The organism is Aeromonas sanarellii, assembly GCF_000820085.1.
GTDB classification, from domain to species: Bacteria; Pseudomonadota; Gammaproteobacteria; order Enterobacterales; family Aeromonadaceae; genus Aeromonas; species Aeromonas sanarellii.
In genome coordinates, this window is the sequence record NZ_CDBN01000036.1 from 1 (window position 1) to 56,770 (window position 56,770).

The 56,770-nt window shown below is 63.2% G+C and carries 53 protein-coding genes, 1 tRNA gene and 1 riboswitch (1 of these 55 cut by a window edge); of the genes, 35 read left to right on the forward strand and 19 right to left on the reverse strand.

Features of this window, described 5'->3' with window-relative positions:
• Positions 1-286: DUF3391 domain-containing protein (locus BN1132_RS07095; protein WP_042076335.1), on the reverse strand; the 286-nt coding region annotated here is incomplete at its 3' end.
• A gap of 172 nt (positions 287-458) precedes the next feature.
• Here BN1132_RS07095 and rsuA point away from each other — a divergent pair.
• On the forward strand, positions 459-1,151 hold the full coding sequence (gene rsuA, locus BN1132_RS07100) for a 16S rRNA pseudouridine(516) synthase RsuA (protein WP_042076336.1): 693 nt from the start codon (positions 459-461) through the stop codon (positions 1,149-1,151).
• Between the two features lie 45 nt (positions 1,152-1,196).
• Here the strand turns inward: rsuA and BN1132_RS07105 are convergent, their stop codons facing one another.
• Positions 1,197-2,096, reverse strand: a complete 900-nt coding sequence (locus tag BN1132_RS07105) for a DMT family transporter (protein ID WP_042076338.1) — start codon at positions 2,094-2,096, stop codon at positions 1,197-1,199.
• A gap of 266 nt (positions 2,097-2,362) precedes the next feature.
• Here BN1132_RS07105 and BN1132_RS07110 point away from each other — a divergent pair, with 266 nt between their 5' ends.
• On the forward strand, positions 2,363-4,000 hold the full coding sequence (locus tag BN1132_RS07110; RefSeq protein ID WP_042076340.1) for a peptide ABC transporter substrate-binding protein: 1,638 nt from the start codon (positions 2,363-2,365) through the stop codon (positions 3,998-4,000).
• A 10-nt stretch (positions 4,001-4,010) separates the two neighbouring features.
• Positions 4,011-4,553 (forward strand): phosphodiesterase, encoded by a 543-nt coding sequence (gene yfcE / locus BN1132_RS07115; RefSeq protein WP_042076343.1) that lies wholly within the window; start codon positions 4,011-4,013, stop codon positions 4,551-4,553.
• 60 nt (positions 4,554-4,613) lie between these two features.
• On the opposite strand, the gene BN1132_RS07120 is transcribed toward yfcE, so the two are convergent.
• The 3 genes from BN1132_RS07120 to flgA all read right to left on the reverse strand — a co-directional run bounded on the left by BN1132_RS07120 (position 4,614) and on the right by flgA (position 6,047).
• On the reverse strand, positions 4,614-5,030 hold the full coding sequence (locus BN1132_RS07120) for a flagella synthesis protein FlgN (RefSeq protein ID WP_042076345.1): 417 nt from the start codon (positions 5,028-5,030) through the stop codon (positions 4,614-4,616).
• Positions 5,027-5,347 carry a flagellar biosynthesis anti-sigma factor FlgM gene (gene flgM / locus BN1132_RS07125; protein ID WP_042076347.1) on the reverse strand — a complete coding sequence of 107 codons (321 nt, stop codon included), beginning with the start codon at positions 5,345-5,347 and terminating at the stop codon, positions 5,027-5,029. The genes BN1132_RS07120 and flgM overlap by 4 nt, the downstream gene beginning before the upstream one ends.
• Before the next feature lie 94 nt (positions 5,348-5,441).
• Complete coding sequence (gene flgA, locus BN1132_RS07130) at positions 5,442-6,047, reverse strand: flagellar basal body P-ring formation chaperone FlgA (protein ID WP_042076445.1); 606 nt, start codon at positions 6,045-6,047, stop codon at positions 5,442-5,444.
• Between the two features lie 234 nt (positions 6,048-6,281).
• Between flgA and BN1132_RS07135 the strand changes: the two genes are divergently transcribed.
• From BN1132_RS07135 to mgtE, 14 genes are all read left to right on the forward strand, one after another.
• Complete coding sequence (locus tag BN1132_RS07135) at positions 6,282-7,193, forward strand: chemotaxis protein CheV (RefSeq protein ID WP_042076348.1); 912 nt, start codon at positions 6,282-6,284, stop codon at positions 7,191-7,193.
• Between the two features lie 17 nt (positions 7,194-7,210).
• Positions 7,211-8,035 (forward strand): CheR family methyltransferase, encoded by an 825-nt coding sequence (locus BN1132_RS07140; protein ID WP_042076349.1) that lies wholly within the window; start codon positions 7,211-7,213, stop codon positions 8,033-8,035.
• A gap of 62 nt (positions 8,036-8,097) precedes the next feature.
• On the forward strand, positions 8,098-8,499 hold the full coding sequence (gene flgB / locus BN1132_RS07145) for a flagellar basal body rod protein FlgB (protein WP_042076352.1): 402 nt from the start codon (positions 8,098-8,100) through the stop codon (positions 8,497-8,499).
• The gene (flgC, locus tag BN1132_RS07150) at positions 8,496-8,915 is read left to right on the forward strand and encodes a flagellar basal body rod protein FlgC (RefSeq protein ID WP_005329775.1); all 420 of its coding nucleotides are present in this window, start codon (positions 8,496-8,498) and stop codon (positions 8,913-8,915) included. Before flgB ends, flgC begins: the two co-directional genes overlap by 4 nt.
• 84 nt (positions 8,916-8,999) lie before the next feature.
• A complete protein-coding gene (locus BN1132_RS07155) occupies positions 9,000-9,737 on the forward strand; it encodes a flagellar hook assembly protein FlgD (protein ID WP_042076353.1) in 738 nt (245 codons plus the stop codon).
• Between the two features lie 10 nt (positions 9,738-9,747).
• The gene (gene flgE / locus BN1132_RS07160; RefSeq protein ID WP_042076354.1) at positions 9,748-11,106 is read left to right on the forward strand and encodes a flagellar hook protein FlgE; all 1,359 of its coding nucleotides are present in this window, start codon (positions 9,748-9,750) and stop codon (positions 11,104-11,106) included.
• A gap of 145 nt (positions 11,107-11,251) precedes the next feature.
• Positions 11,252-11,998, forward strand: a complete 747-nt coding sequence (locus BN1132_RS07165; RefSeq protein WP_042076355.1) for a flagellar basal body rod protein FlgF — start codon at positions 11,252-11,254, stop codon at positions 11,996-11,998.
• A 14-nt stretch (positions 11,999-12,012) separates the two neighbouring features.
• Positions 12,013-12,801 (forward strand): flagellar basal-body rod protein FlgG, encoded by a 789-nt coding sequence (flgG, locus tag BN1132_RS07170; protein WP_010675290.1) that lies wholly within the window; start codon positions 12,013-12,015, stop codon positions 12,799-12,801.
• Between the two features lie 15 nt (positions 12,802-12,816).
• Positions 12,817-13,488, forward strand: a complete 672-nt coding sequence (flgH, locus tag BN1132_RS07175; protein WP_042076358.1) for a flagellar basal body L-ring protein FlgH — start codon at positions 12,817-12,819, stop codon at positions 13,486-13,488.
• Positions 13,489-13,548: 60 nt separating this feature from the next.
• Positions 13,549-14,646 (forward strand): flagellar basal body P-ring protein FlgI, encoded by a 1,098-nt coding sequence (locus BN1132_RS07180; protein ID WP_042076360.1) that lies wholly within the window; start codon positions 13,549-13,551, stop codon positions 14,644-14,646.
• A gap of 107 nt (positions 14,647-14,753) precedes the next feature.
• Positions 14,754-15,866 carry a flagellar assembly peptidoglycan hydrolase FlgJ gene (gene flgJ / locus BN1132_RS07185; protein WP_042076363.1) on the forward strand — a complete coding sequence of 371 codons (1,113 nt, stop codon included), beginning with the start codon at positions 14,754-14,756 and terminating at the stop codon, positions 15,864-15,866.
• A 3-nt stretch (positions 15,867-15,869) separates the two neighbouring features.
• Positions 15,870-17,858, forward strand: a complete 1,989-nt coding sequence (locus BN1132_RS07190; RefSeq protein WP_042076364.1) for a FlgK family flagellar hook-associated protein — start codon at positions 15,870-15,872, stop codon at positions 17,856-17,858.
• Between the two features lie 3 nt (positions 17,859-17,861).
• Entirely contained in the window at positions 17,862-19,070 is a 1,209-nt protein-coding gene (gene flgL, locus BN1132_RS07195; RefSeq protein ID WP_042076366.1) for a flagellar hook-associated protein FlgL, read from the forward strand.
• Between the two features lie 168 nt (positions 19,071-19,238).
• A riboswitch (M-box (ykoK) riboswitch) is annotated at positions 19,239-19,408 on the forward strand.
• A gap of 123 nt (positions 19,409-19,531) precedes the next feature.
• Complete coding sequence (gene mgtE, locus BN1132_RS07200; RefSeq protein ID WP_042076368.1) at positions 19,532-20,875, forward strand: magnesium transporter; 1,344 nt, start codon at positions 19,532-19,534, stop codon at positions 20,873-20,875.
• A 58-nt stretch (positions 20,876-20,933) separates the two neighbouring features.
• Here the strand turns inward: mgtE and ppx are convergent, their stop codons facing one another.
• From ppx to BN1132_RS07215, 3 genes are all read right to left on the reverse strand, one after another.
• Entirely contained in the window at positions 20,934-22,424 is a 1,491-nt protein-coding gene (gene ppx / locus BN1132_RS07205) for an exopolyphosphatase (RefSeq protein WP_042076370.1), read from the reverse strand.
• Entirely contained in the window at positions 22,414-24,483 is a 2,070-nt protein-coding gene (ppk1, locus tag BN1132_RS07210) for a polyphosphate kinase 1 (RefSeq protein ID WP_042076371.1), read from the reverse strand. Before ppk1 ends, ppx begins: the two co-directional genes overlap by 11 nt.
• A 76-nt stretch (positions 24,484-24,559) precedes the next feature.
• Entirely contained in the window at positions 24,560-25,072 is a 513-nt protein-coding gene (locus tag BN1132_RS07215; RefSeq protein ID WP_042076372.1) for a glycine cleavage system transcriptional repressor, read from the reverse strand.
• Between the two features lie 254 nt (positions 25,073-25,326).
• Between BN1132_RS07215 and BN1132_RS07220 the strand changes: the two genes are divergently transcribed.
• From BN1132_RS07220 to BN1132_RS07240, 5 genes are all read left to right on the forward strand, one after another.
• A complete protein-coding gene (locus BN1132_RS07220; RefSeq protein ID WP_042076374.1) occupies positions 25,327-26,196 on the forward strand; it encodes a DUF2726 domain-containing protein in 870 nt (289 codons plus the stop codon).
• Between the two features lie 239 nt (positions 26,197-26,435).
• A complete protein-coding gene (locus tag BN1132_RS07225) occupies positions 26,436-27,857 on the forward strand; it encodes a sigma-54 dependent transcriptional regulator (RefSeq protein WP_042076376.1) in 1,422 nt (473 codons plus the stop codon).
• 106 nt (positions 27,858-27,963) lie between these two features.
• Positions 27,964-28,998, forward strand: coding sequence for a sensor histidine kinase (locus BN1132_RS07230; RefSeq protein WP_039040243.1), 1,035 nt, complete (start codon positions 27,964-27,966; stop codon positions 28,996-28,998).
• Positions 28,995-30,329 carry a sigma-54-dependent transcriptional regulator gene (locus BN1132_RS07235; RefSeq protein ID WP_039040244.1) on the forward strand — a complete coding sequence of 445 codons (1,335 nt, stop codon included), beginning with the start codon at positions 28,995-28,997 and terminating at the stop codon, positions 30,327-30,329. Before BN1132_RS07230 ends, BN1132_RS07235 begins: the two co-directional genes overlap by 4 nt.
• A 112-nt stretch (positions 30,330-30,441) precedes the next feature.
• Entirely contained in the window at positions 30,442-31,203 is a 762-nt protein-coding gene (locus BN1132_RS07240; RefSeq protein ID WP_042076379.1) for a Nif3-like dinuclear metal center hexameric protein, read from the forward strand.
• A 114-nt stretch (positions 31,204-31,317) separates the two neighbouring features.
• Here BN1132_RS07240 and purN read toward each other — a convergent pair whose 3' ends face one another.
• Positions 31,318-31,956, reverse strand: a complete 639-nt coding sequence (purN, locus tag BN1132_RS07245; RefSeq protein ID WP_042076380.1) for a phosphoribosylglycinamide formyltransferase — start codon at positions 31,954-31,956, stop codon at positions 31,318-31,320.
• Positions 31,953-32,990, reverse strand: coding sequence for a phosphoribosylformylglycinamidine cyclo-ligase (gene purM / locus BN1132_RS07250; protein ID WP_039040247.1), 1,038 nt, complete (start codon positions 32,988-32,990; stop codon positions 31,953-31,955). The genes purN and purM overlap by 4 nt, the downstream gene beginning before the upstream one ends.
• Positions 32,991-33,166: 176 nt before the next feature.
• Here purM and upp point away from each other — a divergent pair, with 176 nt between their 5' ends.
• From upp to hda, 3 genes are all read left to right on the forward strand, one after another.
• On the forward strand, positions 33,167-33,793 hold the full coding sequence (gene upp, locus BN1132_RS07255; protein WP_039040248.1) for a uracil phosphoribosyltransferase: 627 nt from the start codon (positions 33,167-33,169) through the stop codon (positions 33,791-33,793).
• Between the two features lie 147 nt (positions 33,794-33,940).
• The gene (locus BN1132_RS07260; protein WP_042076383.1) at positions 33,941-34,969 is read left to right on the forward strand and encodes a DUF2066 domain-containing protein; all 1,029 of its coding nucleotides are present in this window, start codon (positions 33,941-33,943) and stop codon (positions 34,967-34,969) included.
• Between the two features lie 102 nt (positions 34,970-35,071).
• Positions 35,072-35,773 carry a DnaA inactivator Hda gene (gene hda / locus BN1132_RS07265; protein ID WP_039040250.1) on the forward strand — a complete coding sequence of 234 codons (702 nt, stop codon included), beginning with the start codon at positions 35,072-35,074 and terminating at the stop codon, positions 35,771-35,773.
• A gap of 212 nt (positions 35,774-35,985) precedes the next feature.
• Here hda and aceA read toward each other — a convergent pair whose 3' ends face one another.
• The 4 genes from aceA to BN1132_RS07280 form a co-directional block, all read right to left on the reverse strand.
• Complete coding sequence (aceA, locus tag BN1132_RS07270) at positions 35,986-37,299, reverse strand: isocitrate lyase (RefSeq protein WP_039040251.1); 1,314 nt, start codon at positions 37,297-37,299, stop codon at positions 35,986-35,988.
• A 68-nt stretch (positions 37,300-37,367) separates the two neighbouring features.
• Positions 37,368-38,975, reverse strand: a complete 1,608-nt coding sequence (aceB, locus tag BN1132_RS07275) for a malate synthase A (protein ID WP_042076386.1) — start codon at positions 38,973-38,975, stop codon at positions 37,368-37,370.
• A gap of 692 nt (positions 38,976-39,667) precedes the next feature.
• Entirely contained in the window at positions 39,668-39,802 is a 135-nt protein-coding gene (locus BN1132_RS20350) for a hypothetical protein (protein WP_280136283.1), read from the reverse strand.
• Positions 39,803-40,042: 240 nt separating this feature from the next.
• Positions 40,043-40,119: transfer RNA gene (locus BN1132_RS07280), tRNA-Pro, on the reverse strand.
• A gap of 271 nt (positions 40,120-40,390) precedes the next feature.
• Between BN1132_RS07280 and tadA the strand changes: the two genes are divergently transcribed.
• The 9 genes from tadA to BN1132_RS07325 all read left to right on the forward strand — a co-directional run bounded on the left by tadA (position 40,391) and on the right by BN1132_RS07325 (position 51,525).
• Entirely contained in the window at positions 40,391-40,930 is a 540-nt protein-coding gene (gene tadA, locus BN1132_RS07285) for a tRNA adenosine(34) deaminase TadA (protein ID WP_084202657.1), read from the forward strand.
• A 205-nt stretch (positions 40,931-41,135) separates the two neighbouring features.
• Positions 41,136-43,373 (forward strand): ABC transporter permease subunit, encoded by a 2,238-nt coding sequence (locus tag BN1132_RS07290; RefSeq protein ID WP_042076388.1) that lies wholly within the window; start codon positions 41,136-41,138, stop codon positions 43,371-43,373.
• Positions 43,374-43,390: 17 nt separating this feature from the next.
• Positions 43,391-45,040: a phosphate ABC transporter permease PstA gene (gene pstA / locus BN1132_RS07295; protein WP_042076391.1), complete on the forward strand. Its 1,650-nt coding sequence runs from the start codon at positions 43,391-43,393 to the stop codon at positions 45,038-45,040.
• 185 nt (positions 45,041-45,225) lie between these two features.
• Positions 45,226-46,044: a phosphate ABC transporter ATP-binding protein PstB gene (gene pstB / locus BN1132_RS07300; protein ID WP_042076392.1), complete on the forward strand. Its 819-nt coding sequence runs from the start codon at positions 45,226-45,228 to the stop codon at positions 46,042-46,044.
• A 110-nt stretch (positions 46,045-46,154) separates the two neighbouring features.
• A complete protein-coding gene (gene phoU, locus BN1132_RS07305) occupies positions 46,155-46,865 on the forward strand; it encodes a phosphate signaling complex protein PhoU (RefSeq protein WP_042076394.1) in 711 nt (236 codons plus the stop codon).
• Between the two features lie 193 nt (positions 46,866-47,058).
• Complete coding sequence (gene paeA / locus BN1132_RS07310) at positions 47,059-48,378, forward strand: polyamine export protein PaeA (RefSeq protein ID WP_042076397.1); 1,320 nt, start codon at positions 47,059-47,061, stop codon at positions 48,376-48,378.
• Positions 48,379-48,397: 19 nt separating this feature from the next.
• Positions 48,398-48,940: a hypothetical protein gene (locus tag BN1132_RS07315; RefSeq protein ID WP_042076400.1), complete on the forward strand. Its 543-nt coding sequence runs from the start codon at positions 48,398-48,400 to the stop codon at positions 48,938-48,940.
• Between the two features lie 272 nt (positions 48,941-49,212).
• Positions 49,213-50,115, forward strand: a complete 903-nt coding sequence (locus BN1132_RS07320; RefSeq protein ID WP_042076402.1) for a homocysteine S-methyltransferase family protein — start codon at positions 49,213-49,215, stop codon at positions 50,113-50,115.
• 9 nt (positions 50,116-50,124) lie between these two features.
• Positions 50,125-51,525, forward strand: coding sequence for a basic amino acid/polyamine antiporter (locus BN1132_RS07325; RefSeq protein ID WP_042076405.1), 1,401 nt, complete (start codon positions 50,125-50,127; stop codon positions 51,523-51,525).
• A 70-nt stretch (positions 51,526-51,595) separates the two neighbouring features.
• On the opposite strand, the gene BN1132_RS07330 is transcribed toward BN1132_RS07325, so the two are convergent.
• From BN1132_RS07330 to BN1132_RS07345, 5 genes are all read right to left on the reverse strand, one after another.
• Positions 51,596-52,435 carry a sterol desaturase family protein gene (locus tag BN1132_RS07330; protein ID WP_042076448.1) on the reverse strand — a complete coding sequence of 280 codons (840 nt, stop codon included), beginning with the start codon at positions 52,433-52,435 and terminating at the stop codon, positions 51,596-51,598.
• Positions 52,436-52,714: 279 nt separating this feature from the next.
• A complete protein-coding gene (locus BN1132_RS07335; protein ID WP_042076409.1) occupies positions 52,715-53,458 on the reverse strand; it encodes an amino acid ABC transporter ATP-binding protein in 744 nt (247 codons plus the stop codon).
• A complete protein-coding gene (locus tag BN1132_RS20355) occupies positions 53,442-53,564 on the reverse strand; it encodes a hypothetical protein (RefSeq protein WP_280136284.1) in 123 nt (40 codons plus the stop codon). The genes BN1132_RS07335 and BN1132_RS20355 overlap by 17 nt, the downstream gene beginning before the upstream one ends.
• Positions 53,548-54,492 (reverse strand): amino acid ABC transporter permease, encoded by a 945-nt coding sequence (locus BN1132_RS07340; protein WP_042076450.1) that lies wholly within the window; start codon positions 54,490-54,492, stop codon positions 53,548-53,550. The genes BN1132_RS20355 and BN1132_RS07340 overlap by 17 nt, the downstream gene beginning before the upstream one ends.
• A 97-nt stretch (positions 54,493-54,589) precedes the next feature.
• Positions 54,590-55,378, reverse strand: a complete 789-nt coding sequence (locus BN1132_RS07345) for a transporter substrate-binding domain-containing protein (RefSeq protein WP_042076411.1) — start codon at positions 55,376-55,378, stop codon at positions 54,590-54,592.
• A gap of 458 nt (positions 55,379-55,836) precedes the next feature.
• Here BN1132_RS07345 and BN1132_RS07350 point away from each other — a divergent pair, with 458 nt between their 5' ends.
• On the forward strand, positions 55,837-56,770 hold the 5' portion of the coding sequence (locus BN1132_RS07350; protein WP_042076414.1) for a GGDEF domain-containing protein. It continues 194 nt past the right edge of the window; 934 of the gene's 1,128 nt are visible here — the first part of the coding sequence; it begins with the start codon at positions 55,837-55,839; its stop codon lies off the right edge, out of view.

Consider the following 56,770-nt stretch of genomic DNA (forward strand, 5'->3'; position numbering starts at 1 on the left):
CGCGCCCTTCGCCGCTGGCGCTGCTGCCGGGGGGCTGGGCGCCGGCGGAGGGGGAGACGGGGGCCGGGGAGAGGTGTTGCTCTATGCCGGCCAGCTTGCTGCGGGCGAGATCCACCCGCACCGTGGTGACGCCGCGCCGGAGCAGGGCCTCGATCTGCTTGGTGCTGGTGACCAGCCCCATCTGGGCTATTTCCATGGCGCCGGTCTGGCTGGTGATGGCAATGACATACATGCCGGGCTGCAACTGGCTGACGGGAATGACGGGATGAGGCTGAGTCGGCTTCATGGGGACGTCCTGAGATTATTATTATGCATGGTGTGACGCTGCTGGCGGCAGTCTACCACCGGTGCCGGATGGCGTCAGGCACCATCTGCCGCTCTCCCTGCTTAGTGCTGGTGTTGTCGGGTTCGGCCGATATAATGACGCCCCTTATCAAGATGGATTCCGAGGTTTTTGCATGCGGCTCGATAAATTTATTTGCGATTGCTCCGACTTGACCCGTTCCCAGGCGGGCAAGCTGATCCGTCAGGGGGAGGTCATGGTGGACGGGGTCCTGGTCAAGCAGCCTGCCTTCCACATCCACGAGCAGAACCAGATCGAGTTTGACGGCGTCACGCTCACGCTGAACCAGCGCAATCGCTACTTCATGCTGCACAAACCGGAAGGCTACGTCTGCTCCAACGAGGATCCGGATCACGCCACCGTCTTCCAACTGCTCGACGAGCCCGCCATGGGCAAGTTGCACGTGGTGGGCCGGCTCGATCTCGACACCACAGGCCTGGTGCTGATCACCGATGACGGCCAGTGGTCCCACCGCATCACCTCGCCACGGCACGAGTGCGCCAAGACCTACCACGTCTGGCTGGCCGACCCCGTGAGCGAGGACGCCATCTCGCTGTTTGCCGACGGCGTCTATCTGCGCAACGAAGCCGACAAGACCCGTCCCGCCGAGCTGGAGATCCTGGGGGAGTGCGAGGCGCGCCTCACCATCCACGAGGGCAGGTATCACCAGGTGAAACGGATGTTCGCCGCCATCGGCAACAAGGTGGTGGGGCTGCACCGGGAGCGGATCGGCGAGCTGACCCTGGACGAGGAGCTGGCGCCGGGGGAATACCGTGAGCTGACCGAGGAAGAGGTAGCCAGGTTCTGATCCCCCTCGCCCTGAGGGCGAGGGGAAAGGCCGGGGGCAGGGGGATCAGGATCCCCCCAGCACCAGCGCCGTGCCCAGGGTCGCCAGCAGGGCGCCGGCCCAGGCGGGGAGCGAGGGCCGCACCCCCGAGTGCCACCACAGCAGCGGCAGCAGGATGACAGGGGTGGTGGAGGAGAGGATGGCCACCATGCCCACGTCCCCCTGACGCAGGGCCACCAGGATCAGCGTCATGCCGAGCGCCATCGCCAGAAACCCGTTGATGCCTATCATGCCGAGCACCTGCCGGTTGATGGGGTGGTGGGGCATGGCCAGCGGCACCCGCAGCACCCGCAGGGCGCAGTGGGCCAGCAGGGCACTGCCCATGCGGATGCCGGAGGCGCTCACCGCGTCCACGGTGCCACCCATCATCACCGGCTTGGCGATGATGGCACCGAGGCTCTGACACAGGGCGGCGGTGAGGCCCAGGGCAATGCCGACGACGAGGCTGCCGCGCACCTGCTCCCATTCGCTCTGCTGATTGTCGCCACGGCGTCCGAACAGGATGGCGAGCATGACCCCGGCCAGTACCAGCAGGGCACCCACCAGACGCCAGCCTCCGAGCCGCTCGCCGAACAGCCAGAGCCCGAGCAGGGCGGAGAAGAGCGCGTGGCAGGAGAACAGCAGGCCGCTGCGCCTGGGGCCCAGCCGGTTCATGCAGGCGAAGAGGGCGGTGTCGCCGACGAAGATGCCGACGAGGCCGGAGAGCGCCAGCAGGGGGAGGGCGCTCTCGGTGAGCGTCTGCCAGCCTCCGGTGACGAGGCTGGCGCTGGCCAGCATCAGGCTGACCAGGAACATGCGCCAGCGGCTGTAGGCAAAGGCCCCCAGATGGCGCGCCGGTTTGACGGAAATCAGGGCGGCGACCGCCCATAAACTGGCGGCGGCCAGCGCCAGCCATTCGTATCCCATAAAGACCCCTGAAACGGCAGAAACCCGCCGGATGGCCCCCCTGTCAGCCGGTCGTCACGGCCAGACTGGCGGTGGAAGCATGCCGGCGGCGGCTCTCGCGCAAAAACGGCTGAAAAAAATAGCCCGAAAGACTCCATCTGCCGGGCAAGCCCGATACAATACGGGGCGTCTTCGGGGATAACAAGGGCGGCATCATGCATTCGGTTTCAGGCGCGCCGTCGGCCTTCCCCACCCTGCAGTCAGAAGAATTGAAAGAGGTTGATGTCATGTTTTACCGTTTCACCGCCCGGCCCGCCCGCCGCTGGCTTCCTTCCCTGTTGCTCGGGCTGATGATGGCGCCCCCCCTGCAGGCGACCACAGTGGGGCAGCAGCCTGTGCTGTCGGACCGGCAGACCCTGGTCAAGGGGAACGGCGCCGAACCCGAGTCCCTGGATCCGGCCCAGATCCGTTCCGGCTTCCCGGGGGAGGTGGTGCTGGTGGACCTGTTCGAGGGACTGGTGAGCGAGGACGGGCAGGGCAGGATAGTGCCGGCCCAGGCCCAGCGCTGGGAGACCAGCGAGGACGGGCTGGTGTGGCGCTTCTTCCTGCGCCCCCAGCTCAAGTGGTCCAACGGTGAGCCCCTTGGCGCACGGGATTTCGTCTATGCCTGGCGGCGGTTGCTGAACCCGGCGCTGGCATCGCCCTCCGCCGGTCTCTTGCTGGCGACCGGCATCAACAATGCCCAGTCCATCTACGCCGGTGCGCTCGATCTCGATGCCCTAGGGGTGGAGGCCGAGACCGACCAGATCCTGAAGGTGACCCTGGAGCGGCCTGTGCCCTACTTCCTGCAGCTCATCAGCCAGCGTCCCTTCGTGCCGGTCAATGAAAAGGCGGTCAGCCAGTTCGGCAAGCAGTGGACCCAGCCCGGCAAGCTGGTCAGCAACGGCGCCTACCGGCTGGTGAGCTGGGTGCCGAACGAGCGCATCGAAGCCGAGCGCAACCCCCAGTACTGGGACGATGCCCACACCCGGATCCAGCGGGTGACCTATCTGCCGCTCGCCTCCCAGCACGCGGAGCGGCTGCGCTACGAGGCGGGGGAGATCCAGCTCACCAACAAGGTGGCGCTGGAGTACTACCAGAAGGCCATGCAGGAGACGCCGGAGCGGATCTGGGGCCTGCCGCTGCTCGGCACCTACCTCTATACCTTCAACCTCAATCGCCCGGAGCTGCAGGACGTGCGGGTGCGTCAGGCGCTCTCCATGGCCATCGATCGCCGCCTGCTGACCGAGAAGGTGAGCGGTCAGGGAGAGCGTCCCGCCTGGTCCCTGCTGCCCGGCATGCCGGATTATGACGAGCTTGGCTCGCCCCTCGCCCTGGAGGCGCAGCCGACCCGGCTGGCCCGTGCCGCCGCCCTGCTGGCCCAGGCGGGCTACAACAGCGCCCATCCCCTCAAGCTGACGCTGACCTACAACACCTCGGAGAACCACAAGAAGCTGGCCCTGGCGGTGGCGGCCATGTGGAAGCCGCTGGGGGTGGAGGTCGTCCTCAACAACCTGGAGTGGAACGCCTATCAGGTGGCCAAGGACAGCGGCGACTTCATGCTGGCCCGCTCATTCTTGTTCGGCGATTACGTGGAGCCCTCTTCCATGCTGGGCAGCTTCCGTTGCCAGGATCCCCAGAACGAGAGCGGTTACTGCAACCCGGCCTTCGACGGTCTGCTGCAGCAGGCGTCGGAGACCCTGGATGCCAAGGCCCGGACCGGGCTCTATCATCAGGCGGAACAACTGCTGATGGAGGAGATGCCCGTCATCCCCGTCTATCACTACAACCAGATGCGGCTGGTGGACCCGGCCCTGCGCGGCCTGCCGAGCCGCAACCTGAAGGGCGCCATCGCCACCAAGGATCTCTACTTCAGTCAGCCATGAGGAAAGTGGGATGAAGATAGCAATTATCTCCGATGTACACGGCAGCCTGGATGCACTGGAGCGGGTGCTGGCCCGGCTCGCCCCCTGGCAGCCGGATCACTACCTGCTGCTCGGGGATCTGCTCAACCACGGTCCGCGCAACCCGGTGCCGGAGGGCTATGCCCCTGCGGCCGTGGCCGAGCGACTCAATACACTGGCTTCCCGCATCATGGCGGTACGGGGCAACTGCGATTCGGAAGTGGATCAGATGCTGCTGGATTTCCCCATCACGGCCCCCTACAACCAGTTGCTGGTGGACGGGCGGCGCTGGTTCGTGAGCCACGGCCATCTCTATCAGCCGGAGGCGGTGCCTCTGCCTGCGGGCAGCCTCTTCATCAGCGGCCACACCCACCTTCCCGTGCTGCGGCAGGACGGGGAGAGGGTCTTGATGAACCCGGGGTCCATCTGTTTTCCGAGGGGGGAGTGGGCGGCCAGCTACGGCCGTTACGAGGATGGTGTCATGAGCATTCACGCCTGCGCCGATGATGCCGAGCTGATGCGGCTGGCGCTCTGACCCGCGCGGGTCAGGACAGAGGGATAAAGGGGGGGGCTCAACGCCGAAGCGGGAAGGGGGTCAGGCCTTGATCCCCAGGGAACGGGTGCCGGAGCGGGTATTGCCCTTGGCGTCGTAAGTCAGGGAGTTGCTGTCCTTCAGCTTGCTGAGGAAGCTGGCCAGCCGGCGATTGGAGACGATGCTGAGTTCGAGCAGGCGGCCGTTGAGGTTGTTCTGCTCCTGGCAGGCTTCCAGCTTGGCCTGCAGGGCCTGCAGCTGGTCAGGGAAGGCACCGAGTCGTTGCTGCAGGTCGGGCTGTCCGGCCAGGGTCTTGTCCAGGGTCTCGATGGCCACCAGCAGTTGCTGCTTGCGATCGGCCAGCGCCGGCAAGGCGAGGGCCCGGTGAGCCTTGAGCAGATCAAACTCCTCCGCCAGCAGACCCTGCATCTGGGAGAGGTTGTCGTCCTGGGCGTGCAGCAGCTCGACGAGATCCATCATCCCAGCCGCTTGTCCAGATCGGCTTCAAAGCTGAACATCTTTCTGGCCACGGCTTCGCTGTTGACCTTGTACTCCCCACTGGCCACGGCCTTCTTCAGGCTCTCGACGCGGCTCTCGTTACCGGTGGAGGCGGTGTTGAGGGTCTTCTGCATCTGTTGCAATTGCTGCGCCTCGCTGGTCAAGGAGACAGAGTCGCTCTTGACGGTCGTCGCGCGGTTGCCCTCACCAGAGGTCGCGGACTTGGTGGCTACACCTTGACTGGTCCCGTTGTTTTGCAACCGGTTGTTAGCCAAGTTGTTGATATTGTTGATAGCCATAAGGTTTACCTTCGTCTGCTTTGCTGTTCGCTTACCTGTATATCGGTGACGGCGGTCAGAACTTTAGAAAAAAATCGGATCGTTAACAAAACAGTCAAAACGTGACCACCACGGATCCCACGGCACTGACCTGGCCCTGCACCGCTCTGCCCGAACGAATGTTGACAAGCCGGATCATGTCTCCGAAGCTGCCATCCTGCAAGGCGCGGGCCATGGTTTTGATCTGCATGCTGCTGTTTTCGGCGACCAGGGTCACCTGATCCCCCTTGCAGACCACGCACACCTGGGTCAGCCGAATGGGTTGGCCGGGCTTGAGCTCGCGCTTGCTGCGTACCCCGACGAGGGCGGCCGGGTCGGTCAGATAGTCGCCGCGGATCAGGGTCTGATCCTGGTAGGCCAGGGTCAGCATGGACTCGCTCAGCACGTCGCCCTTGGCCACAGGGGCCGCCACGGTGACATAGGGCTTCTGGATGCTGACCCGCACCGGCAGGTAGAGGTCCCAGGGTTTGTCTTCTTCACACTTGAGGTAGACGGTGGTGTTGCGGCGGATCTCCATCCTGGACGGGAGGGTGATGGTCAGGGCCTCCTCGCAGCGTGTCAGGGGGAGGCGCTCGTCAATGGTCCCGGCTTTCACCTCGGCCTGGGCATCGAGGGGCATATCCAGCTGGCCGAGCACGAACTCCTGCGCCTGTTCCTGCAGATAGTCGGTGACCTCGGACGCCATGGCGTGAGACAGGCTGCAAAACGGCAGTAAGATGAGGAAAAGTCTACTAATCATTTTTGCTTACCGGTCGATAAGTTATTCACGTATACCACCGTAGTTAACTATGCTTGCACCAGAATTCGGTTGTCGAAACATCGCTGGTCTGATGCAAGCCAATGTGCATGCATAATAACATGCACGATCAGTGCCAAGCATTTTTAGGGAGTGTTTATGGCGAGTATTCTGGACTCGGTCAACCAGCGAACCCAGTTAGTGGGACAAAACCGGCTGGAGCTGCTGCTGTTTCGTCTCAACGGACGTCAAAGATTTGGCATCAACGTATTCAAGGTACGTGAGGTGCTGCAGTGCCCGCCCTTGACCGTCATGCCCAAGCTCAACTCCTGCATCCGCGGCGTGGCCCACATCCGTGGCCAGACCATCTCGGTGATCGATCTCAGCATGGCGATGGGCAAGCGTCCCATCCAGGACCTCTCCAAGTGCTTCATCATCATCTCCGAGTACAACAGATCCATTCAGGGGTTCCTGGTGCACTCGGTCGAACGCATCATCAACATGAACTGGGAGTCCATCCTGCCGCCACCCAAGGGGGCGGGGCGCATCAACTACATGACCGCCGTCACCGAGGTGGACGGCGAGCTGGTGGAGATCCTGGACGTGGAGCGCATCCTCAACGAGATCTCGCCGGTCTCCACCGAGGTGAGCGCCGAGCTGGTGGAGGCGAGCGTGGAGCACAACCCCCTGGGTCGCCCCGTGCTGGTGGCGGACGACTCCTCGGTGGCGCGCAAGCAGGTGCAGCGGGCGCTGGAGGCGATCGGGGTGCAGTGCGTGCTGGCCAAGGACGGGCGCGAGGCGCTCAACATGCTGCTGGAGATGTCCAGGAACGGCCCCATCAAGGATCAGATCGCCCTGGTGATTTCGGACATCGAGATGCCGGAGATGGACGGCTACACCTTCACCGCCGAGATCCGCAACAATCCCGCCCTCAAGGATTTGCATGTTATCCTGCACACTTCCCTCAGTGGGGTGTTCAATCAGGCCATGGTGCAGAAAGTCGGAGCGAACAATTTCATTGCCAAATTCCAGCCTGATGAATTGGCCAAGGCCGTACAAGGCGCTCTCTAATCAAGAAGAACAACTGCATGAAGACACTTTCGGACGACTTATACAGGCAATTCAGCAATTTTCTGGCGCAACAGAGCGGCATAGTGCTGGGTGACAACAAACAGTATCTGGTCAAGAGCCGCCTGTCGCCCTTGATGACTCAGTTTGGTATCGAGAGTCTGTCTGATCTGGTCACCCGGGCGATGAACGTGCGCGAGCGGGAACTCAAGATGGCCGTGGTGGATGCCATGACCACCAACGAGACCCTGTGGTTTCGCGATACCTATCCGTTCCAGTTGCTGAGCGACAAGATTTTCCCCGAACTCGGCAAAAGCGGTCGTCCCATCAAGATCTGGTCCGCCGCCTCCTCGTCCGGGCAGGAGCCGTACTCCATCGCCATGACGGCGCTGGAGCAGCAGGTCAAGCGACCGGGCACCCTGCCGGGCGGGGTGCAGATAGTGGGGACCGACATCTCCAGCACCATGCTCAACCAGTGCAAGGAGGGGGTCTATGACAGCCTGGCGCTGGCCCGGGGCCTCTCCCCCGAGCGCAAGCGGCTGTTCTTCGAGCCCTGCGGCGACAACAAGATGCGGGTATCGGAGCGTGTCAGAAAATTGACCAGCTTCCGTCCCCTGAACCTGCTGGAGAGCTACAGCCTGCTCGGCAAGTTTGACATCATCTTCTGTCGCAACGTGCTCATCTACTTCGCCCCCGAGGTGAAGTCCAAGATCCTCAACCAGTTCGCCGGCAGCCTCAACCCTGGCGGCTATCTGATGCTGGGGGCCTCGGAGTCCCTGGCCGGTCTCACCGACAAGTTCGAGATGATCCGCTGCAACCCCGGCATCGTCTACAAGGTCAAATAACCCTCCTCATATCCCTCTTTGGCACACCTCTTGCTAAACATTCATGAAGCAGGAGGTGTGCTATGGCAATTTCATTCGACAAGGCATTCGGTGTTCACCAGTACACGCTGAGCGTGCGCGCCAAGCGTGCCGAGGTGTTGTCCAGCAACATCGCCAATGCGGATACACCGGGCTTCAAGGCCCGTGACATCGACTTCTCCCAGGCGCTGCAACAGGCCCAGAGCCGGCAAGGGTTCGGGCTCAGCACCACCAGCGAGAAGCACTTCGCCTTGCAGATGGATGCGCCCGGGTCGACCCAGTACCGCAATCCCCTGCAACCGGATACCGGTGACGGCAACACGGTGGACGTGCAGCAGGAGCGCAGCGAGTTTCTGCGCAACAGCCTCGAATACCAGGCCTCCCTCGAGTTCATGAACGGCAAGATAAGCGGCCTGCTCAAGGCACTGAAAGGAGAGCAAGGATGAGTTTGTTCAAGGTCTTTGACATTGCAGGCTCCGCCATGAGCGCGCAGTCCGTTCGCCTCAACACGGTGGCGAGCAACATGGCCAACGCCGACAGCGTCAGCTCCAGCGTGGAAAAAACTTACCACGCCAGGCGGCCAGTCTTTGCCGCCCAGCTGGATCAGGCCATGTCCGACAAGCAGGCCTCGGTAGGGGTGGACGTGAAAGGCATCGTCGAGAGCGATGCCCCCCTGCTCAAGGAGTACAACCCGAACCACCCCATGGCGGACAAGGATGGCTTCATCTTCAAGCCCAACGTCAACATGGTGGAGGAGATGGCGGACATGATCGCCGCCTCGCGCAGCTACCAGACCAATGTCCAGGTGGCCGATGCGGCCAAGAAGATGCTGCAGCAGACGCTCGGCCTCGGCAAGTCCTGATAGAGGTGAACCCAGATGACAGAGACCCGTGACCGCCTGTTCGGCCTACGCCGGGCATCGCAAGCCCTAGAGGGGGGAGCATAAGTGGCAGATACCTATGACAGCCTGCTGGGTGTCAACCGGACGACGTCGGCCCAGACCAGTACGGTCAACACCAGCACCCAGAAAAAGGAGCTGGATCAGGAGTCCTTCCTGAAGCTGCTGACCATGCAGCTCTCCTATCAGGATCCGTTCAAGCCGGTGGACAACGCCCAGATGTTGTCCCAGATGACCTCGATGTCGACCTCCCAGGGGATCAGCAGCCTCTCCACCCAGATGGAGAGCCTCAACAGCCTGATGACCTCGAGCCAGGCGCTCCAGGCGTCGGCCCTGGTGGGCCAGAACGTGCTCATCCCCTCCAACACGGGGTATGTGGAGAAGGGGGGCACCCTCTCCGGCGTCATCGCCACCGGAGACGGCGGCAGCAACATCAAGGTGACAGTGAAGGACGAGAGCGGCCAGGTGGTCAAGGAGTTCTCCCTCGAGGGGGACCACAAGGGGAACGTGGCCTTCGAGTGGGATGGCAAGGACAAGTCCGGCAATGCGGCCAAGAGCGGCAAGTATTCGATAGAAGCGCACGCCACCGTGGATGGCAAGTCAGAGAGCGTGCCCGCCCTGACTTACGCCAAGGTGGAGAGCGTCACCCTGGGTACGAGCACCAATCCCAGCACCCTCAAGCTCAAGGGGCTGGGCGGCATCTACCTGACCGATGTATTGGAAATTGGCGGGACGGGCGGCAAGTCGACCACGACCCCGGCCTCGACCTCTAACGCAGTGATCTAAGGAGAAAGACATGTCATTCAACAATGCCCTCAGCGGCATCAATGCGGCTCAAAAAGACCTGAACGTCACCGCGAACAACATTGCCAACGTCAACACCACTGGCTTTAAGGAGTCCCGCGCCGAGTTCGCCGACGTCTATGCCAACTCCATCTTCGTCAACGCCAAGACCCAGGTCGGCAACGGGGTGGCGACGGGGGCGGTGGCGCAGCAGTTCCACCAGGGGGCGCTGCAATTTACCAACAACGCGCTGGATCTCGCCATCCAGGGCAACGGCTTCTTCGTGACCTCGGACGGCCTTTCCAACCTGGATCGCACCTACACCCGCGCCGGTGCCTTCAAGCTCAACGAAAACAGCTACATGGTCAGCAACTCCGGCGGCTATCTGCAGGGCTACGAGATCAACGCCGATGGCACCCCCAAGGCGGTGAGCATCAACGCGACCAAGCCCATCCAGATCCCGGATCGGGCCGGTGAACCGGTCCAGACCTCGACGATCGAAGCGAGTTTCAACCTGCCCTCCACCGCCTCGCCGCTGGCCGCGGGCAACGGCGCCGCCGATGCCTCCAAGTTCGACCCCAAGGACTCGGACACCTACTCCTCCTCCACCTCGGTGGTGGTCTACGACTCCCTGGGTGAGCCCCACACCATCACCCAGTACTTCGTGAAAGAAGCCGACCCGGCCGACACGACCCAGGCGGCGGTGCCGACCGCCTGGCGCATGTACCTCTATCAAGGCGACAAGCCCATCGACATCGCGGGCGGTGTGGCCACCACCATGGCCACCGGTGTCAGCCAGGCGCCCCTGAGCGCGCGGGTGACCTTCGACGCCTCCGGCAAGATGGTCACCCCCACCACCCCGGCGGTCATCAAGACCGAGCAGCTGGGGGCGGCGGGGGCCGGCATCATCACCAATGGCGCCGACGGTACCCAGGAGATCGAGCTCAAGCTGGGTACCGTGACCCAGTACGCCTCTCCGTTCGAAGTCAACAAATTGACCCAGGACGGCTCCACCGTCGGCCGCCTGACCAAGGTGGAGATCACCGCGGACGGCATAGTCTCCGCCACTTACAGCAACGCCACCACCGTCAAGGTGGCCATGGTGGCCATGGCCAAGTTCGCCAACTCCCAGGGGCTGACCCAGGTGGGCGACACCTCCTGGCGCCAGTCCCTGCTCTCCGGCGATGCCCTGCCCGGCACCCCGAACTCGGGCACCTTCGGCTCCATCAAGTCGTCGGCCCTGGAGCAGTCCAACGTGGATTTGACCACAGAGCTGGTGGACCTCATCACCGCCCAGCGCAACTTCCAGGCGAACTCCCGTTCCCTGGAGGTGAACAGCTCCCTGCAGCAGAACATACTGCAGATCCGCTAAGGTGTTTGTGGTTCCAAGGGGCGCTTCGGCGCCCCTTGTCGTCTCAGCGCCGCGCTTTTTCCCTCGCTCCTGTCGCCGTGTTTCTCTCTCTTGGCATTCAACTTGCAGTTCCCCCGCGAGAGTCATCTGTTTGACGGAGGATCCCATGGATCACCTGCTTTACATCGCCATGTCCGGGGCCAAGGAGAACATGAACAGCCTGGCTGTGCGTGGCAACAACCTGGCCAACGCCAACACCATCGGCTTCAAGTCTGACTTCGAGCAGGCGCGCAGCATGCAGGCGTTCGGCGAGGGGCTGCCCACCCGGGTGTTCGCCATGACCGAGCGGCCGGGCCAGAACCTGCAGCACGGCATGCTGATGACCACGGGGCGGGATCTTGACGTCGCCGTCGACGGTCCTGGCTGGATTGCGGTGCAGGATCCCAACGGTGCGGAGGCCTACACCCGCATGGGCAACCTGCAGCTCAACGCCGCCGGCAACCTGCAGACCTCCACCGGTCTGAACGTGGTGGATGACGCCGGCCAGCCCATAGTGCTGCCGCTGCCCATGGAGAAGATCGAGATCAACCGTGACGGCACCATCAGCGGTCGCCCCGAGGGGGCTGCCGCCAACCTGCCTGAGGATTTCCAGCGCATCAAGCTGGTCAACCCGGCGGGGGATGCGGTGGAGAAGGGTCAGGATGGCCTGTTCCGCCGCAAGGATGGCCAGCGGGAGGCCGCGTCTGCCGAGGTGGGCCTGATCGCCGGCTCCCTCGAGGGGAGCAACGTCAACGTGGTCGACGAGATGACCAACCTCATTCGCCTGCAACGTCAGTTTGAAACTCAGGTCAAGATCATGAAGACCGCCGAGGAAAACGACGAGGCCCAAACCCAGCTGCTGCGTATCAGCTAATCAAGGAGCACACCATGAATCCTGCACTCTGGATCAGCAAGACCGGCCTGGATGCCCAGCAGACCAACATCTCGGTCACCTCGAACAACCTGGCGAACGCCAGCACCGTGGGCTACAAGAAGGCCCGCGCCATCTTCGAGGATCTGCTCTATCAGAACATCAACCAGCCAGGTGGCCGCTCCTCGGCGGACACCGAACTGCCCTCCGGCCTGATGCTGGGGGCGGGGGCCAAGGTGGTCGCCACCCAGAAGAACCACAGCCAGGGCAACGTCCAGACCACGGACAACTCCCTGGACCTGATGATCAGTGGCCGCGGCTACTTCGAAATCCAGCTGCCGGACGGCAGCGCGGCCTACACCCGCAACGGCCAGTTCACCCTGAACGACGAGGGCACCATAGTCACCCCGGGCAACGGTTACCCGCTGCAACCGGAGATCCAGATCCCCGAGAACGCCCAGAGCGTCACCGTGGGGGAGGATGGCCAGGTCTCGGTCCAGCTCAAGGGGGACGGCCAGTCCCAGGTGGTGGGCCAGATCAACACCACGGACTTCGTCAACCCCACCGGCCTGCAGCCCATGGGGGAGAACCTCTTCCTCGAGACCCAGTCCAGCGGTGCCCCCATTCAGGGGACTGCCGGTGCGGACGGGCTAGGGGTCATCAAGCAGGGGATGCTGGAGACCTCCAACGTCAACGTGACCGAGGAGCTGGTGAACCTGATCCAGGCCCAGCGGGTGTATGAGATGAACTCCAAGGTCATCTCAGCGGTAGACTCGATGATGTCCTTCCTGACCCAGCGTACCTGATGTAGGAGAGCCATGATGAAAGCCATATGGATGCTGGGCCTGCTGACCCTGGCGGGTTGTGCCAGTACCCCCAACACCCCCAAGCCCGACGATCCGGAATTTGCTCCCGTCTACGGCGAATCCGAGCCGGTGTCGGTGCGCCCGACCGGGGCCATCTTCCAGCCCGAGCAGGTCAACGGCATCTACTCGGACATCAAGGCCCACAAGATAGGTGACATCATCACCATCGAGCTGGCGGAGTCGACCTCGGCGTCGAAGAAGGCCAACACCCAGAGCGGCAAGGACAACAGCTTCGATCTGTCGCCGGTGAGCCTGGGCGGGGTGCCGGTGACGGCGAGCCCCTACAACCTTTCCGCCTCCGTCGATCAGAGCAGCGCATTCAAGGGGCAGGCCAAGGCGGACCAGAGCAACAGCCTGCAGGGCAACATCTCGGTCAGCGTGGTCAAGGTGCTGCCGAACGGCAACCTGCTGGTGCGCGGCGAGAAGTGGATCATGCTCAACAACGGCAACGAATACATCCGCATCACCGGTCTGGTGCGTCCGGAGGACGTCAGCTCCGAGAACAGCGTGTCGTCCCAGAAGGTGGCCAATGCCCGCATCCATTACGGCGGGACCGGCGATCTGGCCAACACCCAGGAACAGGGGTGGCTGACCAGCTTCTTCAACGGTCCCTGGTGGCCCATTTAAGACTCGACAGCCCGGATCGCCAAGCCGATCCGGGCCACAGTGGTTTCGTTAGGAGATGTCATGAACCGATTCCGTCTGCTTGCCCTGCTGTGCTGCCTGTTGCCGCTCGGGCTGGCGCACGCGTCCCGCATCAAGGATCTCGCCTCGGTGGAAGGGGTGCGCAGCAACCAGCTGATCGGTTACGGTCTGGTGGTGGGTCTGCCCGGCACGGGTGAGAAGAACAACGCCTTCACCGAGCAGACCTTCAGGACCATGCTCAACAACTTCGGCATCAAGGTGCCGGACAACATCAAGCCCAAGATCAAGGACGTGGCGCCGGTGGCGATCCACGCGGATCTGCCCCCCTTCTCCAAGCCGGGCCAGACCATAGACGTCACCGTCTCCGCCATCGGCGAGGCGAAGAGCCTGCGGGGCGGCACCCTGCTGCAGACCTTCCTCAAGGGGCTGGACGGCCGCGTCTATGCGGTGGCCCAGGGCAGCCTGGTGGTCGGGGGCCTGGGGGCCGAGGGGGCTGACGGTTCCAAGGTGGTGATCAACACCCCGACCGTGGGGCGCATCGCCAACGGGGCGACCGTGGAGCGGGAAGTACCGAACTCCTTCAGCCAGGGGGATACCATCACCTTCAACCTGAACCGGCCCGACTTCACCACCGCCCGTCGGGTGGCCGACGTGGTCAACGATCTGGTGGGGCCCAATACCGCCCAGGCGCTGGATGCCACCTCCATCAAGGTGTTTGCGCCGCGGGATCCGGCCCAGCGGGTCTCCTACCTCTCCACCATAGAGAACCTGGAGGTGGATCCGGCGAGCGAGTCCGCCAAGATCATCGTGAATTCCCGCACCGGTACCATCGTCATCGGCAGCGAGGTCAGGCTGCGTCCGGCCGCCATCAGCCACGGCGGCCTGACGGTCACCATCGCCGAGAACCAGCAGGTCTCCCAGCCCAATCCGCTGGCGGGCGGGCAGACGGCGGTCACCAACAACTCCACCATCAACGTGCAGCAGGATCCGGGGCGCATGTTCAAGTTCGATACCGGCGCGACCCTGGACGACTTGGTGCGGGCGGTGAACCAGGTGGGGGTGGCCCCCGGCGATCTGATGGCGATCCTGGAGGCCCTGCAGCAGGCAGGCGCCATCCAGGGCCAGCTGGTCATTCTGTAATGAGGGATGGCGATGCCGCCTCGGGCGGCACCTCCGGCAGGGCCAGCGGGTCATTTTGTAACATCTTGAGCGGCAAGAGGTTGCCACGGGCGGCAAAGAGGTAGGTTATGGCAGAGTTCGACACCCAGAGCGGTATCAATCTTGGCATGGTGCAGGACGTCCAGAACCTGGACAAGCTGCGCCGGATGAGCCAGAGCAAGGAGGGGCAGCAGGGGGCCCTGATGGCGGCGGCCCGCCAGTTCGAGTCCATCTTCACCCAGACCCTGTTCAAGGGGATGCGCCAGGCCAACTCGGTGCTGACCGAAGGCAACCCGATGAACAGCAGCTACACCCAGTTCTATGAAGGGATGCTGGACGAGCAGCGGGTTGCCGACATGTCGAGCAAGGGGGGCCTCGGCATCGCCGAGATGGTGGCCAGGCAGCTCTCTCCTGACAAGACCTTCACCCATCAGGATGGGCGCGTGCTCAAGCTGCCCGAGCGCACCGAGCGGGTCTACAAGCCCTATCAGCCCCCCAGTGCTTCCAACGATCTGATCGCCGCCTCCAAAGTTGGCAAAGATTTTGCTGATAACGAAATGAAGAGCGAGATGAAGGGTGAGCTGGCTGGGGCTGAGCATCGTCTGGCCCCGCCCCGGCGTCCCCACCGCACCGTGCCGCCCATGGGCACGGGCCAGCGGGCACCGGCCCTGGACGGGAGCGCCAAGGTGTTCGACAGTCCGGAGGAGTTCGTCGACAGGCTGATGCCGCTCGCCAAGAAGGCGGCGGACAAGCTGGGGCTGAGCCCGGCGGTGCTGGTGGCCCAGGCCGCCCTCGAGAGCGGCTGGGGCAAGCGGGTGATCAAGGACGGGGAGGGGCAGATAACCCACAACCTGTTCGGCATCAAGGCCGATCCGCGCTGGGAAGGGCCCAAGGCGGTGGTGAGCACCCTGGAGTACGAGCAGGGGGTGGCCTCGCGCCAGAAGGCGGCGTTCCGCTCCTACGAGTCGTTTGAAGAGAGCTTCAACGACTACGTGGACTTCCTGACCTCGGGGACCCGCTACAAGGGTGCCCTGGCCAAGGTGGACAGCCCGGACAGCTATTTCGAGGCGCTGCAGCAGGCCGGTTATGCCACCGACCCCCAGTACGCCAGGAAACTTAAACAAGTGTTGCGCAGTGATGCCATCGCCGGCTACTCGATGCCCGGCAGCACTGCGACCAGGAACACAGAGATGGAGCTGTAAGCTATGGCAAGCGATCTGCTTGGAATCGGTACCTCGGGTGTGTTGGCCCAGCAGCGACTGCTGCAGACTACCAGCAACAACATCGTCAACGTCAATAGCCAGGGCTATGTACGTGAACGCACCCTGATCTATACCAATTCCGTCGGATTGGGGACGGGAGACATGGTGAGCGAGCGCATCATCAACGCCTATGCCCAGGCCGAGATGCGCCGGGATACCTCCATCTATCAGGCCTCCAGCACCCGCTACGATCAGCTCTTCCAGCTCGACAGCCTGCTCGGCGATGCCAGCAACAGCGTGGGCACCACCATCACCTCCTACTTCAAGGCCTTCCATACCGCCAACGAGTCGCCGTCCGAGATCGGGGGGCGCAAGACGACCCTGAGCGAGCTGGGCGGCATGGTGGACAGATTCCACACCCTCTCCGCCCAGCTCGACAAGCAGGGGGACACCATCAGCGCCACCATCAGCGACGAGACGGACAGGGTGAACAGCCTGCTCAATAGCATCAACGATCTGAACCAGGCCATCATCCGCACCCAGGGCACGCCGGAGGAGAACCTGATGCTGTTCGATCAGCGGGACGAGGCCATCCGCCAGCTCTCCGAGAAGATGGAGATCCGCACCGTGACCCAGCCCAACGGCAGCATGCTGGTGAACATGAGCACGGGGCACTCCCTGGTGCTGGACGGCGGCGTGGCCCAGTTCAAGGTGGTGGCGGGCAACCCGGACTCCCGGGACGTCACGCTGCAACTGACCCTGGGGGCCAACCAGGCCGACGTCAACGACAAGGATGTGGGGGGGGCCATCGGCGGCCTCTTCACCGCGCGCCGGGATCTGGAACCGGCCAAGCGGGAGCTCGGGCAGCTGGCGGTCGCCCTGGCCGACGCCATGAACCAGCAGAACCGGCTGGGGATGGATCTGGACAACGAGCTCGGTGGGGATCTCTTCTCCCTCGGCGCTAGCGATGGCCTGCCCTACAGCCAGAATACCGGCAGCGGCGCCGCCAAGGTGAACTTCGTCCCCGGCAAGGGAACGGAAGTGACCACCTTCGACTACGAGGTGCAGTTCAGCAGCGCCACCGGCTATGAGGTGTTCTCCATCGACGGTAGCGGCAAGCGTACCTCGCTGATGACCGGCACCACGCCCCCCGCCACGTTCGAGGTGGCGGGGCACGGCATCGAGATCGATCTCTCCGGCACCCCGGCCGCCGGCGACAAGATAGCGCTGCAACCCACCCGGCATGCCGCCGCCAACCTCGAGGCCGCGATCACCCGGCCAGAGGACATCGCGCTGGCGTCTCCCATCAAGGCGGACAAGAACGCCCAGAACCTGGGCTCGGGTGAAATCAAGCTGAGCAGTGTCTACAACACGGGGACGGGCTCGGGCTTTGGTGCCAACAATCTGGACCCGAGCGCACCCCAGGTCATCAAGATCGACGGCAGCGGCAACTATGAGGTCTACGACAAGAACAACAACCTGCTCGGCGTGGCCCCGGCGTCCAGCAAGGGACAGAACCTGATGTCCGTCCTTGAGATGCCGTTGGGGACGCCCATAGTGCCGGCCCTGACCCCGGGCTATGACTTCAGCATCACCGGCAAGGTGGAGGCCAACGACAGTTTCACCCTGAGCTACAACAAGGACGGTTTTGCCGACAACGCCAACGGCCTGGCGCTGGCGGAGCTGCAGAACAAGGAGCTGGTGCGCAAGAACAACAACGCCGCCACCAGCAACGACAAGATGACCTTCAACGACGCCTACTCCGGGCTGGTGAGCGGGATCGGCAACAAGACCAGCCAGGCCAAGACCCTGCTGCAGGCCAACGAGGCCAAGTTGACCCAGAGCACCGGCATCTACGAGAGCGTCTCCGGGGTCAACCTGGAGGAGGAGGCGGCCAACCTCATCCGCTTCCAGCAGTCCTATGCGGCCTCGGCCCAGATAGTGAACACCGCCAAGACCATCTTCGACACCCTGCTCTCCTCCGTGAGGTAAGTCATGCGCATCACCACCAACATGATCTACGACCGCAACCTGGCCACCATGAGCAAGGTGAGCGAGCGTCAGAACACCGCCTACAACCAGCTGATGACGGGGGAGAAGTTCACCCGTGCCGGCGAGGATCCCTCCGGCATGAGCCAGAAGATGGCGCTGACCAAGGAGATCGATCTCTTCAAGCAGTACGGCGTCAACGGCAGCCTGCTGGAGAACAGCCTGGGCCACGAGGATACGGTCCTCACCTCCATCAACAACGCCATGCTGAGCGCCCAGACCCTGATCCAGAAGGCGAACAACTCCGCCATGGGCGCCGAGGAGCGCAGCGCCATCGCAAGCGAATTGGAGGGGCTGCAAAAGCAGATGTTCGACCTGATGAACAGCAAGAACTCCCAGGGGGAGTTCATCTTCGGCGGCAACCAGAGCAAGACCCAGCCCTTCGTCAAGGATGCCAGCGGCAACTACGTGTTCCAGGGGGACACGGGTCAGCGCAGCATCCAGGTCTCTCCCACGGTTAAGATCCCGGCGAACGACTCCGGTTTCGATCTGTTCGAGATGGTGGCGACCCGGCGCACCGCCAGCGCCACCAGCGCCAACATCCAGGTGGGGGTAGGGGACCAGGGCAACTTCGAGAGCTTCTATCGCAACAACTACGATCCTTCGCTCGCCAGCAACCAGTTCACGGTCGACACCCTGGTGGGGCCGCCGGATACCTACGAGATCCGTGACAGTGGCGGCACCCTGCTGCAGAGCGGCGACTATGTGGCGGGCAACAAGATCGCCTTCAACGGGCTGGAGCTGACCCTGGATCTGCCCGCGGGGTCCGCCACCCAGACCTTCGCGCTGGATACGCCGAAGAACGACAGCATCCTCAACGGCATGTCCGACTTCATCTCGGCCCTGCGGGATCCCAGCCTACCGGCGAGCGACTTCCAGCTGGCGGTGGCCGATGCCACCACCCATATGAACAACGCCAGGACCCAGGTGGACAGGGGACAGGGGGAGGTGGGCAGCCGACTCAACAGCCTGGAGCAGGTGATGAGCTCGAACGATGGCCTCAGCACCCTGAACCAGCAGGCGAGGGCCAAGGTCTCGGAGGCCGACATGTACGAGGTGATCGCCACCCTCTCCAAGGAGGATGCGGCCATGAGCGCCTCCCAGCTCGCCTTCAGCAAGATAAGCAAGCTCACCCTGTTCGACTATATCCGCTGATTTGTCCCTTGACCGCACGCTCCCCCGTGGCCCCGGCCCGGGGGAGCCGTCATTTCATGCTCCTTCCCGCAATTTGTAACAACCCGTTGCAGACGTCCTGATTGCCTTGACTCGACTCGCGCCTGGGCCGATGATGCCGCCCGCACGGCCCCGCCGTGCGCATCATTCGCAGCATCTCGTTAGGCGAGGCTCCTGCATAAACACAGGCCACTGATCTCACGACGTCCAGAGACGCCCAAGATCAGGACAGTTTTCATCGGATTAAGGTGTCAACCCAAGTGGCTTCCGGCGCGCCGGATACGTTATGCAGTGCTAAAGCTGGTACGTGGGGATGAAGACACGCCGGACGGCGTCATTTCCTGCCTGTTACTCGTCAATCAAATTGCTGTTTTCTTGCAAACGGCAGCCGGCATGACCGGTTGCTCCCGGGCCCGACCCGGGATCACATGAGGACATCTGTGATGAAGAAAACACACACCCTGCTCAACCGTCATCAACTGCTCGATCCTATCGCCCTGGGTAGCTGGCTGGCGCACAACCAGGACCCGGTCCAGCGGGCCGATCAGCTGCTGACCCTGCGCCCGGAAGAGCTCAACTGCATCTTCGATACCCTGCCTGTCCCCGAGGGGGCCGCCCTGCTCGGCTCCCTGCCCGCGGAGTGCGCCGGCCATCTGTTGCTCAGGCTCCATGGCAGCATCCTCGGGGGCCTGCAGGGGGCCATCGCGCGCCGCGACCTGCTGACCATGCTGCGCCGGCTCGATGAAGAGGATCGCAGCACCCTGCTCGCTCGTCTGCCCGAGCCCCCACGGGATGCCCTGCGGTCGCTGCTGGCCTGGCCGAGCGAGTCGGTCGGTGCCAACATGCGCCACGAGTACCTGGCCGTGGCGGCAGAGGCGACGGTGGAGAGCGCCAAACAGCTGATCCACGGCGCCTGGGACCAGACCCAGCTGTTCGGCCACCTCTATGTGGTCGACGGCGAGCGGCGCCTGCAGGGCAGCGTCTCCCTCAAGTCGCTGCTGATCGCCGATCCTCTGCGGCCCGTGAGCGAGCTGATGGAGCGGGAGGCGGTGCGCATCAACGCCCGGGCGGATCGGGAGCTGGCGGCCCGCCTGCTCATCGACCGCGACCTCTCGACCCTGCCGGTGGAAGATCAGGGTCGTCTGGTGGGGGTCTTCCACGTGGATGACGCCGCCGACATCCTGGAGCTCGAATCCACCGAAGATGCGGAGCTGCAGGGGGGCTCATCTCCCCTGGATACTCCCTATCTGCAGGCCACTCCCTGGCAGCTGTGGCGCAAGCGGGTGGGCTGGCTGCTGATCCTGTTCGTGGCGGAGGCCTACACAGGCACAGTGCTGCGGGCCTTCGAGGAGCAGCTGGAGGCGGCCATCGCGCTCGCCTTCTTCATCCCGCTCTTGATCGGCACCGGGGGCAACAGCGGCACCCAGATCACCACCACGATAGTGCGTGCCATGGCGGTGGGGGAGGTGAGCCTGAAGAACCTCGGCACCGTGCTGAAAAAAGAGATCTCCACCGGCCTGCTCATCTCGGCGGCCATCGCCCTGGCCGCCTGGGTGCGGGCCTGGAGCTTAGGGGTGGGCCCGGAGATCGGCATGGTGGTGACCCTCACCATCGTCGCCATCGTGCTCTGGAGCGCCACCGTCGCCTCGGTGATCCCCATGGTGCTGCGCCGTTTTCGCATCGATCCGGCGGTGGTCTCGGCGCCCTTCATCGCCACCCTGGTGGATGGCACCGGCCTCATCATCTACTTCGAGATAGCCAAGCTGATCCTACCGGACCTGCAGTGAGACCGGCAGAAAATCAAAAGGCAGCCATCGGCTGCCTTTTTTCGTCTGAGTCTGGCCCTTACCCGAGCTGGAACAGCAGGGGCCAGCCCTGCTCCTGGCAGTAGCGGTGCTCCTTCTCCAGGTTCTGCATCAGGAGCCGGTTCTCGTCGCACCAGTCGAGCGGCAGGGTGACCACCAGCTGATCGCCGGCGGCCTGCACGTTCCACTCGGGCAGCAGGTTGTCCTGGCGCCTGTGGTGGGCCGCCACCGCGAGGCGCAGGATGCGGATGCAGCGCAGCACCGTCTGCTCGTCGTGGTTCGGCAGGGCGGGCAGTTCGGAGAGCTTGAGCCCCTTGCGCTGGAAGCGCACCAGGGCCGCCAGCAGGGCTTGATCGTCCTGGTTGAAACCGGGCAGGTCGGTGTTTTGCAGGATATAGGCGGAGTGGCGGTGAATGCCGCTGTAGTTGATGGCGAGGCCAATTTCGTGCAGCCGGGCCGCCCAGCCGAGGATGGCGCGATAGGGCTCCTCCGGCATCTCCCAGGGGCCGCTCAGGGCATCGAACAGGGAGAGGACGCTCTGCTCCACCCGGGTGGCCTGGCGCTTGTCGATGCGATAGTGGGTGGAGAGGGCCAGGGCGGTGCGCTCGCGGATGTCGTGGTGCTGCAGCCGCTCCTCGAACTCGTAGAGCAGTCCCTCGCGCAGGGCGCCGTCGGAGTACTCCATCCGCTCGATGGGCAAGGAGGTGAAGAGCCCGAGCAGGATGGCCACCGCGGCGGCAAACACCCCCTGGCGCTCCTCGGTGAGGCCCGCCAGCTTGAGCTGGTCGACCCGCTTGTGCTTGAGCATCTCGGTCTTGAGGCGCTCCAGGCCCGCCAGGGTGATGGCGCCATCGGTCCACTCCTCCCCTTGCAAGACGTCGCGCACGGTGCGAATGGAGCCTGAGCTGCCGAGGCAGCTCTGCCAGCCGAGCTTGCGGTACTGGTTGATGATGGGGGCGAGCTGGTGCTGGGCCTCCAGCACGGCGTTGTTGAAGGCCTTCTCGCCGAGCTTGCCGTTGGCAAAGAAGCTCTGGGTGAAGCTGACGCAGCCCATCTTGCGGCTGGTGAGGGCCTTAGGCTCGAACCCCTCGCCGATGATGAGTTCGGTGCTGCCGCCGCCGATGTCCACCACCAGCACCTGGCCCTCGATGTGCTGGGTATGGGCGACCCCCTGATAGATGAGGCGCGCCTCCTCCTGGCCGCTGATGATCTCGATGGGGTGGTTGAGCACCTTGGCCGCCTCGCTCACAAAGGCGCGGGCGTTGCTGGCCCGGCGCAGGGTATAGGTGCCGGCGATGCGGATCTGATCCGGCTTGATGTTGGTGAGGCGCTCGGCGAACAGGGCGAGGCAGTCGAGGCCCCGGGCCATGGCCTCGTCCGACATCCGGCGCTGCTCGTCCATCCCCTCCGCGAGGCGCACCCGCTCCTTGATGCGATCGACGATCTGCATCCGCCCCTCGTTGAGACGGGCGATGACCATGTGGAAGCTGTTCGACCCCAGATCGACAGCGGCGTACAGACTATTGTCCATGGTTTGACTCTATGCGTTTGAGGTAGTCGTAGATCGCGACCTGGGAACGGACCTTGCGGCGGTTGCCCCGCTTCACGTACTCGTTCTTCTGATCGGCATCGATGACCCGCGCCTTGCAGGTGTCGCCGAGCTGCAGCTCGAGGATGTCGAGGATGCGCTGCTTGAGCCGCTCGTCATAGATGGGGGTACCCACCTCAATGCGACCGTCGATGTTGCGGCTCATCCAGTCCGCGCTGGAGATATAGAGCTGGGGGTTGCCCTTGTTGTGGAACACCATGACACGAGGGTGCTCGAGGAAGCGGTCGATGATGCTGATCACCCTGATGTTGTCGCTCAGGCCCGGTACCCCGGGGCGCAGGGCGCACATGCCGCGGATGATCATCTGGATGGGCACCCCGGCCTGGCCGGCGGCATAGAGCCGGTTGATGAGGTCTCTGTCCACCAGGTTGTTGATCTTGAGGGTGATGCCGCTGGGTTGCCCCGCCTTGGCGTTGGCCAGCTCGTTGTCGATGAGGCGATAGAGCTGGCGGCGGCTGTTGATGGGGGAGACCAGCAGGTGGTTGAACTTGTAGCGCCGGTAGGGGTATTCGATGTACTCGAACACGCTCTCCACCTCGGCGGTGATGTCCGGGTGGCGGGTCAGCAGGGAGAAGTCGGTGTAGATCTTGGCGGTCTTCTCGTTGAAGTTGCCGGTCCCGATGTGGGCGTAGCGCACCGCCTCGCCGTTCTCGTGGCGGGTGATGAGGCAGAGCTTGGAGTGGATCTTGAGGCTGGGCACCCCGAACACCACCTTGACCCCCGCATCGGTCAGGATGTTAGCCCAGTCGATGTTGGCCGCCTCGTCGAAGCGGGCGCGCAGCTCCACCACCACGGTCACCTTCTTGCCGTTGTTGGCGGCGTCGATGAGGGAGTGGATGATCCGCGATTTCTTGGCGACCCGGTAAATATTGATGCGAATGGCACTGACCGCCGGGTCGAACGCCGCCTGGCGCACCAGCTCCGTGAAGTGGTGGAACTTGTGATACGGGTAGTAGAGCAGTATGTCCTGCCGGGTGATGGCGTCGAAGGCGTTGACGAAGCCGTCGAAGTCGCGGCAGTCCAGGGCCGGCAGCTTGGGGTTCTCCAGGTATTCCCGGCCCACGTTGGGGAAGCCGATGAAGTCCTTGAAGTTGTGATAGCGCCCGCCCGGCATGATGGCGTCGTAGGAGCTGATCTGCAGCTTGAGCTTGAGGAAGCTTATCATGGCCGCGGGCATCTCCCGCTCGTAGACGAAGCGCACCGGCATGGCGGTGAGGCGCTGCTTCAGGCCGTCACTCATCTTGTCCACCAGGCTGAGGTCCAGCTGGTCGGAGAGATCGTATTCGGCGTCCCGGGTCAGCTTGACCGCGTAGGCCGCTATCTCGTCGTAGTCGAAGAAGCCCTTGAAGATCTCGTCCAGACAGAAGCGGATGACGTTGTCGAGGATGATGATCTGCTTCTTGCGGCGCGTCCCCTCCGGCGGCAGCTGGAAGAAGCGGGGCAGATCGTCGGTCGGTACCTCCACCAGGGCGTACTGGATCACCTGGCCGTTCTTCTTCATCTCGATGGCGAGGTAGGTGTGCTCGTCTTTCAGGAACTTGACCGGGTTGACCTCCTTGTTGAGCAGGATGGGGATGATGTGGCGCAGCACCTTCTCCCGGAAGAAGACCCGCAGCCACTGCTGGATGGCATCGGAGAGCTGGTTCTCGTTGACCAGAAAGATGTTGTGGCGGGCCAGTGCGAGCAGCAGCTCCTTGTAGGTGTTGTCGAACGCCTCGCCGAGCGCCATCACCTTCTGCTGGATGGCCCGCAGCAGCACCTTGGCCTCGTCATCGCCGCCGTGCACCTCGTTGATGAGGATGCGGCGCTTGACGTCCGATACCCGTACCTTGAAAAACTCGTCCTGGTTGGAGGAGAAGATCCCGAGGAAACGGACCCGCTCGATGAGGGGCACCGTCTTGTCCATGGCTTCTTGCAACACCCGTTCATTGAATGAGAGCCAACTCAGCTCTTTATCTTCATACTGCCTGTCGGTGCTCATCTGGTGCCTCTGTACTCTGGTTGCGTCTGCGCGGAAGTTATGGCGTCAAACCATGACAAATTTATGACAACCAGCACTATTCGGTCAGGTCCTGGTCAATGTCGACCACCAGGTCGTCGGAGAGGGACTCCAGGGCGCTGACGAGATCGTCCAGCTCGAGCTGGGGCGGCAGGGCCACCAGGGCATGGGCATAGAACAGCGGCGCGCCGCTGTGGGGCGCCGGCTCGCAGCCTGTGGTGAGGTCGGCCACGTTGATGTTGAGCCGGCGTAGTATGCTGGCCACCTCGTGGACTATGCCCGGCCTGTCGTTGCCGGTGACGCTCAGCATCACCTGACGGGCCGGCTCCGGGCTGAGCTGCCCCTCGGCGAAGCTCACGGTGAGGCCCGGCAGCATCACCAGCGCCTCGCACAGGGGGCGATAGTGCTCGTCGGGGACGGCGACGTGCAGTATGCCGGCAAATTGCCCCGCCAGTTCACTCATGGAGCTTGCCAGCCAGTTGCCCTGCTGTCGGGTGATGGTATCGGCCAGGCTCTCGACGATGCCGGGCTTGTCTGCGCCGATCACGGTGACGACCAATTGCTTTTGCATCCTGCTCTCCTTGAATGGGACTGCGTGGGGGACGTCCGGCAGCGACGGCGAGTGCGCCAGCGCGTCCATGGGCTCTGACATTGTGCCTGCTGTGACAGGCCATATGAAGCCCGCCTTGCGCAAATTTAGTGAAAAAACGCGAATGCCGGCGCGGGTTTGATTTCAGCTCTGCCTGCGCCGCTTTCCCCGTGGTAGAGTGTGGCCCCTCCGTGTTGATGTGAACTGGAAATGTCTTGTGAACGGGATGTGCGTGTATGAATAGCCTTGTCGTATCGGGATTGGTGTTGTTGGTGTTGCTTCTGCTGGCGATCTTCTGGAGCAGGGGCAAGAAGGGCAAGGCGCTGCCCTATGATCTGCAGGAGACCCTGTTCACCCCCGCCGAGCGTTCCTTCCTCGGCGTGCTGGATCTGGCGGTCGGCGACCAGGCCCGGGTCTTTGCCAAGGTGCGGGTGGCCGATGTGCTGACGCCGGAGACGGGGATGGGCAAGAGCAAGTGGCAGCAGGCGTTCAACAAGATCAGCGCCAAGCACGTGGACTATCTGCTCTGCCACCCCTCCGATCTCTCCTTCATCTGCGCCATCGAGCTCGATGACAGCTCCCATCGCCACCAGAAGCGCAAGGTGCGCGACAGTTTCCTCAAGGCGGCCTTTGACAGCGCCGGTCTGCCGCTGCTGCAGATCCCGGCAAGCAGCCATTATCAGGTCGAGGAACTGCGCGAACAGATCCTGCCGCTGCTAAGCGGCCCCCGCCTTGCCCCGGATGAGGATCTGCTGCCTGGGGATCGCCGCGAGCCGACCTTCAGCCCCTTGCAACTGGATCGGGTCGAGGTGGAAGAGCCCCGCCATGGCGGTCGTACCCCGGGCGTCGCCCCCATCAAGGCCATACTGTCGCCACGCACCGCGCCGCTGCCGGCTGCCGATGCCGAGCTGGTGGATAATCTGTTTGCCGAGGGGGAGGATGATGAGGAGATGTATCCCCATCGGGTGCCCCACTGCCCGCGCTGTGATGCGCCCCTGGTGGAGCGGGAGGCCAAGAAGGGCCCCCACGCCGGCCGCCTGTTCCTGGCCTGCAGCCGTTTCCCCGAGTGCCGCTACGCCGCGCCCCAGGAGAGCGTCAAGCACTGATCCCGCCTTCGGCGCCGGCTGTCGTCGGCGCCTTGTTGCCCCCTGCGCCGATTTTCCTCCGATACTCTGTCTGGCTGGAAGCGTGATCCCCGTCCCGACGGGACACTCTGTAACGCGACAAGTTTTGACAATCCGCCAGAATTTTGGCACTTTGTGGCCTTTATGACATTGTGCATAGCTAACTATCATAAGTAGTTTAAAAAACAATAACTTGGCGTCAGGTGTGTAAGAATATGGATATGATGGCTATGGGTGTGCTGATCGTGGATGCCGATGAAGCGCGGCGTCAGCAGTTGGAAACCGTGCTCTCCTTCATGGGGATCCCCTGGCAGGAGGTGGTGGAGGCCGATCTCGAGGTGGCCATCGAATCGTCAGGTCCGCTGCAGGGGATACTGGCGGGCAGTCTGCTCGAACGCCCCCTGGCCGAGCTGCTGGCCGCCTACCCTCGCATCCCCTTCATCTCCCTGACGTCGGCGGATCACCCCAACAGCAACTTCATCGGCGGCAGCGACGAGCCCTTCACCTACGAGTCCCTGACCCGCCATCTGCACTTCTGCCAGGCCTTCATCTCCCTGCACCCCAGACAGCAGATCCACGACAAGGGTCAGACCCTGCTGCGCCTGCTGGTGGGCAAGGGGAAGGGGATCCAGGAGGTGCGCCGCCTCATCGGCCAGGTGGCGCAGACCGATGCCAACGTGCTGATCCTGGGTGAATCCGGGACCGGCAAGGAGGTGGTGGCCCGCGCCATTCACGAGCTCTCCGCCCGAAGCTCGGGCCCCTTCGTGCCCATCAACTGCGGCGCCATTCCGGCAGAGCTCCTGGAGAGCGAGCTGTTCGGCCACGAGAAGGGGGCCTTCACCGGTGCCATCGCCGCCCGTCGCGGCCGCTTCGAGCTGGCCCAGGGGGGGACCCTCTTCCTCGACGAGATCGGCGACATGCCGCTGCCCATGCAGGTCAAGCTGCTGCGGGTGTTGCAGGAGCGCCAGTTCGACCGGGTCGGCGGGGGCAAGGCGGTGCAGGCGGACGTGCGCGTCATCGCCGCGACCCACCGGGATCTGGAGGCGATGATCCGCACCCAGGCGTTTCGCGAGGATCTCTACTACCGGCTCAACGTCTTCCCCATCGAGACGCCGCCCCTGCGCGAGCGCTGCGACGATATTCCCCTGCTGTTGCAGGAGCTGCTCAATCGCCATGCCGAGCAGCACAGGGGCATCATCCGCCTGACCCAGCGCGCCATGGAATCCCTGATGCAGTACCCCTGGCCCGGCAACGTGCGCGAGCTGTCCAATCTCATCGAGCGCCTGCTGATCCTCTACCCGAACCAGATCGTCGATGTGGCGGACCTGCCCGGCCGCTACCGGCTGTTGCCGAGCGAACCCAGGGATGAGCGTCTCACCGAGATGGACGAGCGGGATGCCCTGGCCGCCGTGTTCCAGTCCCCGCCCGTGCTGGATCCGGGCATCGCCATGCCCCTGCCCATGCAGCTGCCCCAGGAGGGGGTCAACCTCAAGGAGATGCTGGCCGACCTCGAAGTGGAGCTGATCCGCCAGGCCCTGGAGTCCCAGGATGGGGTGGTGGCCCGCGCCGCCGACCTGCTCAGCATGCGCCGCACCACGCTAGTGGAGAAGATGAAGAAGTACGGCATGAGCAAGGACAACTGAGGTCAATGCTTTGACGCTTGGCTGTCAACACATTGATATTGAAGCAATATATCACTGGCATGGAAATTGAATAAGCTGACCCAATCGCCAGTTTGAGGTCAGCTTTATGACAATCTCGCAGCAGGACAACCCCCTCCAGTCACACGAAGTGAGCCAGCTCTACGCCATCTTCACGGCACTGCCGACCGGCGTGCTGCTGCTCGACGGCGAGGGGCTGATCACCCGCGCCAACCCGGCGGCCCAAGCCTTGCTCGGGGAACCGCTGGAGGGCCTCTTCTGGCGCCATATTATCGCCCGCTGCTTCCAGCCCAGGGAAGACGACGGCCACGAGATCTCCCTGCGAGACGGGCGTCGGGTCCAGCTCTCGACCCAGCCGCTGCCGGATCAGCCCGGCCAGCTGGTGTTCATCACCGATCTGACCGAGACCCGCCAGTTGCAGGACAGGGTCAACCACATGAAGCGGCTGTCCGCCCTTGGCAACATGGCCGCCTCCCTGGCGCACCAGATCCGCACCCCTCTCTCCGCCGCCATGCTCTACGCGGCCAACCTGGCGAACCGCACCCTGAAGCCCGAGTCCCGCAGCCAGTTCCAGCAAAAACTGATGGCGCGCCTGCAGGATCTCGAGAAGCAGATCAACGACATCCTGCTGTTTGCCCGCAACGGTGACAACCAGGTGGTGGCCCCCATCTCGGTCCAGGGGCTGCTGGCGGAGGTGCAGGCCGGTGCCGAGGCCTTCTGCCAGCAGCAGGGCTGTGCCCTGCACCTTGAGGTGCCGGAGCCGGATCTCTGCCTGCTCGCCAACAGCAGCGCCCTGGCGGGCGCCATCAACAACCTCATCGCCAACGCGCGCCAGGCCGGCGCCGATTCGCTGCTGGTGAGCGCGGTGCGCAGCGGCAACCGGGTGGAGATGCGCGTGCTCGACAACGGCAAGGGGATGCCTGCGGCCTTGCTCGGCCAGATCTTCGAACCCTTCTTCACCACCCGCTCCCAGGGCACAGGCCTTGGGCTCGCCGTGGTGCAATCCGTGGTGCGTGCCCACCAGGGGGAGGTCAGCGTGGCCTCTGTCCCCGGTGAGGGCACCTGCTTTACCCTGTCGTTCCCCCTGCATCAGCAAGCGGTGCAGCTCGGAGGTGTAGCATGACCCAGGCTCGTATTCTGGTGGTGGAAGATGACAACGGCCTGCGCGAGGCCCTGGTGGACACCCTGCTGCTCGGTGGCTATGAGTGCCGCGAGGTGGACAGCGGTGAGCGGGCCCTGCTGGCCCTGTCGCGCCAGCGTTTCGACATGGTGATCTCCGACATCCAGATGGGAGGCATGGATGGCCTCACCCTGCTGGCCAATATCCGCCAGCAATATCCCCAGGTGCCTGTGCTCCTGATGACCGCCTACGCCAACATCGACGGCGCGGTGCGCGCCATGCGCGAGGGGGCCATCGACTACCTGGCCAAGCCCTTCTCCCCCGAGGTGCTGCTCAACCAGGTCAGCCGCTATGTGCCGGCCCAGAAGGTGGAGAGGCGGGCCGTGGTATACGGGGATCCCAGGACCGCCGAGCTGTTCCAGCTGGCGACCCGGGTCGCCAGGAGCGAGGCCACCGTGATGGTGACCGGCCCGAGCGGGACGGGGAAGGAGGTGCTGGCCCGCTACATTCACGACAACTCCAGCCGTGCCGAGCAGGCCTTCGTTGCCATCAACTGCGCCGCCATTCCGGAGAACATGCTGGAGGCGACCCTGTTCGGCTACGAGAAGGGGGCCTTCACCGGGGCAGTGCAGGGGTGTCCCGGCAAGTTCGAGCAGGCCCAGGGAGGCACACTCCTGCTCGACGAGATCACCGAGATGGATCTGGGGCTCCAGGCCAAGCTGCTGCGGGTCTTGCAGGAGAAAGAGGTGGAGCGGCTCGGCAGCCGCAAGATGATCCCCCTCGATGTGCGGGTCATCGCCACCAGCAACCGGGATCTGAAAAAAGCGGTGCAGGACGGGTTGTTCCGCGAGGATCTCTACTACCGCCTCAACGTCTTCCCCCTGCGCTGGACCGCGCTCTGGGAGCGTCCGGGGGACATTCTGCCCCTGGCGGAGCATCTGCTGGCGCTTCACGCCAGCCAGATGGGGCTGCCGACGCCGCGGCTCGCGGAGGAGGCCCGAGAGCGTCTGATGGCCCACTCCTGGCCCGGTAACGTGCGCGAGCTCGACAACGTGGTGCAGCGCGCCCTGATCCTCTGTCCAGACGGGCTCATCGGGTGCGAGCACCTGATCCTGGAGGAGACGGACGAGACGCTGGTACGCCCCCTCGAGCGGCTGTCGGGGGAGGGGCTCGGCGGCGAGCTCAAGCTGCAGGAGCACCAGATCATCCTGGACACCCTGCAGGAGTGCAATGGCAGTCGCAAGGCGGTGGCCGACAAGCTCGGCATCAGCCCGCGTACCCTGCGCTACAAGCTGGCCCAGATGCGTGACGCCGGCATAGAGCTGCCCGCCTAGGCTTGATGCCGGTGCCATGGCCTTGCCGGTCCGGCTCGATTATCATGGGCCCCTGACGATCGGAATCCGGCTCCCTGCGATCCTGTGCGGGGAGCCCTGTTAGGAGACGCCCATGATCTCTCATCGAAAACTGGAAAGCCTGCTCAACCACCTGCTCGAACCCCATGCCATCAAGGACTACTGCCCCAACGGCCTGCAGGTGGAGGGGCGCGAGCGCATTCGCAAGGTGGTGACCGGTGTGACCGCCAGCCAGGCCCTGATCGATGCGGCCGTGGCCGCCGATGCCGACGCCATCCTGGTTCACCACGGCTACTTCTGGAGCGGCGAGCCGGCCCAGATCACCGGCATGAAACAGCGCCGCCTCAAGACCCTGCTGACCCACGACATCAACCTGTTCGCCTATCACCTGCCCCTGGATGTGCACCCCGAGGTGGGCAACAACGCCCAGCTCGCCAGGCTGCTCGGCATCAAGGTGCGTCGCGGCCTCGAACCCTGGAACAGCAAGAGCGTCGCCATGGTGGGCAAGCTGGAAGAGCCCATGAGCGGGGCCGACTTTGCCAGGCTCATCGCCGAGCGCCTCGGCCGCGAGCCGCTTCATTGCGGCGACAGCGGGCCCGAGCTCATCCGCTCCGTGGCCTGGTGCACCGGCGGTGGCCAGAGCTACATCAGCCAGGCGGCGGAGCAGGGCATAGACGCCTTCATCTCCGGCGAAGCCTCGGAGCAGACCATTCACACCGCCCGGGAGATGGGCATGCACTTCTACGCCGCAGGCCACCACGCCACCGAGCGCTACGGCGTCAAGGCGCTGGGAGAGTGGCTCGCCACCGTACACGGGCTGGAGGTCACCTTTATCGATATCGACAATCCGGTGTAGGGCCGATTAGCCGCGCAGCGGCGTAATCGGACGTGATGGCAGCAATTGCGCAGGTAGATAGAAATGACAAGGGAGGCCTAAGCCTCCCTTGTTGTGTCTTACTACTGCTAGCGGTTACTCGCTGGCATAGCCTGCCAGGCCAAGCTGCTTGCCATCGAGGAAGGCAGACCCTTCTCGCATCTGCAAGCGCCCCTCGCAGAACCACTGCACCACCAGGGGGTAGATGCAGTGCTCCTGGACCTGGACCCGGGCAGCGACCTCGTCGGCGCTGTCCCCCTCGAAGATGGGCACGCGAGCCTGCAGGATCACCGGGCCGCCGTCCAGCTCCTCGGTGACGAAGTGGACGCTGGCGCCGTGCTCGTCGTCACCGGCCTCGATGGCGCGCTGGTGGGTGTGCAGCCCCTGGTACTTCGGCAGCAGGGAGGGGTGGATGTTGATCATCCGTCCGGCGAAGTGGCGCACCAGATCGCCGCTCAGGATCCGCATAAAGCCGGCCAGCACCACCAGATCCGGCTGGTAGTCCTGCATCAGGGCCAGCAGGGCGGCATCATATTCCTCCCGGCTGGCGAACTGCTGCTGGGACAGGATGGCGGTGGCCACCCCCGCCTCTTTGGTGCGAACCAGACCATAGGCATCGGCCCTGTTGCTGATGACGCCCACCACCTGGCCTGCAATCTTGCCGCTGGCACAGCCGTCGAGGATCGCCTGCAGGTTGCTGCCGCTGCCGGAGATCAGAACCAGGATCCGCATCATTTGATGATGACCTGCTCCTCGCCATCGGCCGCCTTGGCGATGTGGCCGATGTGCCAGGCGTTCTCGCCTTCCGCCTTGAGCAGGGCCAGGGCCTTGTCCAGCTGATCCGCCGGCAGGGCGATGATCATGCCGACGCCGCAGTTGAAGGTGCGATACATCTCGTGGCGGGTGACGTTGCCGGCCTGCTGCAGCCAGCTGAACACCGCCGGCCACTGCCAGCTCTGCTCGTCGATCACCGCCTGGGTATTGGCGGGCAGCACGCGGGGGATGTTCTCCCAGAAGCCGCCGCCTGTGATGTGGGACAGGGCGTGGATCTCGCACTCCTCGATGAGCTTGAGCACGGGCTTGACGTAGATGCGGGTCGGCTCCAGCAGGGCGTTGGCCAGGGTGGTGTCACCCAGCGGCTGGTGGACGTCTGCCTTGGAGACTTCCAGGATCTTGCGAATGAGGGAGAAGCCGTTGGAGTGGGGGCCGCTCGCGGCCAGGGCGATCAGGGCATCCCCTTCGCCGACCTTGCTGCCGTCGATGATCTCGCTCTTCTCCACCACGCCGACGCAGAAACCGGCGATGTCGTAGTCTTCCCCTTCATACATGCCGGGCATCTCGGCGGTCTCGCCACCCACCAGGGCGCAGCCGGACTGCTCGCAGCCGACGCCGATGCCGGTGACCACGGCCGCGGCGGTGTCCACGTCCAGCTTGCCGGTGGCATAGTAGTCGAGGAAGAAGAGGGGCTCGGCGCCCTGGACGATGAGGTCGTTGACGCACATGGCCACCAGATCGATCCCCACGGTGTCATGCTTCTTCAGATCGATGGCCAGACGCAGCTTGGTGCCCACCCCGTCGGTACCGGAGACCAGTACCGGTTCCTTGTAGCCTGCAGGGATTTGACACAGGGCCCCAAAGCCGCCAAGACCACCAAGGACTTCAGGACGACGAGTGCGCTTTGACACGCCCTTGATACGTTCAACCAGTGCATTGCCGGCATCGATATCCACGCCAGCATCCTTGTAGCTCAGTGAGGTTTTGTCAGTCACGCGTATTCCCCGTCATATAAAGAAGTGGAGGGTAAAATTCGGGGCGTATTCTATCAGTGGGCAGGGAAAAGCAGAAAGAAAATCGTTTGCGCGTTTTTGGATGGAAAAGCTCTACAAGGGGCGGCTTTTGTTGTATCATTCCGCGATTTTTTTGGCGGCAGTTAGAGGAGATAATAATGAAAGTCGTTGAAGTCAAACACCCCCTGGTCAAGCACAAGATCGGCCTGATGCGCGAAGGCGACATCAGCACCAAGCGTTTCCGTGAACTGGCCAAGGAAGTGGGCAGTTTGTTGACCTACGAAGCGACCTCTGACTTCGAAACCGAGAAAGTTACCATCGATGGCTGGAACGGGCCAGTGGAAGTTGACCAGATCAAGGGCAAGAAGGTCACCGTCGTGCCCATCCTGCGTGCCGGCCTCGGCATGATGGACGGCGTGCTGGAACACATGCCGAGCGCCCGCGTCAGCGTGGTCGGCATCTACCGCGACGAAGAGACCCTGCAGCCGGTCCCCTACTTCGAGAAGATCGTCAGCAACATCGAAGAGCGTCTGGCCCTGGTGATCGACCCCATGCTTGCCACCGGCGGCTCCATGATCGCCACCATCGATCTGCTGAAGAAGAAGGGCTGCCAGTCCATCAAGGTGCTGGTGCTGGTTGCCGCCCCCGAAGGGATCAAGGCGCTGGAAGCGGCCCACCCGGATGTGGAGCTCTACTGCGCCGCCGTCGATCAGGGCCTGAACGAGAAGGGCTACATTGTCCCGGGTCTGGGCGATGCCGGTGACAAGATATTCGGCACCAAATAAGTCCTGATGTCATCGGCGCTCTTTCAAAAAGAGCGCAAGCGAAGCCGGCCTCTCGCCGGCTTCGTGGTTTATGCCCCCCGCCGGCTTGCTGCCACCTGGGCCTTGCCGCTACCATAAGCACCATCCCCCATTTCGAGAATCTTCTTTATGCTGAAACGCTTAGCGATGCTCTTCTGCTGCTGTCTGCCATTCGTGGCGTCGGCCGCCCAGGTGACTGACCTCTATCAGGGCAAGGCACCCACCAGCGGCGACATGACGGCCGCTCAGGCTCAGGCCCTGGGGGATGTGCTTGTCAAGGTGACGGGCAAGCGGGACATCCTGACCCAGCCGGACGTGGTCAAGGCGCTGGCCGCGCCCGGTGACTATGTGCAGCACTACGGTTATCAGGACGTGGGGCCGGTGAAGTTTCTCAAGGCCGATTTCGACGTGGCCAAGGTCAACGCCCTGGTCGCCCAGAGCAAGTTTGCCCTGCTGGGCCCCGTGCGCCCTCAGTTGGGCGTCTGGCTGGTTGTCGACGAAGGAGAGCGCCGCATCCTGCCAGATCAGTCCGGCGATGGCTGGGCCGCCGCCCTGCGTACCCAGGCCCAGGCCATGGGGCTGCCCATCAGCATCCCGCTGATGGATCTCGACGACAACATGGCGGTCAACGCCACCGACGTCTGGGGTCGCTTCGCCGATCCCGTGCTCAAGGCGAGCCAGCGTTATGGCGCCGAAATGGTGGTGCTGGGCAAGCTGACGCCGGAGGGAGAGAGCTGGAGCATCGACTGGGGCCTCTATGGCGTCAAGCCGGGTGCCCAGGCGGGGGAGCTGACCGAACTGACCAAGGGGTCTGGCTCGGGGTCCCAGGCCGAGGTGGCCAAGGGGTTTGCCGATGCCCTGGCCGGCTGGCTGGTGCAGCAGTACGGCACCCGCCTCTCCGGGGTCGCCTCCAACCAGACCCTGGTGGTGGAGGGGTTGTCCGACATCGACGGCATGATCCAGATACAGAAGATGCTGCAAGGCATGGCCAGCGTCACCAAGGTGGCGATCGGCAAGCTGGAGGGAGACAAGGTCACCTTCAACCTCTCGCTGCAGGGGGACAAGGCGGAGCTGGTGCGGTGTCTGCAGCTTGAGAGCCGCCTGCGCCAGGTGGAAGACAACGAGAGCGGCCTGCGCTACCAATGGTCGCAGCCCTGAGCTCAGGGGATGTTCCAGACCGCCCGGCATGACCCGGGCGGTTCTCTATCTGCCGCTCTGGTGATACACTTGCCCGCAAATATCACAGTCAAAGCCCAACGAGTGAAGCAACCGGCCCAACTGTCTCTCGCCGTACAACTACCGGATGATGAAACCTTCGTCAGTTTTTATCCCGGCAACAATGCCCATCTGATCACCGCCCTCAAGAACGCGGCCATCGGTCAGGGCTCGCCCTTCCTCTATTTCTGGGGAGCCAAAGGCTCGGGCCGCTCCCATCTGCTGCACGCCACCTGCGCCGAGGTCAACGCCCGCGACGCCGCCGCTGCCTATCTCTCCCTCGATCAGTTCGAACAGCTCGACCCCAGCATGCTGGATGCCCTGGAGAGCCTGCCCCTGGTCTGCCTCGACAGCCTGGAGGCGATCGCCGGCAACGCCCTGTGGGAGCGGGCCCTGTTCGACTTCTACAACCGCTGGAAGGAGAAGGGAGAGGGGACCCTGGTGGTCACCGGCTGCAGTGCGCCGCGCAAGCTGGGGTTGCAGCTGCCGGATCTCGCATCCCGCCTGGATTGGGGAGTGAGCTTCCACCTCGATGAGCTCGATGACGAAGGCAAGCTCAGTGCCCTGCAACTGCGCGCCGAGCTGCGGGGCTTCAAGCTGCCTATCGACGTGGGCCGCTTCCTGCTCAACCGGCTGTCGCGCGACATGCGCACCCTGCTCGCCACCCTCAACCGGCTCGACAACGCCTCCTTCCGCGCCAAGCGCAAGCTGACCATTCCCTTTGTCAAAGAGATACTCGAGCTCTGAGCCCGTCAAGCTGGTTTGAGGCTCGGCGACGCCGAGGCCACGGATAAAAAGAAACCCCGGCCACTGGCCGGGGTTTTGCTATCTCAAGGGATTCTGCTTATCAGTGGAACTGATTTTCTTCGGTCGAGCCGGTCAGCGCGGTCACCGAGGATTGCCCACCCTGGATAGCTGGCTGAAAGGGTCACCTGGTCGGCGCCATTCTAGCCATCACCTTAGTGGAACTGGTCCTCTTCGGTGGAGCCCGTTAAAGCGGTCACCGAAGATTGCCCGCCCTGGATGACGGTGGTCACCTTGTCGAAGTAGCCGGTGCCCACCTCCTGCTGGTGCGCCACGAAGGTGTAGCCCCGCTCGGCGGCCGCGAACTCAGGCTGCTGCACCATCTCGACGTAGTGCTTCATGCCCTCGCCGCGAGCGTACTGGTAGGCCAGCTCATACATGTGGAACCACATGTTGTGGATGCCCGCGAGGGTGATGAACTGGTACTTGTAGCCCATGTCGGAGAGCTCCTGCTGGAAGCGGGCGATGGTGGCATCGTCCAGGTTCTTCTTCCAGTTGAAGCTCGGGGAGCAGTTGTAGGCCAGGATCTTGTCCGGGTACTGGGCCTTGATGGCCTCGGCAAACTGGCGCGCCTCGTCCAGATCCGGCTTGGCGGTCTCGCACCACACCATGTCGGCGTAGGGAGCATAGGCCAGGCCACGGGAGATGGCCTGCTCGATGCCGGCCTGCACCTTGTAGAAGCCCTCGCTGGTGCGCTCGCCGGTCAGGAAGCCGGCATCGTAGGGGTCCGCATCCGTGGTCAGCAGATCCGCCGCGTTGGCGTCGGTGCGGGCGATCACCAGGGTGGTGGTGCCGCAGACGTCCGCCGCGAGGCGGGCCGCGATGAGTTTCTGCACCGCTTCCTGGGTCGGGACCAGCACCTTGCCGCCCATGTGGCCGCACTTCTTCACTGAGGCCAGCTGATCCTCGAAGTGGACGCCGGCGGCGCCCGCCTCGATCATCCCCTTCATCAGCTCGAAGGCGTTCAGCACGCCGCCGAAGCCGGCTTCCGCATCCGCGACGATGGGCAGGAAGTAGTCGATGAAGCCCTTGTCCTGCGGGCCTACCTTGTTGGCCCACTGGATCTGGTCGGCACGGGCGAAGGAGTTGTTGATGCGCTCCACCACCGAGGGCACCGAGTTGGCCGGGTAGAGGGACTGATCCGGGTACATGGTGGAGGAGAGGTTGTTGTCCGCCGCCACCTGCCAGCCGGAGAGGTAGATGGCCTCGATGCCGGCCTTGGCCTGCTGCACCGCCTGACCACCGGTCAGGGCGCCGAGGCAGTTCACATAGCCTTTCTTGGCGCCGCCGTGGATCAGTTCCCACAGCTTGTCGGCACCGCGTTGGGCCAGGGTGTGTGCCGGCTGCAGGCTGCCGCGCAGGTTCACCACGTCTTCGGCGCTGTAGCCGCGCTTGATCCCTTTCCAGCGGGGGTTTTCTGCCCAGTCTTTCTCGATAGCCTGGATCTGTTGCTCACGGGTCAGTGCCATATCAGTTCCCTCTTTCATTGATTTCACGTTTCCATTGACTTGTTATGGGGCCGTCACCGGCCCGGGTTTCACAGCCGCTCGTAGCCGGGCAGCGTCAGAAAATCGATGAGTGTGTCGGCGCAGGTGATCTCTTCCATCAGGGCGCTTGCCTCGGCGAAGCGACCGGCCTGCCAGCGGGCCTCGCCCACTTCGCGTCTGACCACCTCCTGCTCCTCTGCCAGCATCTGGCGGAACAGCGCCTTGGTCACCACCTGACCGTTGGAGAGGGTCTTGCCGTGGCGGATCCACTGCCAGATGGAGGTGCGGGAGATCTCGGCGGTCGCCGCGTCTTCCATCAGGCCGTAGATGGGCACACAGCCGTTGCCGCCTATCCAGGCCTCCAGATACTGCAGGGCGACCCGGATATTGGTGCGCATGCCCGCCTCGGTGCGCTCCCCCTCGCAGGGGGCCAGTAGATCGGTGGCCGTGATGGGGGCATCTTGCTCGCGCAGCACATGGATCTGGTTGCTGGCGCCGGCCGGGATGGCGGCGTTGAAGACCGCCATGGCGGTATCGGCGAGGCCGGGGTGGGCCACCCAGGTGCCGTCGTGGCCGTTGTTTGCCTCACGCTCCTTGTCTGCCTTCACCTTGGCGAATACCTCGGCATTGACCGCCGGATCCTTGGCCGGGATAAAGGCGGCCATGCCGCCCATGGCCAGGGCACCGCGCTTGTGGCAGGTCTTGATGAGCAGCCGCGAGTAGGCGGAGAGGAACGGCTTGTCCATGGTGACCACCTGGCGGTCCGGCAGAACGCGATCCGGGTGGTTCTTCAAGGTCTTGATATAGCTGAAGATATAGTCCCAGCGACCGCAGTTGAGCGCGACGATGTGATCCTTCATCTGATAGAGCAGCTCGTCCATCTCGAACACCGCCGGCAGGGTTTCGACGAGCACGGTCGCCTTGATGGTGCCGCGGGGCAGGCCGAACCTGTCTTCGGTCCAGGCAAATACCTCGCTCCACCAGCGTCCCTCCAGGTGACTCTGCAGCTTGGGCACGTAGAAGTAGGGGCCGGAGCCCTTGGCCAGCAGCGCCTTGTGGTTGTGCAGGAAGTAGAGCGCGAAGTCGAACAGGCCGCCGGGGATGGGCTCGCCATCGAAGGTGATGTGCTTCTCCGGCAGGTGCAGGCCGCGCACCCGGCAGACGAGAACGGCCGGATCGGAACTCAGGATATAGGCCTTCCCCTCCGGACTCTGGTAGGCAATCGTGCCGTTGACGGCGTCGCGCAGGTTGATCTGACCCTCGATCACCTTGTTCCAGGCCGGCGCCAGGGAGTCTTCGAAGTCGGCCATGAACACCTTGACGTTGGCGTTGAGGGCGTTGATCACCATCTTGCGCTCGACCGGGCCGGTGATCTCCACACGCCTGTCCTGCAGGTCGGCGGGGATGCCACGAATGGTCCAGTCGCCGTCGCGGATGTGAGCGGTTTCGGGCAGGAAGTCCGGCAGCTCACCTGCGTCGATGCGGGCCTGACGGGCGACCCGTTGTTTGAGCAGTTCATTGCGCTGGGGAGCGAAGCGTTCCACCAGCTCGGATACCAGGGCCACCGCATCCGGCGTCAGGATCTGCGCGTAATCGGGAAGCATCTCGCCTTGGATGTGCAGGCGGGGGCTGCTGATGGTCTGGGCCGGTGCCGACATAGGGTTCACTCCTTTGAAAGTTACATTTTGAACTTACTAACTACGACTAACGTCTATATTCGTTTCTCTTAAACTCCCCGTAACAGCGGGGTAACACGACTCATAAGGTGCAAAAGAATGGGGGGTTCGTCAACTTGATTTTTAAAACAGGTGTTTTGGTGTGGTTGTTAAAGTGATGTTTTAAAAGGATTTACTTGATTAGCATAAAAGCTCTACACAGATAGTTATGCTCTTGGTTGCGCCGCCCCTCAGGGAGGATGAACGGGCCGGCAAGCGGGTGTCGGAAATGTAATTAATTACGTAATAAAATTACAAATGCAAAAAGAAATCCCGACCTTACTCCAGGCTTGGAAAAAACATCTGTATGAAATGCATCCTTTCAATGCAGCTTTCATCTGGCCTGCAAGGAGACTAGTTGATGAACTGTTGTTTAAAACCGAATCAGGAAAAGATGTGAAGAGGGAGGGGAAACGGGGATAGCAGGGAAATGACGCGCAATAACGTAGGTTTGTATCAGGGAACGGGAGCCCGAGGGAGGGATGTGCATCGTTATCGGCTAGTGAATAAAACCAGAATTTTATCTTTTTATGGCATTTTATCGTTATTTGTGAGGGCGGTGTCTCGTCAGGGTTAGAAGGCGGTGCCGGACAGCAAAACCGGCGTCTTGAACCGCAACATGGGGCCTGTTCGTCTCAGTAATCGTCATCCGGGGCGGCGAGATCGATCACATCGAGATGCACTGAACCGCCGAATTCGTGCTCCGCGGGATCGAGATCGGCGGGGGAGAGCAGGGGCTGAACGGGCTGAGTGTCAACTGCTTGGGTCATGGATGCTTGCCTCATTGATTGCAAGCCGGTCGGTGAGTCCATCACCCTAACGCCCACCTCCCTGTTTTCTGGCCGGCGGAAAAGTTGCGTATCCTAGCGGCACTTTGTAAAAGCTTCAAGTGGTTCTGTATAAAATCTATGCCGGCGGGGGCGGATGGAGGGGGATGACGCGGGAGACACAGGTGGAAAGCGAAGCAAAAAAATAGCCCAGTCGTTTGACTGGGCTATCTTCGGGGAATTTGGTCGGTGTGAGAGGATTCGAACCTCCGACCCTCTACACCCCATGCAGATGCGCTACCTGGCTGCGCTACACACCGACGGAGTCAGCTCGGCTGACGGGGAGGAAGTCTAATAGGATGGCCTGACGGGTGCAACTCCTTTTTTATCAGGGAGATGCCGATTGCTTCTTTATTGTTCAACCAAGATGCGGCTTGGGCCTGGGCAGCAGTTTTGGCATAATCGCCGCCCCCCGGCGGGCATCTCATGTCGGGGGATGCCGATTGTGGCGGGGCCGTCGCCCCTGTCCCCGTCGAGCATGATCTACCGTCATCAATCTGCCGCCATCAACCAACCAGAGAGGAGCAGGGCGTGAAACCATCGGAAGTCGCAGCACAGGCCAGCCAGAGCGAGCAGGACGAACGCTGGATGCGCCACGCCATGGCGCTGGCGGCCAGGGCGGAGGGGATAGGTGAGATCCCGGTCGGTGCCGTGCTGGTGCTGGGGGACGAGATTCTGGGGGAGGGTTGGAACCGCTCCATCAGCGACCACGATGCCTGTGCCCATGCGGAGATCATGGCGCTGCGCGAGGCCGGCAAGAGGCTGGAAAACTACCGGCTGATCGACACCACCCTCTATGTGACCCTGGAGCCCTGCTGCATGTGCGCCGGGGCCCTCATCCACAGCCGGGTCAAGCGGGTGGTCTACGGCGCCCGGGATCTCAAGACGGGGGCGGCAGGGTCCGTGTTCGATATCCTGCTGGACCCGCGCCACAACCACAGGGTGGCGCTGACGGGGGAGGTGCTCGCCGACGCTTGCTCGGCCCAGCTGTCGGATTTTTTCAAGCGGCGCCGCGCCGAGAAGAAGGCGGCCAGGTTGGCGCTGCAACAAACCCCGGCTGCCGACACTTGACAGGCAGGAGCGCAACCGGTGCGCTCCTGCATCTCTTTTAATACCTTTTTAAGGTTATAAAACAGTCTCTTGCCACCTTCTTCATGGCACTGTGATGCCGCTTTCTCGCCTGCAGATAAGCCCCGCCAAGATGGCCTTCATGTAACAAAACTGTCATGCAACCGCCATATAATGCCGCCAAGCCTAGCTCACATTGAGGTCTTGCATGTCATCGGAATCGTTAAATCTGGTCATGGCGGGCAGTCGAAAACGCCGGATCAAGGATAAATTGGCCAAATATGGCGTCACCACAGGGGGAGCCCTGGTGCTGGTGGCGCTGCTGCTTATCTTCTTCTATCTGCTCTACGTGGTGAAGCCCATCTTCAATGGCGCCAGCATGGAGGCGACTTCCTCCTTCGAGCTGCCGACCCAGGGCAAGACCGCCTGGCTCGGTGTCGAGGAGCAGAACGAGATAGGCTATCGCTTCAGCGATCTCGGCAAGGTCAAGTTTTTTGCCGTTCGGGCGGATGGCGACATCAAGGTGGGTCAGGTGATCGGCGATGCGCAGGTCTCCGGTGACATCACTGCGGTGGCGCCCCCTGCACCTGGGCAGAAGCTCATTGCCTATGGCTTTGCCGATGGCAAGGCCCAGGTGGTGCAGCCCTATTTCAAGGTCTCCTATCCCAACGACGTGCGCGTCATCGAACCCAGCCTGCAATATCCCTTCGGCGAAGAGCCCGTGGTGATCGATCCCCAGGGCAAGGCGCTGACCCGCATGGTCTTCGAGGCCACCAAGGACAAGATGGCCACGGCCGCCGTGACCGAAGATGGCCGCGGCGTGCTGATGGTGATGAGCGGCGAGGAGAACTTCCTCTCCGGGGAAGTGGAGTGGAGCAGCGAGAACTACGCCATTCCGTCCCTGCCGCGCCACGTGGATCAGATGCTGCTGACCCCGAACCTGCGCATCCTGTTCGTGCGCGAGGGCAACCGTCTCTCCGTCTACGACATCCACAATCTCAATGACATCTCCCTGCGCGACGTCATGGAGATCAATGCCCCCAACGCCAACGTGACCCAGGTGGCTTTGCTCTCCGGTGCCTCTTCCCTGCTGGTGGGCAACGACAACGGCGTCATCTCCCAGTGGTTCGAAGTGGCTCAGGATGGCAAGCGCCAGTTCACCCAGATCCGTGACTTCAAGGGTGACGGCCCGGTCGCGCTGCTGACCCCGGAGCACTTCCGCAAGGGCTTTATCAGCGCCAGTCAAGATGGTGCGATCAACTTCTTCCATGCCACCGGGGAGGCCAAACTGCTCGGCGAGAAGATCGAGGGGGGCAGCCTCGCGGCCGTCGCCATCTCTCCCCGCCACAACCTGTTGCTGACCCAGCAAGGGGACGACTTCAAGGTCTTTGACGTGGAGAACGATCACCCCGAGGTGACCTGGTCTGCCCTGTGGCAGCAGGTGTGGTATGAAGGCTATCCCGAGCCCCAGTACGTGTGGCAGTCCACCTCAGCGAGCAACGACTTCGAAGCCAAGCTGAGCCTGGTGCCCCTGGTATTCGGTACCCTCAAGGCCTCCTTCTACGCCATGGTGTTCGCAGTGCCCCTCGGCGTCGCCGGCGCCATCTACACCGCCTACTTCATGTCGGCAGGGCTGCGCAAATACGTCAAGCCGACGGTGGAGATCATGGCTGCGCTGCCGACCGTCATCCTCGGCTTCCTGGCGGGTCTCTGGCTCGCGCCCATCATAGAGGGGGCCCTGCCCGGGGTGATCCTGCTGCTGATCCTGCTGCCCATGGGCATGCTGCTGACGGCGCTGGTCTGGAACTATCTGCCGGAGCGTGGCCGTACCTGGCTGCCGGAAGGCTGGCACGCCATCCTGCTCATTCCGGTGCTGCTGTTCATCGGCTGGGGGGCCTTCGCCTTGAGCCCCATCATAGAGAACGCCTTCATGCACGGGGATTCCCGCATCTGGCTGACCCACGACATGGGCATCAAGTTCGACCAGCGCAACTCCCTGGTGGTCGGCATCGCCATGGGCTTTGCGGTGATCCCCACCATCTTCTCCATCGCCGAAGACGCCGTCTTCTCGGTGCCCAAGCACCTGACCCAGGGCTCCCTGGCGCTGGGCGCCACCCCGTGGCAGACCCTGAGCCGCGTCGTGATCCTGACCGCGAGCCCGGGCATCTTCTCGGCGGTGATGATGGGCCTGGGCCGCGCCGTGGGTGAGACCATGATAGTGCTGATGGCCACCGGCAACACCCCCATCATGGACTTCTCCATGTTCCAGGGGCTGCGCACCCTGGCGGCGAACATCGCGGTGGAAATGCCGGAATCGGAAGTGGGCAGCTCCCACTACCGCGTGCTCTTCCTCGCCGCCTTCGTGCTGTTTGTGTTCACCTTCATGTTCAATACCCTGGCCGAATTCGTCCGCCAGCGGTTGCGTGAAAAGTACAGCTCTCTGTAAGGACTAAGGAATCGACAATGGGTAAGTGGTTTAAATCGGGGGCCCCCTGGATCTGGATGACGGGGGGCGCCGTCAGCCTGAGTCTGGTGGCCGTACTGGGTCTGTTGTTGCTGATCGGCTGGCGTGGTCTGGTCTATTTCTGGCCGCACCCCATCTATGAGTGGCAGTTGAGCGATGCAAACGGCAACAAGAGCGTGCTGATCGGCGAGATCAACGATCGCGAGCTGGTGCCGGTGGAGCGGCTGCGGGCCTCCGGTCTTCAGCTTGCAGGGGAGGAGCGCGAGGAGCTGACCCGTTACCTGGTCAAGACCGGCAACCGGGAGTTCGTCGATCTGGACTTCCGCTGGGTACTGGAGACCGACATAGTGTCGCGCACCCAGCCGGCGGAGCTCGCCATGGTGGAGCGTGCCACCAACGGCAACTTCTACGGCTACATAGTGGGAGTGAAGGAGGATGGCCGCGAGCTGACCCAGGATCTGCATCCCGCGCTGCAACGGGTGCTGGCCCGCGCCAACGACCTCTCAAGCCAGGCCAACGAGCTGCAGAAGGGCGACATCGGCAGCATCAACTACCAGCTGGAGCGGCTGCGCCTCAAAGAGCGCAAGGCGGAGCTGGACGACAAGCTGACCGACGAGCTCAAGGCCCTGCTGGCGAGCGAGCGCCAGGCCCTGAACGATCGCTATCTGGTGCTGGAGAAGGAGCTCTTCTCCCTGCGCAGCCAGGCGGACAGAGACAGCATCACGGTCAAGGACATGCGTGGCGAGCTGGTGACCATGCCCATGTCCAGGGTGCTGGACGTGGTCTGGCCCAACGACATGAGCCTGATGGCCAAGATGGGGCACTGGTTCCACCAGATCGGTAAGTTCGTCTCCGATGAGCCCCGCGAGGCCAACACCGAAGGGGGGGTGTTCCCGGCCATCTTCGGCACCGTCTTCATGGTGATCCTGATGGCCATCATAGTGACGCCCCTCGGGGTGGTGGCGGCGGTCTACCTGCACGAGTACGCGGGCAAGAACAGCCTGACCAAGATCATCCGCATCGCGGTGATCAATCTGGCGGGCGTGCCGTCCATCGTGTACGGCGTGTTTGGCCTGGGCTTCTTCGTCTATACCCTGGGGGGATCGCTGGACCGACTCTTCTATCCGGAAGCGCTGCCGAGCCCCACCTTCGGCTCCCCCGGCGTCATCTGGTCGGCCCTGACCCTGGCCATCCTGACCCTGCCGGTGGTGATCGTCTCCACCGAAGAGGGGCTGGCCCGGATCCCGAGCACCATTCGCCAGGGCTCGCTGGCTCTGGGGGCCACCCAGGCCGAGACCCTGTGGCGCATCGTGCTGCCCATGGCGAGCCCGGCCATCATGACCGGCCTCATCCTGGCCATCGCCCGTGCGGCCGGTGAAGTGGCGCCCCTGATGCTGGTGGGGGTGGTGAAACTGGCGCCGACCCTGCCAATGGACGGCAACTTCCCGTACCTGCACGTGGAGCGCAAGTTCATGCACCTTGGCTTCCACATCTATGACGTCGGCTTCCAGAGTCCGAACGTCGAGGCGGCGCGTCCCCTGGTCTATGCCACCTCCTTCCTGCTGGTGACGGTGATCGTCGGCCTCAACCTGACGGCCATCGGCATCCGCAACCACTTGCGCGAGAAGTTCCGTTCTTTGGAGCATTGATGATGAAGCTGAAGGGCATCACGGGTATTCGCCACCTGCGTGAAACATTCCGGTCGCTGGCGCATTAATCCAGCCACCCAGACTGATGCGAGGCAAGTGATGGGCCGCAGCCCCCTTGCCAGCCAAGCATTCCGGCCGCGGACAATGAGAGTGTCCGCCGCCACCGACAGATTTGAGGTAAACAGATGATCAACGTAACACCGAGTTCGACCCAGCACACCGCGACCGACCTGCTGAACCTGACCCCGGAGCAGACCGCCCTCGAGGTCAAGGATCTCAACCTGTACTACGGCAGCAAGCAGGCGCTGTTCAACGTCAACATGAAGATCCCCAAGGGGCAGGTCACCGCCTTTATCGGCCCGTCCGGCTGCGGCAAGTCCACCCTGCTGCGCTGCATCAACCGGATGAACGATCTGGTGGAGATCTGCCGCATCGAGGGGGAGATCCAGCTGCACGGCCACAACATCTACGACAAGAGCGTGGATGTCTCCGCCCTGCGCCGCCAGGTGGGCATGGTGTTCCAGCGCCCGAATCCCTTCCCCAAGTCCATCTACGAGAACGTGGTCTATGGCCTGCGCCTGCAGGGCATCAACGACAGGCGTACCCTGGACGAGGCCGCCGAGCGCTCCCTGCGCGGCGCGGCGCTCTGGGACGAGGTGAAGGATCGCCTGCACGACAACGCCTTCGGCCTCTCCGGCGGCCAGCAGCAGCGTCTGGTGATCGCCCGTGCCATCGCCATCGAGCCGGAAGTGCTGCTGCTCGATGAACCGACCTCGGCGTTGGACCCCATCTCCACCCTCACCATCGAGGAGCTGATCAACGAGCTCAAGAGCCAGTTCACCGTGGTGATCGTGACCCACAACATGCAGCAGGCGGCGCGGGTCTCGGATCAGACCGCCTTCATGTACATGGGCGAGCTTATCGAGTACTCGAACACCAACACCATCTTCACCACCCCGGCCAAGAAGAAGACCGAAGACTACATCACCGGTCGTTACGGCTAAGGCATGTTGGTGCAACAGGGGTTATTGAGATGAACAAGATGAGCATCAACAAACAGATTGGCAGTCGGTTCCACGACTAAGGCATACTCGGAGCAACAAGGATTATTTGTATGGACAATATGAACCTCAACAAACACATCTCCGGTCAGTTCAATGCCGAGCTCGAGAGCGTGCGCAACCAGGTGCTGGTGATGGGGGGGCTGGTGGAGAAGCAGCTCACCGACGCCATCGCCGCCATTCATGGCCAGGATCTGGATGCGGCGCGCAAGATCGTCGCCAACGACCACAAGGTCAACGCCATGGAAGTGGCGATCGACGAGGAGTGCACCCGCATCATTGCCAAGCGTCAGCCCACCGCGTCCGACCTGCGGCTGGTGATGGCCATCATCAAGACCATCACGGATCTGGAGCGCATCGGCGACGTGGCGGACAAGATCGCCCGCATGCTGACCGACAACGCCAACAAGCCCCAGCCGCCGCTGGTGTCGCTGGAGAACATGGGTCGCCGCACCATCAAGATGCTGCACGACGTGCTCGACGCCTTCGCCCGCATGGATCTGGACGCGGCGCTCGCGGTCTACAAGGAAGATGACAAGGTGGACCGGGAGTACGAGTCCATCATCCGCGAGCTGATGACCTACATGATGGAAGACCCGCGCACCATCCCCCAGGTGCTCAATGTGCTGTGGGCGGCGCGGGCCATCGAGCGGGTCGGCGATCGCTGCCAGCACATCTGCGAGTACATCGTCTATTACGTCAAGGGCAAGGACGTGCGCCACACCAAGGCGGACGAATTGAACGACCTGCTGGGCAAACACTGATCCCGACATGAATAAAAAGGCGCGTAAAGCGCCTTTTTTTGTTGCATCCAGGGGCATCTTAAGATAACGCCCCCCAACGGGGGCTTTTCTGCTAGAATGTGGCCCCTGTGTGAGTCCCGGATGGAGTCACGGTCCGGTTTCCCGGGCCCAGTTTGCCGTCTTGTGTCAAGGCGGCTGTCGCAATAGGTCAATCATGAGTTTTGCCGATAGTTTGTTCTTTCTGATGCTGCTGGTCGCCGGCAGCGTGTTCTTCTCGCTCTCCGAGATCTCCCTCGCCGCCTCCCGCAAAATCAAGTTGCAGGTGATGGCCGACGAGGGCAACCGCCATGCCGAGAAGGTACTGGCGCTGCAGGCCCAGCCTGGCAACTTCTTCACCGTGGTGCAGATAGGCCTCAATACCGTCGCCATCCTGGGCGGCATCCTGGGCGAGTCCGCCCTGAATCCGGCCATCAAGGCGTTCATCTCCGAGTTCTATCAGGGGCCCTGGCTCGGCGAGATCAGCTCGGCGGCCTCCTTCGTGTTCGTCACCGGCATGTTCATCCTGATCGCGGATCTCATGCCCAAGCGCCTCGCCATGACCATGCCCGAGCGGATCGCCGTGGTGGTGGTGCGCCCCATGCTGCTGTGCGTCACCCTGCTGATGCCGCTGGTGTGGCTGTTCAACGGCATGGCCAACGGCCTGTTTCGCCTGCTGCGCATCTCCATGGTGCGCAACGACGAGATCACCTCGGACGACATCTATGCGGTGATGGATGCGGGGGCCGAGGCCGGCGTCATCCAGCGCGAGGAGCACCAGCTCATCGAGAACGTGTTCGAGCTGCAGTCCCTCGGCGTCACCTCCGCCATGACGGCGCGGGAGAGCCTCATCTACTTCACCCTGCAGGAGGGGGAGGAGAGCATCAAGGCGAAGATCGCCGAGCACCCCCACAACAAGTTCCTGGTGTGCGACCACAACCTCGACAGCATCAAGGGCTTCGTCGACGCCAAGGAGCTGCTGATCCGCGTCATCGGCGGCCAGAGCATCGATCTCAACAGCGGCTCCCTGGTGCAGAACGTCATCATCATCCCCGACACCCTGAACCTCTACGAGGCGATGGAGTACTTCAAGAACCATCGCGGCGACTTCGCCGTGGTGATGAACGAGTACGCCCTGGTGGTGGGCATAGTCACCATGAACGACCTGATGAGCACCGTCATGGGGGAGTGGGCCACCCACGTGGTGGAGGAGCAGATAGTGCAGCGGGACGAGAACTCCTGGCTGGTGGACGGGGTCACCCCCATCTCCGACGTGATGCGCGCCTTCGACATCGAGGAGTTCCCGGAAAACCAGAACTACGAGACCATCGCCGGCTTCATCATGTACATGCTGCGCAAGATCCCCAAGCGGACCGACTCGGTCAAATACGCCGGTTACAAGTTCGAAGTCGTCGACATCGACAGCTACAAGATTGACCAGCTGCTGGTCACCCGGGTCGAGCCCGTCCCGGCCGACAAGCCCGTTCAGGAAGCGTGATAGGAGTTAACAAGGAACCATGAAGATGTCGTCTCATTCCAGAGCGCTGGCCTGTGTGGCGCTCGCCCTCGTGCTCGGCGCCTGCAGCCAGAGCGCACCGCGCAAGCCAGTGACGCCTGCCAAACCCGTCGCTCCCCAGCCTGCCGTGGTGGTCCCGCAGCCGGATCCCGATGCGGTGGTGCAGAGCGCCGTGGCGGAGCCCAGCCCTGTGTTCGACGAGGAGTATCACGGCCCGGATCAGGGGTCGCTCGAGTCGGTGACCGCCCTGTTTGCCCGCGGCTACATCGAGTCAGCCATGCGCGAGACCATGCTGGCGGCGGTGCACAGCGACTATCCCCTGCTCGGCATGCGGGACGTGCGCCTGACCGATCCCATCTCCAAGTTCCTCACCTCGGCTCAGGCGCGCACCACGGCCCACGACTACCTCTACGCCGGGGTACAGCGTCGCCTGGGTCGTCCGCTCAGCCCCGCCCAGTGGGAGCAGATCTGGCAGGGATACCCCCAGCAGGGCCGGGTCTCCGACTGGGTCAAGCAGACCAAGCGGGTGCTGGCCGGGCGCTGAGCCGCCAGTTCATCTGTCGCCACAAGAGGCCACCTTCGGGTGGCCTCTTGCCGTTTCTCACCCTGGGGCTGAGGCCTCAGCGGTCAGGACGCCCCCTTCCTTTGCCGCTATCCCCCTGAGCTTGCCCGAATTTGTTCGTAGCGCCCGATTGCCTCTTCCTCTACTTTGGGTCATGATGCAAAAAGCATTCTGGCCGTCTAGATGTTTTGATGGCTTGATGTGATTCCACACAATAAACACCCGTCACGACGGGGACACGCAGAGAGACAGAGATGAATACAAAGGATTTGTGGGTACTGGATGGTGGCATGGGGCGCGAGCTGGCACGGCGGGGTGCGCCGTTTCGCCAGCCGGAGTGGTCGGCGCTGGCCCTGATGGAGGCACCCGAGACGGTGCGCGAGGTGCATCAGGCCTATGTGGCGAGCGGCGCCCGGGTCATCACCACCAACAGCTATGCCCTGGTGCCGTTCCATATTGGCGAGGCGCGCTTTGCCGCCCAAGGGGAGGGGCTGGCGGCCCTGGCCGGGCAACTGGCCCGAGAGGTGGCCGACGAGCAGCCGGGCTCTGTGCAGGTGGCCGGCTCCTTGCCGCCGCTGTTTGGCTCCTATCGCGCCGATCTGTATCAAGCCGAGCGGGTGAGCGAGCTGGCAGCCCCGCTGATCCGGGCGCTTTCCCCCCACGTGGATCTCTGGCTGGCGGAGACCATGAGCCTCATCGCCGAGCCGTTGGCCCTCAAGGCCCTGCTGCCCGATGATGGCAAGCCGTTCTGGGTCTCCTTCACCCTGGAGGACGAGGCGCCGGGCAGCGAACCGACCCTGCGCTCCGGCGAGCGGGTGGCCGATGCCGTGGCCGCGTTGGCGTCGGCCGGGGTGGATGCCATCCTGTTCAACTGCTGCCAGCCCGAGGTGATCGAAGGGGCGCTCAGGGTGGCCGGCGCCGCGTTGCAGGCCCTGGGTCGCACCGAAGTTCGCCTCGGTGCCTATGCCAACGCCTTCCCGCCCCAGCCCAAGGAGGCCACCGCCAACGACGGTCTGGACGAGATCCGCGGCGATCTGGGGCCGCTGGATTACCTCGGCTGGGCCGAGCGCTGGCGCGCGGCCGGGGCAAACCTCATCGGCGGCTGCTGCGGCATAGGCCCGGAACACATTGAGGCGCTGGCCAGCCGGCTGCGTTAAGGAGAACCGATGAAAGAGAGCAAGATCGGCCTCTGGTCCCTCACCGCCCTGGTGTTCAGCTCCATGGTGGGGGCCGGCATCTTCAGCCTGCCCCAGAACATGGCCGAGGTGGCGGGGGCCCGCGCCGTGCTGATCGGCTGGGCCGTCACCGGGGTCGGCATACTGGCGCTGGCCGCGAGTTTCCTCTATCTGTCGCGACTCAGACCCGAGCTCGACGGCGGCATCTACAGCTATGCCCGGGCCGGCTTCGGCGATCTGGTGGGCTTCTTCTCCGCCTGGGGCTATTGGCTCTGTGCCACCATAGGCGTGGTGGGCTATCTGGTGATCGCCTTCGCGGCGCTGGGCAGTTTCGTCGATACCCCTGATAGTGTCTGGTTCGGCGAGGGCAACACCCTGGGCGCCTTCATTGGCGAGTCCTGCATCCTCTGGGCGGTGCACCTGCTGGTGGCGCGCGGCGTGCAGCAGGCGGCCCTGTTCAATCTGGTGGCGACCCTGGCCAAGAGCCTGCCGCTGCTGCTGTTCATCCTGTTCGCCTGCTACTGGTTCGATCCGGTCACCTTTGCGGCGGATCAGCAGGGCAGCACCCTGGCGGTGCCGGTCTCCGAGCAGGTGCGCAACACCATGCTCATCACCCTCTGGGTCTTCACCGGCATCGAGGGGGCGGCGGTGCTGTCGGCCCGGGCGAGAAACAAGCGGGACGTGGGCACGGCCACCGTGCTTGGCGTGGTGCTGGCGCTGCTGCTCTATGTGCTCATATCGGTGCTGGCGCTCGGGATCCTGAGCCGCCCGGAGCTCGCGGCCCTGCCCAACCCCTCCATGGCGGGGCTGATGGCCCAGATGACCGGCTCCTGGGGCAAGCTGCTCATCAGCGCCGGCCTCATCGTATCGGTGCTCGCCTCCTACGTGAGCTGGACCCTGTTCTCGGCCGAGGTGCCGTTCAGCGCGGCGCGCCACGGGGCCTTCCCGGCCATCTTCCGGCGCCAGAACCGCAACGGCACCCCCATCGCCTCGCTCTGGCTCACCAGCCTGACGGTGCAGGGCTGTCTGCTGCTGGTGTGGCTGCTCGGCAAGGGCTACACCAACCTGTTGCTTATCTCCACCTCCATGATCCTGGTGCCCTACCTGCTGATCGGTCTGTTCCTGCTCAAGCTCTCCTTGCGTGGCGAGGGCAATGGTCTGATGCGGGCGGTGGCGCTGGTGTCGAGCGGTTACGGCCTCTGGCTGCTCTACGCCGCCGGGGTGGAGTACCTGCTGCTCTCCTTGCTGCTCTACGGGCCGGGTCTGCTGCTGTTTCTCTACAGCCGCCGCCAGCTCGGGGCCGAGCTGCGGCTCAGCGGGCGCGAGCGGCTGCTGGCCGGGGTGACGCTGCTGAGCCTCATTCCCGCCGTCTGGTCCTTTGCCCACGTCTGAGTGAGTAAGCCAATGAAGAGAGCGCCCAGAGGCGCTCTTTTTTTGTCCGCGGGTTGTCTGCCGGGCGTGCTCAGCGGCTGGCGGGACCGGCCGGCTTGCCAAACAGCACCGCGAGCTTCTGCCGCCAGGGGAGGCTGCGGGCCTCTTGCAGCATGTCGCGCCACTCGTGGAAGGTGAGGGTGAGGGGGTTGAAGCTGTGGACGGGCTTGGTGATGCCGAAGCGGCACGGCTCGGCCGGGTCTTCCTCGACGAAGGTGCCGAACAGCCTGTCCCAGATGATGAGCACCCCGGCGAAGTTGCGATCGATATATTTGGGGTTGCTGGCGTGGTGCACCCTGTGGTGGGAAGGGGTATTGAGGATCCACTCCAATTTGCCGAGCTTGCCCACCACCTGGGTATGGACGAAGAACTGGAAGCCCAAGCTCACGAGCACGGTGGCCACCACCGCCTCGGGCGGGAAGCCGATGAGGATCATGGGGATCCAGAACAGCCACATGCCGGAGACCGGATACATCAGGCTCTGACGAAAGGCAGTGGAGAGGTTGAGCCGCTCCGAGCTGTGGTGCACCACGTGGGAGGCCCAGAGCCAGCGCACGTGGTGGCTCGCGAAGTGGAACAGCCAGTAGCAGAGATCCTGCAGCAGGAACAGCAGCAAGAGGCTCCAGAGGTTGAGATCGATATCGAATAGCCGCCAGCCCCAGAGGGTGTCGTAGAGGTAGGCGATGGCGACGGCCGCCAGGGCATCGCCCCCCTGATGCATCAGCGCCAGGGTGGCGTTGGCGAAGAGATCCTTCCACTGGTAGCCGGCGGTGGGATAGGCGGCGCCGTGTCTTCGCAGGTAGAGCATCTCCCAGCCGATAAAGGCCAGAAAGAGGGGGGAGAGGTAGAGCAGGAGCAGTTGCACATCCATATGAGCCATCCGGTTGGACCAGTTGGATGTCAGCATACCGGATGGATTTAAAATTTCATTAACATCCTTGCTCCATCCGGGTGGTGAACAACCCGATGGCGAAAGACTGCGGCAAGGAGATGATCTGGGGGTGGATGAGGAAGGTCAGCATAGAAGAGGGAGCCATGGGCTCCCTCTTCGTGTTTGTGCATCGCGGGTTATAACACCTGGCTCAGGAACCGGCGCAGGCGGGGGACGCGATGGATGGTCGAAGCCACAGCGGTTGTCATAACACCCGGCTTATAGCACCTGGCTCAGGAACTGGCGCAGGCGGGGAGAGGGCGGATTGTCAAAGAAATCCGCCGGCTTCTCGTCCACCAGCAGCTCGCCGCTCTCCATGAAGAGCACCCGATCCGCCACCTCCCGGGCGAAGCCCATCTCGTGGGTCACCACCACCATGGTCATGCCTTCCCGGGCCAGCCCCTTCATGACGTCCAGCACTTCCCCCACCATCTCGGGGTCGAGGGCACTGGTGGGCTCGTCAAACAGCATAATGCGCGGCTGCATGGCGAGCGCCCGGGCGATGGCCACCCGCTGCTGCTGACCGCCGGAGAGCTGGGAGGGGTAGCTCTGCGCCTTGTTGGAGAGCCCCACCTTGAGCAGCAGCGCCTTGGCCCTGTCTTCCGCCTCCTTGCGAGATAGTCCCCGCACCTTCTGGGGCGCCAGGGTGATGTTGTCCAGTACCGTCAGGTGGGGGAAGAGGTTGAAGGACTGGAATACCATGCCCACCTCTTCCCGCAGCTTGTTGACGTCGCCGGGCTCGGTGAGGCTGATGCCGTCGACCAGGATGTGACCGTCGTTGATGGTTTCCAGCTGGTTGAGGGTGCGCAGGAAGGTGGACTTGCCCGAGCCGCTCGGCCCCACGATCACCACCACTTCCCCCTCGGCCACCTGGGTGCTGACGTTCTTGAGGGCGTGCACCTCGGTGCCGTAGAACTTCTCCACTGAGCTTGCCTTGATAATTGGATCAGTTGCTGCGCGCATATTTCACCTCCAGACGACGCACCGGGAAGGGGCAGGGGGTGCCGGTGATGGCAGAACGTCTCGACAACGGTTGGGCCTTGATAACGGGATCAGTTGCTGCGCGCATATTTCACCTCCAGACGACGCACCAGGAAGGAGAGGGTGCCGGTGAGCACCAGATAGAGCAGGGCCACGGTGAACCATACCTCGAACGGGCTGAAGGTGGAGCTCACCACCTCGCGCCCCGCCTTGGTGAGGTCCGTGATGGAGATGACCGACACCAGCGACGAATCCTTGATAAGGTTGATGAACTGGCCCGCCAGCGGCGGCAGGACGCGCTTGAACGCCTGGGGCAGGATGACGTAGCGCATGGTCTGGGCCGAGGTCATGCCAAGGCTCCTGCCCGCCTCCATCTGCCCCTTGTGGATGGAGCTGATGCCGGCGCGCACGATTTCCGCCACGTAGGCGCCGGTGAAGACCGCCAGCGCCGCCACCCCGGCGGTGAAGCGATCCAGATTGAGTACAGTGCCGATAAAGAAATAGACGATGAAGATCTGCACCAGCAACGGGGTGCCGCGGATAAGCTCCACATAGGTCACTGCCAGGTTGCGCAGGGCCGGATTGGGGGAGAGGCGGGCGAGCCCGGCCAGGGTGCCGAGCAGGATGGCGAAGACCCCGGCCACCAGGGATAGCTTGACCGTGACCCAGACGCCCCAGGCGATGGGGCCGGCGGTCCAGCTCAGTTGCACATCCAGGGTGTCGCCGAGGAAGACGGTGTCCCCTTCGGCCAGCTGGGCGCCCTGGGCGGCGATGGCCTGACGACGGCTGGGGTCGAGATCGTCCTGCAGGAAGAGCTGCCCCTTCTCCGCCACCACGGTGCCGTCAAATTCGGCGTAGTGCTTCTGCTCCGCCTGATAGGCGATGTACTGGGGAATGCGCTCCCAGCGCCAGGTGTAGTCCACCGCCTGCACGGCCTTGTAGATGCCGAAAATGGCGGCCAGCACCAGCAGCAGGAAGACCCCGTGCCAGAGCAGCTGATTGGGCTGTTTTTCCATCTGTCTTGTGATTTTGGGGTTGATCACTGTCACAACCTCTTTTGTCGTTATTGTGGGGGGTCTGCGTGAAGGGGCGGCATGCCGCCCCTTTGGGAGGTTACTTGAGCTGGTCCAGCCAGGCGGTGGACTCGAACCACTTCTTGTAGAGACGGTCGTAGCTGCCGTCGCCCTTGATCTGGCGCAGGTAGTTGTTCAGCCAGTTGAGGGTGTCCTGATCCCCCTTGCGGATGGCCCAGGCCAGCGGCTCGAAGGTGAACGGCTTGTCGAGGTGCACCACGGCGCCCTGGTTCTGGGAGGCGAAGATGGCGTTGTAGGGCAGGTCGTAGACGAAGGCGTCGACCTTGCCGTTGATCACTTCCAGCTTGGCGTCGTCCTGGGTTTCAAACTGCAGCAGGGTGGCCTTGGGGATCATGCGCTTGACCGCCTGCTCGCCCGTGGTGCCGAGCTTGACCGCGATCTTGTACTTGGGATCGTTCAGATCCTGGAAGGACTTGATCTCCCCCGCCTTGTCCTTGCGCAGGACTATGGTCTGGCCGACGACGATGTAGGGATCGGCGAAGTTCACGCGCAGGTTGCGCTGGGGGGTGACCGTCATGCCACCCATGATGACGTCGAACTTGTCGGTCAAGAGGGCCGGGATGATGCCGTCCCAGGCGGTGTTGACGAACTCCACCTTCACGCCCATCTCCTTGGCGACCATCTTGGCCAGGTCCACGTCGAAGCCGATGTACTGGCCCTGCTTGTTGGTCATCTCGAAGGGTTGGTAGCCGGCGTCGAAGCCGACCCGCAGCACACCGCGCTCCAACACGGCATCCAGGGTGGAGCTGGGGGCAGCATTGGCCAGCCCGCACAGCAGCAAGGTAGAGAGAATGAGTTTTTTGATCATAAGTGACGTCTCTGTCGAAAGTGTGTTCGGCCTTGAACCTGCTCCCGTGCGACTCCGTGGCACAAGAGACTGCTGCATCCGGCAGCAGGCAAGACAGGATTATTGTCTTGGTCGGGGCAAAAGCCCCATATGAGATTCTATGAATGGTCCGTTGAGTGAAAAATGTACCAAAATCTGATTGTGCCAGAAGACTCAATAAGTTATGGGCACTTTTCCCGCTCGTGGCGACTCATAAAACCACACGAAAACAACATATCTATCTAATGGCGCGGGTTCAAGTGCAAAAATCTCCGGCGTTCATGTCGCAGGAGGGTTTGGGGTCGAACGACGCTCAACTCTGGCCTTAAGCGCGGGGACGGGGCAGGCCGGAGAATTATTTTTGCCATGCCAGAAGGCTCCCTCTGTGTCTTGTCATGGGCTTCCCATATACTCAGCCATCCCCATTGGAAGGTTCGGCAATGGACGCCTCAATTCTGCTCAATCTGGATGTCTTCACGCTGATGCTCATGGCCCTCGGGGGCTACAGCCTGGGATTCATCACCCTCTCCATCATCTGGTCCACCCACAGGGAGATCCCGGGCCTCGGGCTCTGGTGGTGGTCCAGCCTCTGCGCCCTGGCGGCCCAGTCGCTGTTCTTCCTGCAGGCGTTCGCACCCCACATGGCGGGGATCTGGCTCGCCAACCTGCTCATCACCCTCTGCATCGCCCTGATGCCACTCGCTATCCAGCGCTTCTTCGGCGAGCCGCCAAACTGGCGTGCCTTCGCGCTCTTCATGGTCATCTATGTGCCGATCCTCTGCTGGAGCGTACTGTTCAACGATCACATGGCCCCCAAGGTGCTGCTGGCCTGCCTGAGCTACATGGTGCTGGGGGCGGTGATCGTCTTTCTCATCTGGCGGCACGGCTATCCCGCCTACCTGCCGGCCGTGCTGGTGTTCACCGTGGTCAACATCCTGCTCTACGGCTTCAACCTGGTGCGCATGGGCTCCCTGCTCAGCGGCGAGGCGCGGGTGCTGATGGATCAGCACGTGGTCAACGTGCTGCCCTTCCTCTCCATGCTGATGGGCAACTATCTCTCCACCTTCGGGGTGTTGCTGCTCTGCACCCAGTACCGGGCGCTGGCCCTGCGCCGGCAGGCGAGCCAGGATCCCCTGACCGGCCTCCTGAACCGGCGCGGCTTTATGGAGCACTGCGCCAGGGCGCCGAAGCAGGGGGCCCTGGTGGTGCTGGATCTGGACGACTTCAAGCAGATCAACGATCGCCACGGTCACGAGGCGGGGGACAGGGTGCTGGCGGCGGTGGGACGCTATCTGGCGGCGCAGGGGGATCTGGTGGCCAGTCGCTTCGGCGGCGAGGAGTTCGTGCTGCTGCTGCCAGAGGGGGATGCCTTGG

Excerpts from the sequence above, each read along its gene's own strand:
- rsuA (WP_042076336.1), top strand. The coding sequence starts at position 459 with ATGCGGCTCGATAAATTTATTTGCGATTGCTCCGACTTGACCCGTTCC.
- BN1132_RS07105 (WP_042076338.1), bottom strand. The coding sequence starts at position 2,096 with ATGGGATACGAATGGCTGGCGCTGGCCGCCGCCAGTTTATGGGCGGTC.
- BN1132_RS07110 (WP_042076340.1), top strand. The coding sequence starts at position 2,363 with ATGTTTTACCGTTTCACCGCCCGGCCCGCCCGCCGCTGGCTTCCTTCC.
- yfcE (WP_042076343.1), top strand. The coding sequence starts at position 4,011 with ATGAAGATAGCAATTATCTCCGATGTACACGGCAGCCTGGATGCACTG.
- BN1132_RS07120 (WP_042076345.1), bottom strand. The coding sequence starts at position 5,030 with ATGATGGATCTCGTCGAGCTGCTGCACGCCCAGGACGACAACCTCTCC.
- flgM (WP_042076347.1), bottom strand. The coding sequence starts at position 5,347 with ATGGCTATCAACAATATCAACAACTTGGCTAACAACCGGTTGCAAAAC.
- BN1132_RS07135 (WP_042076348.1), top strand. The coding sequence starts at position 6,282 with ATGGCGAGTATTCTGGACTCGGTCAACCAGCGAACCCAGTTAGTGGGA.
- BN1132_RS07140 (WP_042076349.1), top strand. The coding sequence starts at position 7,211 with ATGAAGACACTTTCGGACGACTTATACAGGCAATTCAGCAATTTTCTG.
- flgB (WP_042076352.1), top strand. The coding sequence starts at position 8,098 with ATGGCAATTTCATTCGACAAGGCATTCGGTGTTCACCAGTACACGCTG.
- flgC (WP_005329775.1), top strand. The coding sequence starts at position 8,496 with ATGAGTTTGTTCAAGGTCTTTGACATTGCAGGCTCCGCCATGAGCGCG.
- flgE (WP_042076354.1), top strand. The coding sequence starts at position 9,748 with ATGTCATTCAACAATGCCCTCAGCGGCATCAATGCGGCTCAAAAAGAC.
- BN1132_RS07165 (WP_042076355.1), top strand. The coding sequence starts at position 11,252 with ATGGATCACCTGCTTTACATCGCCATGTCCGGGGCCAAGGAGAACATG.
- flgG (WP_010675290.1), top strand. The coding sequence starts at position 12,013 with ATGAATCCTGCACTCTGGATCAGCAAGACCGGCCTGGATGCCCAGCAG.
- flgH (WP_042076358.1), top strand. The coding sequence starts at position 12,817 with ATGAAAGCCATATGGATGCTGGGCCTGCTGACCCTGGCGGGTTGTGCC.
- BN1132_RS07180 (WP_042076360.1), top strand. The coding sequence starts at position 13,549 with ATGAACCGATTCCGTCTGCTTGCCCTGCTGTGCTGCCTGTTGCCGCTC.
- flgJ (WP_042076363.1), top strand. The coding sequence starts at position 14,754 with ATGGCAGAGTTCGACACCCAGAGCGGTATCAATCTTGGCATGGTGCAG.
- BN1132_RS07190 (WP_042076364.1), top strand. The coding sequence starts at position 15,870 with ATGGCAAGCGATCTGCTTGGAATCGGTACCTCGGGTGTGTTGGCCCAG.
- flgL (WP_042076366.1), top strand. The coding sequence starts at position 17,862 with ATGCGCATCACCACCAACATGATCTACGACCGCAACCTGGCCACCATG.
- mgtE (WP_042076368.1), top strand. The coding sequence starts at position 19,532 with ATGAAGAAAACACACACCCTGCTCAACCGTCATCAACTGCTCGATCCT.
- ppx (WP_042076370.1), bottom strand. The coding sequence starts at position 22,424 with ATGGACAATAGTCTGTACGCCGCTGTCGATCTGGGGTCGAACAGCTTC.
- ppk1 (WP_042076371.1), bottom strand. The coding sequence starts at position 24,483 with ATGAGCACCGACAGGCAGTATGAAGATAAAGAGCTGAGTTGGCTCTCA.
- BN1132_RS07215 (WP_042076372.1), bottom strand. The coding sequence starts at position 25,072 with ATGCAAAAGCAATTGGTCGTCACCGTGATCGGCGCAGACAAGCCCGGC.
- BN1132_RS07220 (WP_042076374.1), top strand. The coding sequence starts at position 25,327 with ATGAATAGCCTTGTCGTATCGGGATTGGTGTTGTTGGTGTTGCTTCTG.
- BN1132_RS07225 (WP_042076376.1), top strand. The coding sequence starts at position 26,436 with ATGATGGCTATGGGTGTGCTGATCGTGGATGCCGATGAAGCGCGGCGT.
- BN1132_RS07230 (WP_039040243.1), top strand. The coding sequence starts at position 27,964 with ATGACAATCTCGCAGCAGGACAACCCCCTCCAGTCACACGAAGTGAGC.
- BN1132_RS07235 (WP_039040244.1), top strand. The coding sequence starts at position 28,995 with ATGACCCAGGCTCGTATTCTGGTGGTGGAAGATGACAACGGCCTGCGC.
- BN1132_RS07240 (WP_042076379.1), top strand. The coding sequence starts at position 30,442 with ATGATCTCTCATCGAAAACTGGAAAGCCTGCTCAACCACCTGCTCGAA.
- purN (WP_042076380.1), bottom strand. The coding sequence starts at position 31,956 with ATGATGCGGATCCTGGTTCTGATCTCCGGCAGCGGCAGCAACCTGCAG.
- upp (WP_039040248.1), top strand. The coding sequence starts at position 33,167 with ATGAAAGTCGTTGAAGTCAAACACCCCCTGGTCAAGCACAAGATCGGC.
- BN1132_RS07260 (WP_042076383.1), top strand. The coding sequence starts at position 33,941 with ATGCTGAAACGCTTAGCGATGCTCTTCTGCTGCTGTCTGCCATTCGTG.
- aceA (WP_039040251.1), bottom strand. The coding sequence starts at position 37,299 with ATGGCACTGACCCGTGAGCAACAGATCCAGGCTATCGAGAAAGACTGG.
- aceB (WP_042076386.1), bottom strand. The coding sequence starts at position 38,975 with ATGTCGGCACCGGCCCAGACCATCAGCAGCCCCCGCCTGCACATCCAA.
- BN1132_RS20350 (WP_280136283.1), bottom strand. The coding sequence starts at position 39,802 with ATGACCCAAGCAGTTGACACTCAGCCCGTTCAGCCCCTGCTCTCCCCC.
- BN1132_RS07290 (WP_042076388.1), top strand. The coding sequence starts at position 41,136 with ATGTCATCGGAATCGTTAAATCTGGTCATGGCGGGCAGTCGAAAACGC.
- pstA (WP_042076391.1), top strand. The coding sequence starts at position 43,391 with ATGGGTAAGTGGTTTAAATCGGGGGCCCCCTGGATCTGGATGACGGGG.
- pstB (WP_042076392.1), top strand. The coding sequence starts at position 45,226 with ATGATCAACGTAACACCGAGTTCGACCCAGCACACCGCGACCGACCTG.
- phoU (WP_042076394.1), top strand. The coding sequence starts at position 46,155 with ATGGACAATATGAACCTCAACAAACACATCTCCGGTCAGTTCAATGCC.
- paeA (WP_042076397.1), top strand. The coding sequence starts at position 47,059 with ATGAGTTTTGCCGATAGTTTGTTCTTTCTGATGCTGCTGGTCGCCGGC.
- BN1132_RS07315 (WP_042076400.1), top strand. The coding sequence starts at position 48,398 with ATGAAGATGTCGTCTCATTCCAGAGCGCTGGCCTGTGTGGCGCTCGCC.
- BN1132_RS07320 (WP_042076402.1), top strand. The coding sequence starts at position 49,213 with ATGAATACAAAGGATTTGTGGGTACTGGATGGTGGCATGGGGCGCGAG.
- BN1132_RS07325 (WP_042076405.1), top strand. The coding sequence starts at position 50,125 with ATGAAAGAGAGCAAGATCGGCCTCTGGTCCCTCACCGCCCTGGTGTTC.
- BN1132_RS07330 (WP_042076448.1), bottom strand. The coding sequence starts at position 52,435 with ATGGATGTGCAACTGCTCCTGCTCTACCTCTCCCCCCTCTTTCTGGCC.
- BN1132_RS07335 (WP_042076409.1), bottom strand. The coding sequence starts at position 53,458 with ATGCGCGCAGCAACTGATCCAATTATCAAGGCAAGCTCAGTGGAGAAG.
- BN1132_RS20355 (WP_280136284.1), bottom strand. The coding sequence starts at position 53,564 with ATGCGCGCAGCAACTGATCCCGTTATCAAGGCCCAACCGTTGTCGAGA.
- BN1132_RS07340 (WP_042076450.1), bottom strand. The coding sequence starts at position 54,492 with ATGGAAAAACAGCCCAATCAGCTGCTCTGGCACGGGGTCTTCCTGCTG.
- BN1132_RS07345 (WP_042076411.1), bottom strand. The coding sequence starts at position 55,378 with ATGATCAAAAAACTCATTCTCTCTACCTTGCTGCTGTGCGGGCTGGCC.